The organism is Sabulicella glaciei (assembly GCF_026183895.1).
Classification (GTDB): Bacteria; Pseudomonadota; Alphaproteobacteria; order Acetobacterales; family Acetobacteraceae; genus Roseococcus; species Roseococcus glaciei.
Genome location: NZ_JAPFQI010000012.1, coordinates 1 through 55,899, shown reverse-complemented (window position 1 = coordinate 55,899; position 55,899 = coordinate 1). Strand labels below are relative to the sequence as shown.

The window sequence follows — 55,899 nt, the reverse complement described above, 5'->3', positions numbered from 1 at the left end:
TCGTTCCCTTCGAGCGCTTCCTGTTCGCCCTCGGCATCCGCCGCATCGGCGAGCAGAACGCGAAGCTGCTGGCCCGGCACTATGGCGACGTGGCGCGCTGGCGCGCAGCCATGGAGGCGGCGCGCATCGTGGGCAGCGAGGCGCGGGAGGAACTGGGGGCCATCGCCGGCATCGGCCCCGCCATTGCGCAGGAGGTGGTGGAGTTCATCGCCGAGCCGCGCAACAACGCCGCGCTGGACGACCTGCTGCGCCAGGTGACGCCGGAGGCGGCGCAGACCGGGGGAGACGGCCCCTTCGCCGGCAAGTCCGTCGTCTTCACCGGCAGCCTGGAAACCCTCTCGCGCGCCGAGGCGGAAGCGAAGGCCGAGGCGGCGGGCGGGCGCATCGCCAAGAGCGTGTCCAGGAAGACGGATTTCGTGGTGGTGGGCGCCGATGCCGGCTCCAAGGCCGCCAAGGCCGCGGAGATGGGCGTCGCGGTGCTGACGGAGGCGCAGTTCCTCGAGATGTGCGCGAAGTGAGCGCGACGCTCGTCGAGGTCACCCCGCCCTTCCGCGCCTTCCTCGGGCGCCAGGGCATCCAGCTTTCGGGCGCCACCCAGCGCCTCCACCCCCATGCGGAGTTCGAGGCGCCCTGCGTCATCCACGCCGCCATCCCGGACTGGCACATGGTGCGGGTGGGGGCGATGACGGGGCTTTATGGCGGCAAGCTGGGCCACTCGCGCGTCGGGCGCTTCTGCTCGGTCGCACCCGAGGTGGACGTGGCCTCCGACCAGCACCCGACGGACTGGCTCTCCACCTCCATGGTGCAGTACGTGCCGGATGTGCATGGCTGGGACGGCTTCCGCGCGGCGCGCGGGATGCCCCGGCAGGCGCCCCTTCGTCCCTTCAACAGCAACAGCCCCGTCTCCATTGGCCACGATGTCTGGATCGGGGCGCGGGTCATCCTGCGTTCCGGCGTTTCGATCGGCGACGGGGCGGTGATCGGCGCGGGTTCCGTCGTCACGCGGGACGTGCCCGCCTTCCACGTCGCGGCCGGGGTGCCGGCGCGCCTCCTCCGTCCCCGCTTCCCGGAAGCGGTGATCGCCAGGATGACGCGGCTGCGCTGGTGGGAGCATGACGTGCTCTCCCTCGCGGGACTGGATTTCCGCGACGTGAACGGCGCGCTGGACCTGATCGAGGCGGCGCTGGAGGCGGGGCGGCTTCCCCCATTCCCGGCGCGGGCGCTGAGCATCACGGCGCTTCACGCCCAGTGGCTGGACGAGAGCTGACCGCAACCCGTTCCGCTGCCGTGCGCTCACGCCGCATGCGCGCTCTTCTCCTGCCCCTCCTCCTCCTTGCCGCCCCCGCTGCGGCGGAGGACACGACCCGAATCGGCCGGGTGAACACGGCCCTCACCAATCTCGGCCTGACGCGGTCGCATCAGGTGGTGGTGGAGCGCTTCGGCGACCCTGCGATCCCCGGCGTGTCCTGCTACGTCTCCCAGGCGCGGACCGGGGGGCTGTCGGGCATGGTCGGGCTGGCGGAGGATCCGGCGCGCTTCGCCCTGTCCTGCCTCGCCACGGGACCCATCACGCTGCCGGAGAACGTCCGGCGCGGCGAGCGGGGGGAGCAGATCTGGGAGGCATCCACCAGCCTGTTCTTCAAGGAAACGCGCGTCCATCGCTTCGTGGACGAGGCGAATGGCGCCTTGGTCTACCTCGCCTGGTCCACCCGGCTGGTGGAGGGGTCGCCGCACAACGCCCTGGCGGTGGTCCCCTACCAAACCACCCCCGCGCCCCGCTAGGCTGGGGGGCTTCTAGAGGAACCCCCCTATGGACAAGATCACCCCGCTCTTCACCGCCAAGGCCACCGCGCAGGGCGGCCGAAACGGCACGACGCGCGCCGAGGACGGCAGCATCGAGGCGACCCTCTCCGTGCCCAAGGCCATGGGTGGTCCCGGCAAGGAAGGCACCTCGACCCCCGAGCACCTCTTCGCAGCCGGCTACGCGGCCTGCTTCGCCGGCGCGATGGATTTCGTCGCCGGCCAGCAGAAGAAGAGCGCCAAGAACGCGAAGGTGACCGCCGCCGTCACCATCGGCCCGCGCGAGGGCGGCGGGTTCGGCCTGTCCGTCGTGCTGCATGTGGAAGACCCTTCCATGCCGACGGCCGAGCTTCAGGCCATCGCCAATGAGGCGCACGAGAAGATCTGTCCCTACAGCCACGCGACCCGCGGCAACGTGGACGTCAGGCTTGAGGTAGCGGGTGGGTGAGGCGTCCGGCGGGGCCATCCCGCCGAACGCGGCGCGCTTAGGCGCCTGGGAAAGGCTGGAGATCAGCCGCGAGGGCCTGACCCTCGCGGGTTGGGCGCGGCGGGAGGATGGAACGCCGCCCGTCGCCTTCGAGCTCGGCTGGGACCGCCATCGGGTGCAGATCCAGATCCCTCCTCAGGGACCGGAAGCGCATGGGCATGCCATCGGCTTCCAGACGCATGTCGGCATTCCCTTCGACCCGCACGAGGACTGGTCCTCCGCCGCGCTCTCCGCTCTTTGGGCCGATGGGGACCGCCTTCTCCTTCCCCCCACGCCGGCGCTGGAGGAGGCGCTGTTCCGCTTCTTCCGCTTCGAGGACTTCAAGTCCTTCCAGCTCCTGTTCCAGAATCCAGCCTTCCGGGTGAACGACCCGCTGCTGCAGGCCCATGGGGCCGCGCGGGCATTGAGGATCGCCGGTGATGACGTGGAGTTCCGCCTCGCCGGCACGATCGTCGCCCTCTATCGCGCCATCGAGGAGGGCAGCTTCCGTCGCGAGGAGGCCGAGCGGCTGATGACCCTCTGGCAGGAGGAGCAGGCCGGGCTGGGAGCGGAGGCCACGGGCACGAGGCTGCGATGGGTGACGTCCACGCATCTCGCCGCCGGCTATGCCGCGCTGGCCTGGGGCGATTCCTCCCGCGCGCGAGCCGAGTTCACGGCGGTCACGGGCTTTGCCGACCGGCTGGAAACCTGGCCGCAATTCCTGTCCAACCTCGGCATCGCCACGATGGTCGCCGGGCTGCTGGCGCATGACGCGGACGAACACGCCGCGGCCGCCCGCCTGCTGGAGGATGCGGAGCGCATGTATCCGCGCGGCGTCGCGCCGCTGCGGATCTGGAACTTCCACATGTTCGAGGAGCTTCGCGCCGCGCTGCATGTCTGGCAGCGCTGCTTCGTCCTGAAGAAGATCCTCGAGCGGGAGGAGGCTGCGCACATCCTCCCACGCGGCTCGAAGGTGGCGCTCAGCGAGGTGTCGCTGACCGTGCGGCGCTTGGTCGAGCGGGGGCTGGTCCGCGACGTGGTGGTCGCCGCGCCGGGCTGAGGGCGGTTCAGCCCAGCTTTGCGCATTCCCCTTCCAGCCAGGCGCGGTCCGCTTCAGCCAGGGCCGGCCCGACCTCGCGCAGCACCCGCGCATGATAAGCATCCACCCAGTCGCGCTCCGCCTCCGTCAGCATCGCCGGGACGACGAGGGCGCGCGCATAGGGGGCGAGGGTCAGCGTCTCGAACTCGAGGAAGCTCTTGCGCTGGCCCGGGCGGCGCGGCGCCTCGCGCGCCAGGAGCAGGTTCTCGATGCGGATGCCATAGGCGCCAGGGAGGTAGAAGCCCGGCTCGTCCGACAGGATCATGCCCGGCCGCACCGGGATCGGCTTGGCGGCGCGCGAGATGCTGACCGGTCCCTCATGCACCGACAGGAAGGCGCCGATGCCGTGCCCGGTGCCATGGTCGAAATCCAGGCCGAGATCCCAAAGCGGCCGCCGTGCGATGGCGTCGATATGCGGCCCGGCCACGCCCTCGGGGAATCGCAGCGTCGCCAAGGCGATGTGGCCGCGCAGCACGGCGGTGTAGCGGGCGCGCAGCTCCTCCGGCGCCGGGCCGGGGCCGGTCCAGAGGGTGCGGGTGACGTCGGTGGTCCCTTCCGGATACTGGCCGCCGCTGTCGATCAGGTAGCATTCGTCGGCGCGGATCGGCCGGTCGGTTTCCGGCGTGGCGCGGTAATGGACGATGGCGCCGTTCTCGCCCGCGCCGCTGATGGCCGGGAAGCTTTCCCCGGCGAAGCCAGGTACCTCCTTCCGGAAGGCGAGGAGCTGGGCGGCGGCCGCCACCTCCGTCGATCCGCCCTTCGGCGCCTCGCGCGCCATCCAGGCCAGGAACCGCGACAGGGCCACCGCATCCTTGCGCTGCGCCGCCCGCGCCCCCTCCTGCTCCACCTCGTTCTTGCAGGCGCGCGGCAGGCGGCACGGATCATCCCCCAGCACGAGTTCCGCCCCCGCCTCGCGCAGCAGCTGGAGCAGCCGCGCCGGGGTGGCGTCGGCATCCACACGGATGCGCTTGCCCGCGAAGCGGCGCAGCGCCTCGGGCAGGGCGGCGCGGTCGGCCATCGACACGCCATTGCCCAGATGCGTCCGCAGCGCCGCGTCCACGCGCTGCGGGGCATGGAGGAACAGCTCGGCATTGCCGTCGGCGTCCAGGAGGGCGAAGGCCAGCGCCATCGGCGTGTGGGCAAGGTCGCCGCCGCGCAGGTTCAGCAGCCAGGCGACCGAATGGGAGTCGGCCAGCAGCGCCGCATCGGCGCCGAGGTCGCGCGCGAGGCGCGTCCGCTTGGCTTCCGCCCCCTCGCCGGCAAACTCCACCCCATGCGCGCGCAGCGGCGCCGAGGGAAGTTCGGGCCGGTCGGTCCAGACCGCATCCAGCGGGTTCGCCGCCAGGGGGACCAGGGTGACGCCCGCCTCGGTGAAGGGCTTCAGCCCTCCTTCCGAGTGCAACCAGGGGTCATAGCCGATGCGCGCACCGGGCGCGTGGGTCTTCAGCCATTCGGCCGGGGGCTCCTCCGTGAGGTGGCGATGCTCCCAGGAGGCCGGATCGGTCTGGGACGCGGCCTGGGTGGTGTAGCGCCCGTCGGTGAAGAGCACCGCGCGGTCCCGCAGCACGAGCGCCATCCCGGCACTGCCGGTGAAGCCGGAAATCCAGGCGAGGCGCTCGCCGGAGGGCGGGACGTATTCGCCCAGATGCTCGTCGCCGCGCGGGACGAGGAACCCGTCCACCTCCGCCGCTTCCAACCGCACCCTTAACGCGTCGAGCCGATGCTTCATCTGCGCTTCACACATGTGTCCACAGGATGACATGCGCTCCAAGCATGGGAGTCGCATGGGCTTCGCACAACCGCAAGGCCGGGTTCCGCTCTACATCTTGCCTGCACCGGCGGCGAGGCCGCTGGGCCAGAAACGAAAGCGAAGACAATGAATTCCCGCATCACTTCAGCCGAAGCCGCGCTGCTGATGCCCGCCATCTCCCAGAGCCCGAGCGCCCGCCGCGTCGAGGTCCTGCTCGCCGAGGCGCGCCGTGCTCGCGACGAGGAACTGATGCGCCGCGTCGCCGGCTTCTTCCGCGGTTTCGGCCGCATCCTTGCCGCGATCCGCCATCGGCACGAGACGGTGCGGCAGCTCCGTGCCCTGTCCGACCGGGAGTTGGCCGATATCGGCCTGAACCGTAGCAATATCGGCGCTGCCGCTGCGCAGGCCGTTCCCATGCCTGCAAATGACGGTGCCTCGGGTCGTCGAGCGGCTTGAGCTGACACCCGCGCCGGGCGCATGACGCGCCCGGCATTCTTGCGTGTTGCGGGGGGCTCGGGCGTCCCGCAGCATCCTTCCCATGTCGCGCACCGCCCTTTGGGTGGCCATCATCTCGGCGGCCGCCACCTCCTCCATGGCCATGGGCATCCGGCAGACCTTCGGTCTGCTGCTCCTCCCCCTTTCCGGGGAGCATGATGTCGCGCCCTGGGCCTTCGGGTTGGCCGTCGCGCTGCACAACCTCGTCTGGGGCCTCGCGCAACCCGTTTCGGGCGCGATGGCGGACAAGCATGGCGCCGGGCGCGTGATGGCCTATGGCGGGCTGTTCTACCTCGTGGGCTGCGGTCTTCCGGCGCTCTTTCCCTCCAACGCGACGGTGCTGATCGGCATCGGGCTGTTCACCGGCCTTGGCGTCGCAAGCGCGGGCACGGGTATGGCCCTGGCCGCCATCGGCCGCCTCGCCCCGCCGGAGAAGCGCGGCGAATACATCGGCATCGCGTCGGCGGGCGGCTCGCTCGGCCAGGCGGCGATGGTGCCGATCGTGTTCGGCGCGATCGGCTGGTTTGGCGCGGCGGGCGCGTTGATGACCCTAGCCATCTCCGCCCTCGTCATCATCCCCATCGCGCGCAACATCGAGTGGCGCCCGGCACAGCGCGCCCCGGGGGCTGCCGCTCCAGCCGGCATCGCGGGCCTGCCGGCGCTGGCGCGCAATGCCCTGGCCGATCGCGACTTCGCCCTGCTGACCGGCGGGTTCTTCGCCTGCGGCTTCCAGCTGGCCTTCCTCACCACCCACCTGCCCTCGCACATCGCGCTGTGCGGCCTTCCGCCGGCGCTGGGGATGACGGCGCTGATGCTGATCGGCCTGTTCAACATCCCCGGAAGCTGGTTCTGCGGCTGGCTCTCAGCGCGGGTGAAGCCGGAGAACGCGCTGGGCTGGATCTACATGGTCCGCACCGTCTCCATCGCCCTCTTCGCCTTCGCCACGCCGACGGAATGGGGCACGATGATCTTCGCGGCGGTGATGGGCTTCGTTTGGCTCGGCACCGTGCCGCTGACCAGCGCGGCCATCGCGCGCCGCTTCGGGGTCAGCAACCTGGGCGCGCTGTACGGGGTGTGCTTCTTCTCCCACCAGATCGGCGGCTTCCTGGGCGCCGGCTCGGGCGCGGTGCTCTACAGCATGTCCGGCACCTATGCGGTGTTCTGGCCCGTCATGGTCGTGGTGGGAGTGATGGCCAGCGTGCTGAACTGGATGGCCAAGGCCCCGGGCCAGCGCGCCGCCCTGCCCGCCTGACGCCTATTCCTGCCAGAAGGCGACGCGGTCCGCCTCCAGCACCGCGCAGGTAAGCCTGCCGCTGGGATAGACCGCGCCCGTATCGAGGTTGATGCGGTTGGCCAGCATCTCCGGCACGCGGTCGCGCGTCGGGGTGTGGCCGTGCACGATCACGGCGCCGTGATCGGCCTCGCTGTCCAGGAAGGCGCGGCGGATGCAAAGCAGGTCCTCGCGCGCCTGGGAATGGAGCGCAATGCCGGGGCGGATCCCGGCATGGACCAGGAAATACGGTCCGACGCGGTGCCACAGCGCCAGCCGCGCCATGAAGTCGCGGTGCCGCTGCGGGATGCCGGCGGCCCAGCTTTCGCGCGGCGACAGGCTGTTGATGCCCCAGCTTGCCAGCGCCTCGCGCCCGCCGGTGTAGAGCCAGTCGGTGCAGGCATGCCCCGCCCCATCCAGCGCCGCATTCGCCGTTTCCTCGTGATTGCCCATGAGGTTGACGACCGGGCAGGCGGAGAAGCCCATCGCGGCGTCCAGGCAGCCGGCGCTGTCCGGCCCGCGATCGATGAAGTCGCCCAGATGCACCAGGACCGCGTCGCCGCAGGGCCGCGCCGTCAGGTCCCGCACGATCCGCTCATGCAGGGCGCGCAGCCGGGAAGCGCAGCCATGGGAATCGCCGATGGCATAGAGGCGCCGCCCCGGCTCCAGCCGCGCGGGGGCCTGGCGCCATTCCATCAGCGGGCGGAAGCGCTTGCCTCGGAGCGTGTGGCGCCGACGCGCTGCGCGAGGGCGGCGGCCATGAACTCATCCAGCTCCCCGTCCAGCACGGCGGCGGGATTGCCCTTCTCCACGCCGGTCCGAAGGTCCTTCACCAGCTGATAGGGCTGCAGCACGTAGGAGCGGATCTGGTGGCCCCAGCCGATATCGGTCTTGCCGGCCTCGGTCGCGTCGTTGATCGCCTCGCGCTTCTTCAGCTCCAGCTCGTAGAGCCGGGCCTTCAGCATGTTCATGGCGATCTCGCGGTTGCGATGCTGCGAGCGGTCCTGGGTCGAGGCGGCGACGATGCCGGTCGGGATATGCGTGAAGCGCACGCCCGACTCCGTCTTGTTGACGTGCTGCCCGCCGGCGCCGGAAGCGCGGAACGTGTCGGTCTTCAGGTCGGCCGGGTTGACCTCGATCTCGATCTTGTCGTCGACCACCGGGTAGCAATAGACCGAGGCGAAGCTGGTCTGCCGCCGCGCCGCCGCGTCGAAGGGGCTGATGCGGACGAGGCGATGCACGCCGGTTTCCGTCTTCAGCCAGCCATAGGCGTTCGGACCCGTAACCTGGAGAGTCGCGCTCTTGATGCCAGCCTGCTCGCCATCCGACTGTTCGGTCAGGGTCACCTTGTAGCCGCGCGCCTCGGCCCAGCGCATGTACATGCGCAGCAGCATCTCGGCCCAGTCCTGGGCCTCGGTGCCGCCGGCGCCGGCGTTGACTTCGAGGTACGCGTCGTTCGAGTCGGCCTCGCCGGAAAGCAGGCTCTCGATCTCGCGCCGCTTCGCTTCGGCAGCATACCGGTGAAGGTCGGCAATGGCGGCCTCCACCGTCGCCTCGTCGCCCTCGGCCTCCGCCATCTCGATCAGCTCGAAGGCGTCGGCCACCTCGCGCTCCAGCTTCTGGACGCCCTCGACCTGGTCGCTCAGCCGGTTGCGCTCGCGCATCACGCGCTGCGCCTCGTCGGCCTTGTTCCACAGGTCGGGGTCCTCGGCGCGGGCGTTCAGCTCCGCGAGGCGGGCGGTGGCGGCATCCCAGTCAAAGATGCCTCCTCAGCAGGGACACCGAAGCGGTGATCTGCTCTTGCAGCGATTGGGCGTCAGCACGCATGGGATGCGCTCAATACAGCCCGCCCAATCCGGTGTCCACCTGCTGCGCCGCCGCCGCGCTGCTTGTGGACGGCGCCATGCCGCCGATCGGCGCGCTGGCGCTGTTCTCCGTGCCGGGGCGGAACGCCTCCATGATGGTGCGGCCGCCATCGGTGTTCACGCGCACCAGGGCGACGCCGGGCGGGGCGCGGAAGGGCACGGCCGGGCTGTCGCGCAGCGCCGCCGCCACCACGTCGCGGAAGATGGGCGCAGCGTTGTTGCCGCCGGTCTCCCCGCTGCCCAGGGAGCGCGGCTCGTCATAGCCCAGCCAGACCGCCACCACGATGTCCGGGGTGAAGCCGACGAACCAGTTGTCGCGGTAGTCATCCGTGGTGCCGGTCTTGCCGGCCACCGGGCGGTTGAGTCCCTGGGCGGCGCGGGTGCCGGTGCCATTCTGCGCCGCGCCCTGGAGAATGCTCACCATCTGATAGGTGGCGATCGGATCGGCGATCTGCCGGCGGTTGTCGGTGACGCGCGGCGGGCCGGCCTCCGGCCCGCTCACGCAGCCCTCGCAGCCGCGCGCCGCGTTGCGCCACACGACCCGGCCACGCTGGTCCTGTACGCTGTCGATAAAGGACGGCTCGACCCGCCGGCCGCCATTGACGAAGGCGGCATAGGCTGCAGCCTGGCGCAGCACCGTGGTCTCGCCTGCGCCCAGGCTCATGGCGAGGTAGCGCGGCATGTTCTCGATCACGCCGAAGCGCGCCGCCGTCTCGCTGACCTTGTCCATCCCCACCTCCTGCGCGATGCGCACGGTGACGAGGTTGAGCGAACGCTCCATCGCGTTGCGGATGGTGACGTAGCCGTTGGTGTTGCCGCTGTAATTGGCCGGGCGCCAGATGCCTTGCGGCGTCGCCACCTCGACCGGCGCATCCAGGAAGCGCTGGTTGGGCGGGATGCCCGCCTCCAGCGCCGGCAGGTAGACGAAGGGCTTGAAGGAAGAGCCGGGCTGGCGCAGCGCCTGGGTGGCGCGGTTGAACTGCGAGCGGTCGAAGCTCCAGCCGCCCGCCAGCGCCAGCACGCGCCCGGTGTTCGGATCCAGGGCGACCACCGCACCCTCCACCTCGGGCACCTGGCGCAGTGCAAGGCGCTCCGGCCGGGCGGGCGTCCGTCCCTCGGCGGGGCGGGCCGGCTCGACCTCCACCAGCACCACGTCGCCAGGGGCGACGATGTCGCTCATCCGACGCGGCGCGGGGCCGAGGCGGTGCGCCTCGCCGGGGCGGCCGGGCGTGACGGGCCGCGCCCAGGAAAGGTCGCTGAAAGGCAGCGTGCCGGTGCGGGCCTCGGCAGGCGCGCGCGGCCCCGAGCGCACCACCCAGCCGAGCCGGGCCTCGTTGGGCCGCACTTCCAGCACCACGGCGCGGCGCCATTCGGGCAGGAGGCCCGGCGTGGGCGGCAGCGCGTCCAGCGCCGGCAGCCATTCGGTCGCCCCGTGCGCGATGCGCGCCACCGGGCCGCGCCAGCCGCCGCGGCGCCGGTCATAGGACAGCAGCCCCTGGCGCAGCGCATTTTCCGTCGCCGCCTGGAGCACGGGGTCGAGCGAGGTGCGGACCACGAGGCCACCGCCCTGGGTCTGCTCCGCGCCGAAGCGCTGGAGGAGTTCGCGCCGCACCTCCTCCGTGTAGTGGCCGCCGACGGGCACGACCTCGGGGCGGCGCACCGGGCGAGCGACGATGGGCTCGGCCTTGGCCGCGGCCACCTCCTCCGCCGCGAGGACGCCGTCCTCGCCCATGCGGTCCAGCACCCAGTCGCGGCGGATGCGCGCGGCGTCGGGGTAGCGCAGCGGATTGTAGTTGTTCGGCCCCTTGGGCAGGGCGGCGAGGAAGGCCGTCTCGCCCACCGTCAGCTCATCCAGGGACTTGTTGAAATAGGCCTGGGCGGCGGCGGCGACGCCATAGGCCTGCGCGCCCAGGAAGATCTCGTTCAGGTAGATCTCCAGGATGCGGTCCTTGCTCAGCGCCTGCTCGATGCGCAGTGCCAGGATCGCCTCGCGCGCCTTGCGGAGAACGGTGCGGTCGCTGCCGACCAGCATGTTCTTCGCGACCTGCTGGGTGATGGTGGAGGCGCCCTGCATGCGCCGTCCGGAGCCGTAATTCTGCGCGAAGAACAGCCCGGCGCGCATCATGCCCATCGGGTCGATGCCGCGATGCTCGCGGAAACGCTGGTCCTCGGCGGAGATGAAGGCCTGCTGGAGGCGGGGCGGGATGGCCTCGATCGGCACGAAGACGCGGCGCTCCGCCGCCAGCTCGGCCATCAGGCGGGAATCGGCCGCGTAGATGCGGCTCATCTGCGGCGGGTGGTAATCCGCGAGCCAGCGATAGTCGGGCAGGTCGGCCGCGATGGATCGGTACAGGCCAAAGGCGGCCACCCCGGCGCCGACCAGGGCGACGACGGCCACGACCACCGTGAAGCGGACGAAGCCGCCGAACAGCCCGACGCTGCGGCGCTTGGCCGTCGCGGGTTTCGGCGCGGCCCGCCGGGCTTGCGGCCGGTCCTCCGGCGCGGCGGCGGGTACGTTGGGCAGTTCGGACATGCAGGGGTTCTAGCACCTTTTCCCCTTTCGAACGCTGCGCGAATTGAGAAGGTTGTCGCGCATGGGCAGCAAGCCTCCCACAATTGGCACACAAGGACCGACCATCTGGCGCCCGGAGGAGCGATGCTGCTATGAGCCGTCGCTTCCGGGGGCTTTCTGGAGAGAAGATAATGGCTTGGAAGGGCGTGGCGCTGGCCTTGGCTGGCGCGATCGGGCTTTCGGCGCCGGCGACGGCGCAAACTCTGACCATGGCGGTCGGCGCGCCGGTAACGTCGCTCGACCCGCATTTCCACCAGCTTTCGCCCAACAACGCCGTCGCGGCGATGGTGTTCGATCGGCTGGTGAACACGGATGGCCAAGCCCGCCAGGTGCCCGGCCTCGCGGAAAGCTGGTCCACCGTCGCGCCGGATACCTGGGAGTTCAAGCTGCGCCGCGGCGTGCGCTTCCACAACGGCAACGAGTTCACCGCCGAGGACGTGGCCTTCACGTTCAGGCGCGTTCCCAACGTGCCGAACTCCCCCTCCTCCTTCGCGGCCTTCGTGCGCCCGATCCGGGAAGTCCAGGTCGTGGACAGCCACACGATCCGCCTGCGGACCGACGGCCCCTACCCCCTGCTCCCGCAGGACATGACCAACGTCTACATCCTCGACCGCGAGACGCACGAGAACGCGACGACCGAGGATTTCAACGCCGGCCGCGCCGCCGTCGGCACCGGGCCGTTCCGCGTCGTTTCCCACCGCCTAGGCGACCGGATCGAGTTCGAGCGCAACGACGAGTATTTCGGCGACAAGCCGCACTGGCAGCGCGTGAACTACCGCATGATCGTGAACGACAGCGCCCGCACCGCGGCGCTGCTGGCCGGCGACGTGGAGTTCATCGACCAGGTCCCCACCGCCGACCTCGCCCGGCTGCGCCGCGACGACCGCCTGTACATGAGCGAGGTGACGGGGCTGCGGATCATCTACCTCTCGCTGGACCACCCGCGTGAGGAGGCCTCGCCCTTCGTCACGGACAACAACGGCCAGCCCCTGCCGCGGAACCCGCTGCGGGACCTGCGGGTGCGCCGCGCCCTGTCCATGGCCATCGACCGCCAGGCCATCGTGGACCGGGTGATGGAAGGCGCCGCGACGCCGTCCGGCCAGTTCTTCCCTCCCGGCATCTTCTCCTACGTGCCGGACCTCCCGGCGCCGCGCTTCGACGCCGAGGGCGCCCGCCGCCTGCTGGCCGAGGCCGGATTCCCGCAGGGCTTCCGCATTACCCTGCACGGGCCGAATGACCGCTACCCGAATGACGGGCGCATCATCCAGGCCATCGGCCAGATGTGGACCCGCATCGGCGTGCGCACCGCCGTCGAGGCGCAGCCCTGGACCACCTTCGTCGCCCGCGCCGGGCGGCAGGAGTTCAGCGCCTTCCTCATCGGCTGGGGCTCGAACCCCGAAGGGTCGCATCCGCTTCGCAACCTCATCGCCACCTTCAACCGCGACCGCGGCTGGGGCGCCTCCAACCGGGGCCGTTATTCCAACCCCGAGGTGGACGCGCTGCTGATCCAGGCCCTGGGCACCATCAACGACGGCGAGCGCGAGCAGATCCTGATCCGCGCCCAGCGCATGGCACTGGAGGATGTCGCGATCATCCCCCTGCATATCCAGACCAATATCTGGGCCATGCGTAACCACCTTCGCCACGATTCGCGTGCGGATGAGCTGACGCGCGCACAGGACGTGAAGCCCGCACGATGACCGTCTACCTGCTGCGGCGGCTGTTCCAGTCGCTCCTCGTCCTGGTCGCCATGAGCGTGATCGTCTTCGTCGGCGTCTATGCCGTGGGTGATCCGGTGGAGATCCTGATCTCCCCCGATGCCGACCAGTTCGAGCGGGAGCGCGCGATCCGCGCCCTCGGCCTGGACCTGCCGCTGTGGCAGCAATACCTGGTCTTCGTGAAGAACGCCCTCCAGGGCGACCTTGGCCGTTCCTTCGTGTTCAGCGAGCCTGCGCTGCAGCTCATCCTGCAGAAGATGCCTGCGACGCTGGAGCTGGCCTTCGGCGCCATGTTCATCTCCATCCTCATCGGGCTTCCACTCGGCCTCTATGCCGGGCTGAAGCCCGACAGCCCGGGGGCGAAGGTGATCATGGCCGGGTCCATCCTCGGCTTCTCCCTTCCCACCTTCTGGGTCGGGCTGATGCTGATCATGGTCTTCGCCGTTCAGCTCGGATGGCTGCCCTCCACCGGGCGGGGCGAGACGTTGTGGGGCTGGTCCTTCCTCACCGCGAACGGCCTGTCGCACCTGCTGCTGCCAGCGATCAACCTCGCCCTGTTCAAGATCAGCCTCGTCATCCGCCTCACCCGCTCCGGCGTGCGGGAAACGATGCTGATGGACTACGTGAAGTTCGCCCGTGCCAAGGGCCTGTCCCCGGCGCGCGTGACCTACGTGCACGTGTTCAAGAACATCCTGATCCCGGTCGTCACCGTGGTCGGGCTGGAGCTTGGCTCGACCATCGCCTTTTCCGTCGTGACGGAAAGCGTCTTCGCCTGGCCGGGCATGGGCAAGCTGATCATCGACAGCATCAACGTGCTCGACCGACCGGTGATCGTCGCCTACCTGATGATCATCGTCCTCATGTTCATCGTCATCAACCTCATCGTGGACATCCTCTACTCCGTCCTCGATCCGCGGGTCCGTCTGGAGGGCCAGGCATGAGCGACGTCACGCTCGACAAGGCGCCCGTTGCGCCAAAGGAAGAAACCCCCTTCCGGCGCTTCGTGTCCGAGTTCATGGCGAGCAAGATCGCCGTGGGCGGGCTGCTGGTCTTCTCGATCATCGTCGTGGTCGCGCTGCTGGCGCCTTGGATCGCGCCGCAGAACCCCTACGACCTCGGCCAGATCGACATCATGGACGGGCGGCTCGAGCCCGGCGAGGTCGGCGGCAGCGGCATCACCCATTGGCTCGGCACCGATGACCAGGGGCGCGACATGCTCTCCGGCATCATGTATGGGCTGCGGATCTCGCTGACCGTGGGTGCCGGCTCGGCGTTGATCGCCTGCCTCGTCGGCGCCTCGCTCGGGTTGCTCGCGGCCTATGCGGGCGGGCGCACCGACACGGTGATCATGCGCCTCGTGGACCTGCAGCTTTCCTTCCCGACCATCCTGGCGGCGCTGATGATCCTGGCCTTCCTCGGCAAGGGCATCATGAACGTCGTCATCGCGCTGGTGATCGTCGAATGGGCCTACTACGCCCGCACGGTGCGCGGCTCCGCCCTGGTCGAGCGGCGGCGCGAGTACATCGAGGCGGCGCAGTGCCTCGCCCTGCCGACGCGGCGCATCCTGTTCCGCCACCTCCTGCCCAATTGCCTGCCGCCGCTGATCGTGGTGGGCACCATCCAGGTGGCCCGCGCCATCGCGCTGGAGGCGACGCTGTCCTTCCTCGGCCTCGGCGTGCCGATCACCGAGCCCTCGCTCGGCCTGCTGATCGCGAACGGCTACGAGTACATGCTGTCGGGCAAGTACTGGATCTCCTTCTATCCCGGCGTCGCGCTGCTGGTGACCATCGTCTCCATCAACCTGATGGGCGACCATCTGCGCGACGTGCTGAACCCAAGGCTCAAGAAGTAAGATGACCGCCACCCTCGAGGTCCGCGACCTCCAGACTCACTTCTTCACCCGGGCCGGGGTCGTGAAGGCCGTGGACGGGGTGTCCTTCACCGTGGGCCGCGGCAAGGTGCTCGGCCTTGTCGGCGAGTCCGGCTCGGGCAAGTCCGTCACCGGCTTCTCGATCATCGGCCTCGTGGACGCGCCGGGCCGGGTCGTGGGCGGGCAGATCCTGTACCAGGGACGGAACCTGGCGAAGATCAGCGAGGAGGAGATGCGGCAGCTTCGCGGCAACCGCATCGCCATGATCTTCCAGGACCCGATGATGACGCTCAATCCGGTCCTGCGCGTGGACACGCAGATGATCGAGACGGTGCTGGCGCACGAGAAGGTGGACCGCGAGACCGCCCGCCAGCGCGCCCGGGACGCTCTGGGCATGGTCGGCATCCCCTCCCCCGACGAGCGGCTCAAATCCTATCCGCACCAGTTCTCCGGCGGGATGCGCCAGCGCGTCGCCATCGCCATCGCACTGCTGCACCGCCCCGAACTCATCATCGCGGACGAGCCGACCACGGCGCTGGACGTCACCATCCAGGGCCAGATCCTGGCCGAGGTGCAGAAGCTGGCCGCCACCACGGGCACCTCGCTGATCTGGATCACCCATGACCTTTCGGTCGTCGCCGGCCTCGCCGACGACATCGCCGTCATGTACGCGGGCCGCATCGTGGAGGAAGGCGAGGTTTCCGCCGTGCTCGACGCGCCGCTGCACCCCTACACGGTCGGGCTGATCGGCTCCGTCCCCTCGCGCAACAAGCGCGGGGAGCCGCTGCGGCAGATCCCGGGCATGACGCCCTCGCTCCTGAAGCTGCCCGCCGGCTGCGCCTTCCGCTCCCGCTGCGCCCGCGCCGACGAGGTGTGCCTGCAGGAGCCGGCGCTGTTCGACTTGCGTCCCGGGCAGCGCGCCCGCTGCTTCCACCCCCATCTGGAGGAGGTCGCGGCATGAGCGCCGTCCTCGACCAGCAGTCCGCCACCGTGGCGGCCGACACCCCGATCATCGAACTGCGCAACCTGTCGCGCCGCTTCGAGAAGAAGCTCGACTTCGCCGGCAAGCTGGCGAAGCGCCTCGGCGCCCCGGTGCGGGAGGAGACGGTGCACGCGGTGGATCGCGTGAACCTGTCCATCCGCAAGGGCGAGGTGGTCGGCCTCGTCGGCGAGTCCGGCTGCGGCAAGTCCACCCTCGGCCGAATGGTGGCGGGCATCATGCCTCCCTCGGAGGGCACGGTGCTGTGGCGCGGACAGGACGTGCGGAGCCTGAACCCGGCGGAAGCGCGCGAGGCCAAGCTGCGCACGCAGATGATCTTCCAGGATCCCTACGCGTCGCTCAACCCGCGCATGCGCGTCGAGGACATCGTCGGCGAGGCCCCGCAGTTCCACGGCCTGGTCCCGGCGCGCGGCTTCGACACCTACGTGGACGAGCAGATGCGCCGCGCCGGCCTCGATCCGGCCTTCAAGAAGCGCTACCCGCACCAGTTCTCCGGCGGGCAGCGCCAGCGCATCGGCATTGCCCGCGCCCTCGCCGTAAAGCCCGAGTTCATCGTCTGCGACGAGGCGGTGGCGGCGCTGGACGTGTCGATCCAGGCGCAGATCCTCAACCTGTTCATGCGGCTGCGGCAGGAGCTGGACCTCACCTACCTGTTCATCTCGCACGACCTCAGCGTGGTGGAGCATCTCTCCGACCGCGTGGTGATCATGTATCTGGGCCGCGTCGTGGAGCAGGCGCCGGCGGAACAGGTCTTCGCCCGCGCGAACCATCCCTACACCGTTTCCCTCCTTTCGGCCGTGCCGCGGATCGAGGCGCGCAAGCGCGCCTTCACCACGGTGCAGGGCGAGATCCCGTCCCCGCTCAACCCGCCGAGCGGCTGCCACTTCCACCCCCGCTGCCCGCACGCGCATGAGCGCTGCAAGGTAGAGGTGCCGGCGCTGAAGGAGATCGCGCCAGGCCATTTCTCGGCCTGCCACCTCAACGACCGGGCGTGACGCCGCCCTTCTTCGCGCAATGGGAATCCGCCACGCTGGTGGCGGATTTCCTGGCCGGGCGGGACGCGGCGACCGACCCGCACTGGACCGGATCCGGAGCGGATAGCGCCACGGAATACGCCACCTGGGCCTCTCATCTCTGCGGCATGGCCTGCCTGAAGATGGCCCTCGCCACGCGGGGCGAAGCGCACCGCATCCACGATCTGCGCCGCGCCGTGCAGGCTCGCGGCGGCTACGTGGTCGAGGGCGAGGCGATCCACGGGCTGATCTATGCCGGCGCCGTGTCCTTCCTCCAAGAGCGCGGCATCCCCGCCCGCATCGTGCTGGATGAGCCGACGGAGGACATCCCGGCCAAGCTGGCCGGCGGGCGGCTCTTCATCGCCTCCGTCCACGCCTCCATCCGCCGCCCCGAGACGCAGCCGCCCCAGCGCGGCGGGCATCTCGTCCTCGTTTTCGGGGTGGATGAGGCGGGGCGGCTGCGCTTCCACAACCCTTCCGGCGACACGGAGGACACGCGGCGCGACGTGCGGATGACGCTGTCCACCTTCTCGCGCTTCCACGCGGAACGGGGCATCCTCCTCGGCTGAAACGTCCACGGCCGAACGCCCGTCCATGAAACGCCCCGATCTGGCGCTGATCCTCGCGACGGCGCTGACGCAGACCCTTGGCTGGGGCACGCTGTTCACGCCGTTCGCCCTGGTGGTGCAGCCGATGGAGGCGGATCTCGGCTGGTCGCGCGCGCTGCTGAACGGGGCCTTCACCCTGGGGCTGCTGGTGGCGGGCGCGCTGGCCATCCCGGTCGGGCGCCACGTGGACCGCGAGGGCGGCAAGCTGCCGCTGGTCGGCGGCCCGCTGCTGGGCGCGGCGGGGCTGGTGATGTGGTCCACCGCGACGCACCCCGCCGTGTTCTACCTCGCCTGGGTAGTGATCGGCTGCGCGCACGCGACGGCGCTCTGGACCCCGGCCATGGCGGTGGTGGTCGCGCTGGCGCGGGAGCCGATGCGCGCCATCACGCTGATCACCTTCCTCACCGGCTTCACGGGCACGATCTTCATCCCCCTGAACGCCGCGCTGGTCGGGGCGCTGGGCTGGCGCGACGCGCTGCTGGTGCTCGCCGCATTGGAATGCGTCGCGGCCGCCGTCGCGTGGTGGCAGTTCAGCGCGGCCCCGGCCCGCGTCGCCACGCCGCTGCCGGGCGGCGGACTGCGCGCGGCGCTGCGGCGCCCGGCCTTCTGGGGGCTGGCCCTCTGCTTTGCTGGCCACGCCTTCATCGGCACGGCGATGGGCGCGCATCTGGTGCCCCTGCTGCGCGAACTGGACCTGCCGGAAGCGAGCGTCATCCTGCTCGCCGCGCTGCACGGGCCCTTCCAGGTGGCGGCGCGGATCGGCCTGTTCCTGCTGGGCACCCGCGCCTCGACGCAAGTGGTGGGGGTGATCTCCACCTGGCTGCTGCCGCTGGGGCTGCTTTGGCTCGCTCTCGCCCCGGCGGAGTTCACCGCACTCCTGCCCTTCGTGCTGTTCTGGGCCATGGCGGATGGGCTGCTCACCATCGTCCGCTCCGCCGGCACGGCGGAGATCCTGGGGCGCGAGGGATACGGCGCGGTGACCGGCGCCCTCACCCTGGTCTCGGTGGGGCCACGCGTGGCGGCACCCATCCTGGTCGCGCTGATCTGGGAAGCGCAGGGCGGCTACGGCGCCGTGCCCTGGCTGCTGGCCGCGATCGGCGTCCTCGCCGCCTTGGCCTTCCTTTACGCCGTCATGTCGAAGGAAGCCGCTTCCTGAGCTCGTGCTTCTGGATCTTGCCGGTGCTGGTCTTGGGCAGCTCGGCGAACACCACGCGCTTCGGAGCCTTGAACCCGGCGAGGGCGGCGCGGCAATGCGCGATCAGGTCGCTTTCGGTCGCCTCCATGCCCGGTTTCAACTCCACGAAGGCGCAAGGCACCTCCCCCCATTTCTCGTCGGGCTGGGCGACCACGGCGGCGACCGCGACGGCGGGGTGCTTGTAGAGCACGTCCTCCACCTCGATGCTGCTGATGTTCTCGCCGCCCGAGATGATGATGTCCTTGGAGCGGTCGCGCAGCTGGACGTAGCCATCCGGGTGCCGCACCGCGAGGTCGCCGGAATGGAACCACCCCCCGGCCAAGGCTGCCTCGGTGGCCGCCTTGTCCTTCAGGTAGCCCTTCATCACCACGTTGCCGCGCAGCATCACCTCGCCCATCGTCGCGCCGTCGGCGGGGACGGGGGTCATGGTGGCGGGATCCATCACCTCCAACGCCTCCAGCGCCAAATACCGCACGCCCTGCCGCGCCATCAGCCGCGCCTGCTCGGCGGGCGACGCGTCGTTCCATTCGCGGTGCCATTCATTGGTGACGGCTGGGCCATAGACCTCGGTGAGCCCATAGACATGCAGCACGCCGAAGCCGTTGGCGCGCATGGCGGCCAGCACCGCCTCCGGCGGCGGCGCACCGGCCACGACAAAGGTGACGGGGCCGGCCAGGGCCGGGCGCTCCGCTTCCGGCACCTGGAGCAGCGTGCTCATCACGATGGGCGCGCCGCACATGTGCGTGACGCGCTCCTGTGCCAGCAAAGCCCACATGGCGGGGCCACGCACCGCCCGCAGGCAGACATGGGTGCCGGCCATGGCGGTGATGGTCCACGGGAAGCACCACCCGTTGCAGTGGAACATGGGCAGCGTCCATAGATAGGCCGGGTGCCGCCCCAGCGCCGCCGAGAGCACGTTGCCCACCGCCAGCAGGTGCGCGCCGCGATGGTGATACACCACGCCCTTGGGCTTGCCCGTGGTGCCGCTGGTGTAGTTCAGCGCTATGGCGTCCCACTCGTCGCGCGGAACCTCCCAGGCGTAGTCCGGCGAGCCCTCCTGCAGCAGCGCCTCGTAATCCACCCCGCCCAGCGTGTCGTCGGACGGCGCCTCGGCGTCGTTGAACTCGATCACCAGGGGCTGGTTGTCGGACTGCGCGAGGGCGGCGCGCAGCACGGGCACGAATTCGCGGTCCACGATCACGGCCTTCGCCTCGCCATGATCGAGGATGTAGGCGACCGTCGCCGCGTCCAGCCGCGTGTTGATCGTGTTCAGCACGGCGCCGGCCATGGGCACGCCGAAATGGCATTCAAGCATGGGCGGGATGTTGGGCAGGATCGCCGCCACCACGTCGCCGCGACCGATGCCGCGCCGCCGCAGCGCGTCGGCAAGGCGCACGCAGCGGTCGCGCGTCTCGCGATAGGTGCGGCGCGTCGCGCCGTGCACCACGGCGGTCTGGTCCGGGAACACCGCGGCCGAGCGCTCCATGAACAGGAGCGGCGTCAGCGACTGGAAATTGGCCGGCGTGCGCGGCAGGTCGTCGATCATCAGCGATCCGTCCAGTTGGGCGCGCGCTTGCCGAGGAAGGCGCCGATGCCCTCCTCCGCATCCGCCGCCATCATGTTCTCCACCATCACCGTCGCCGCGGCCTCGTAGGCGGCGGCGAGGTCAAGGCCGCATTGCCGGTTGAAGCCGGCCTTGCCCATGCGGATGGCGACGCCGCTGCGCCCCACGATGCGCGACGCCATCTCCAGCGCCGCTATGCGCGGATCGGCCTCCACCCGGTTCACGAGGCCGAGGCGCGCCGCCTCCTCCGCCGAAACGAAGCGGCCGGTGAACAGCATCTCCAGCGCCGCCTTGCGACTCACGGCGCGCGACAAGGCGACGGCCGGGGTGGAGCAGAACAGCCCGATCTCCACCCCCGGCGTGCAGAACTTCGCCCCGGGCGCGGCGATCCCCATGTCGCAGGCGGCGACGAGCTGGCAGCCGGCAGCGGTGGCGATCCCCTCCACCGCCGCGATGACGGGCACGGGGTGCTCCGTCACGGCGCGCATCACCTCGCCGCACAGGGCCATGGTGCGGGCGAAGAACTCGCGGCCGCCATCGGGCCGGCTGCGCGCCTCGGTCAGTTCGCGCATGTCGTGGCCGGCGCAGAAGGCCGGACCCTCGGCGGCGAGCACGATGCAGCGCGCATCCTCCGCCTCGCGCAGCGCCGCGCGCAGCGCCTCCAGCATGGGGAGGGACAGGGCGTTGCGCTGCGCCGGCCGGTCCAGCACCAGCAGCGCCACGCCGTCGTTGCGTCGTTCCGCGCGGATCATCGGGACAGCGCCTCGCTGATCTCGTCGAGGATCACCGGGTCGTCGATCGTGGGCGGGACCACGTAGTCCTCGCGGTCGGCGATCTTGCGGATCGTGGCGCGCAGGATCTTGCCGGAGCGCGTCTTGGGCAGGCGCGGCACCACGCGCGCCTCCTTGAAGGCCGCCACCGGCCCGATGCGCTCGCGCACCAGGGCGACGAGCTCGCGCGCCACCTCCGCCTCCTCCCGCTGGACACCGGCCTTCAGCACGACAAGGCCAAGCGGCGCCTGGCCCTTCAGCGCATCGGCTGCGCCCACCACTGCGCATTCGGCGACATCGGGGTGGGAGGCCAGCACCTCCTCCATCTGGCCGGTGGAAAGCCGGTGCCCGGCGACGTTGATGATGTCGTCGGTGCGGCCCATCACCCAGACGAAACCTTCCTCGTCCACCGTCCCGGCATCCGAGGTGTCGTAGAAATGCGGGAAGGTGGAAAGATAGGCTTGGCGGTAGCGCTCCTCGGCGTTCCACAGCGTCGGCGCGCAGCCGGGGGGCAGCGGCAGGCGCAGCGCCAGCGCGCCCTGCTGCCCGCGCGGCACCTCGTTCCCCTGCACGTCCAGCGCCGCCACGTCGTAGCCCGGCGAGGGACGGCCGCCCGAGCCGGGACGCGGCGCGAACAACCCGTACTCGCGGAACCCGGCGGTGATGGGCCAGCCCGTCTCGGTCTGCCACCAGTGATCCACCACCGGCACGCCCAGCTTTTCTGCCGCCCAGATCGCGGTGGGCGGGTCGCAGCGCTCGCCGGCCAGGAACAGCGCCTCCAGCCGCGACAGGTCGTGGCGCTTCATCATCGCGCCCTCCGGGTCCTCCTTCTTGATGGCGCGCAGCGCGGTGGGGGCGGTAAACAGCAGCTTCACCCCGTGATCGGCGCAGACGCGCCAGAAGGTGCCGGCATCGGGCGTGCCCACCGGCTTGCCCTCGAACATCACGCTCGTCACCCCGGCAAGGAGCGGCGCGTAGACGATGTAGGAATGGCCCACCACCCAGCCGACGTCGCTCGCGGTCCAGAACACGTCGCCGGGCTTGAGGCCGTAGATCATGGAGATGGAGCGGTGCAGCGCGACGGCGTGGCCGCCATTGTCGCGCACGATGCCCTTGGGCTTCCCGGTCGTGCCGCTGGTGTAGAGGATGTAGAGCGGGTCGGTCGCCGCCACCTCGACCGGCGCGTGCGGCTGGCCCGACGCCTCCTCGGCCGCGAAGTCGAAGTCGCGGCCTTCCACCATCTCGGCCCGCGCCTGCTCGCGCTGGAGGATGACGCAGAATTCCGGCTTGTGCGGCGACAGGCCGATGGCCGCGTCCAGCAGCGGCTTGTAGGCGACGACGCGCCCCGGTTCGAGGCCGCAGGACGCCGCGATCACCGCCTTGGGCGTGGCGTCCTCGATGCGCGCCGCCAGCTCCGCCGCCGCGAAGCCGCCGAACACGACGGAATGGATGGCGCCCAGCCGCGCGCAGGCCAGCATGGCGATGGCCGCCTCGGGCACCATGGGCATGTAGAGGATGACGCGATCGCCCCTGCTGACGCCGCGCGCCGCCAGCGCACCTGCCAGCTTCGCCGTTCGCTCCAGCATCTCCGCGTAGGTGAAGCGCTGCACCTGCCCGGTCATCGGGCTGTCCCAGATCAGCGCCACCGCGTCGCCGCGCCCCGCTTCCACGTGTCGGTCCAGCGCGTTGTGGCAGGTGTTCAGCCGCCCGTCCGGGAACCAGCGCCCGAAGGGACCCTGGCCAGGGTCGAAGGCGGTGCCGGGGAAGCGCGTCCAGGCGATGCCGCGCGCCGCCTCCATCCACCAGCCCAGCGGATCGCGTCGCCACTCGGCATAGGCGTCGTCGTAGCCTGACATCGGGCGCCTCCTTCGGTCGTTGGAAGCGAGACTAGGCTTCGGGCCATGGGCTTGCCAGCCCTTCGGGCGGCGCGGACAATCGGCGGATGAGGACGCGCTTCGCCGCCCTGCCGGGCAATCTGCGCGGCGCCATCCTGATGTCGCTGGGCGCCATGGTCTTCGCGGCCGAGGCGCTGTTCATCCGCTGGATGAGCGACCGCGGCATCCCCACCGCCACCCAGGTCCTGTTCCGCGCCGCAGGGCAGCTGGTATGGGTGACGCCGCTGATCGTCGCACGCGGGTTCTCGCTGTTCCGGACGGACCGGCCGTTCATGCACCTGCTGCGCGGCATGTCCTCCGTGCTGACCTGGGGGCTCTACTTCATCTCCTTCACGCAGCTTTCGCTCGCCGCGGCCACGGTGCTGTCCTTCACCAACGTGATGTTCACCACGATGCTGGCGCGGCCCGTGCTGGGCGAGCGCGTCGGCGCGGCGCGCTGGGCCGGCACGCTGCTGGGGCTGCTGGGCGTGGCGGTGATGCTGCGGCCCGGCACCGACCTGCCGCTGGGCGGCGCCCTGGTCGCGCTGGGCGCGGCGCTGACCTGGTGCGGCATCACCCTCACCTCCCGCATGCTCGCGCGGACGGAGCCGACCGGGACCATCGTGGCCTGGGTCGGGCTGGTGACGACCGCCTTCACCCTGCCTTTCGCGATCGCCACCTGGCAGCCGATCGGTCCCGCCGACTTCGCCATCCTCGTCTTCTTTGGGCTGTTCACGCCGGGCATCATCTGGCTGCTGACGGAGGCGCTGCGCGCCGGGGAAGCGAGCGCCGTCGCGCCTTTCCAATACCTGCGCCTCGTGGTCATCGCCGGCTTCGGCTGGGCGGTGTGGGGCGAGGCGCCGGATGGCTGGACCTGGCTGGGCAGCGCCGTGATCCTGTCCGGGGCGGTGGTGATCACGATCGCGGAGGCGCGGCGGCGGTGACGCTCGCCCTCCAGGCGCTGCCGCTCGCGCTGCTGCTGGTCCTGCTTGCAACCGGACGCGCCGGGCCGGCCACCGCATGCCTCGCCGCGCTGGCGGCGAGCCTGCCGGCCCTGGCCCTGACGCTGGATGGACCGGTGCTGCCCTTCCTGCTCGCCGAGACGCCGCGCGCCGCCTGGCTCGCCCTGCAGCCGCTGGCGATCATGACCGGCGGGCTGCTGTTCCACGCCGCGGTGGAAGGCGAGGGCGACGCCGAGCAGCGCCCGGCCAGCCCTGCGCGCATCTTCGCCGTCACCTTGCCGCTCGGCGCCTTTCTGGAAAGCGTGACCGGCTTCGCGGTGGGCGCGGTCTTCGCGCTTGCGGCGTTGCGCCGCATGGGGCTGCGCGGGCCGGTGGCCGTCGCGCTGTCGCTGCACGCGCTGGTCCTGGTGCCCTGGGGCGCGCTGGGGCCCGGCACGGCGCTGGGCGCGGCGCTGGTCGGCATCTCCGCGCATGATTCCGCCGCGCTTTCCGCCTGGCCCAGCGCGGCTTGGGTGGTGTCGCTGGCGCCGGTGTTGTGGTCCCTGCAGGCTCGGGCCGGACAGGCGCCGCCGTGGCAGGAGGCTTCCGTGCAGGCGCTCGGCCTCCTCGCCATCGGCGTGGGGCTGGTGCTGTGGCACTGCGTTCTCCCCTTCGAGGTGGTGGGCATCGCCGCGACCGGTCCGGTCGCGGCCTGGGCGCTGTGGCGCGCCGACCCGCCGCGCGACCTCAGGACGGCGTTGGGCGCCGCGTGGCCCTACCTGCTGCTGATCGCCTGTCTGCTGCTGGCGCGCGCCGTTCCCGGCATGCCCGAGATGCGGCCCTTCCCTGACCTGCCCGGCTTCTCACTCACCCATGTCGCCGTGGTGCTGTGGGCGGTGTCGCTGGCTCTGCTGCTGTCACGCGGGCGGATCGGACGCAGTGCCGCGGCGCTGGCACGGGCACGGCGTCCGGCGCTGACCCTGATGCTCTACGTCGTGTTCGGTCGCTGGCTGGCGGGGGGCGGGATCGCGGCGGCGCTGGCCGGTGCCCTCGCCGGCGCAGGCGCGGCCTACGCCGTCGTGCCGATGGGCTTCCTGACGGGCTTCGTCACCGGCAGCAATGTCAGCTCCAACGCCGCGCTGATGCCGGTGCAGGCGGCGCTGGGCGCGGCGCTGGGGTGGCCTCCCCTGCTCGCGCCCGCGTTGCACAACTATGCGGGCGCGAGCGGTGCGGGCCTCGCCATCGCGGGCACGGCGATGCTGTGCGCCCTGGACGGCACGGCGCGGCCGGGGCAGGTGTGGAGGCTGGCGCTGCCCATGGCCGGGCTGGCGCTGCTCTGGGGAACCGTTGCGATGCTGGCTTGGCGCTGATGTGGGACAAGGCCGAACGCGCGCTGCGCCGCGACCCCCTGTTCAAGCCGCTGATCAAGCGCATCGGCCCCTGCGCCCTCGTGCCGCAGCAGCGCGAGCCCTACGAGGCGCTGGTGCGCGCCATCGCCCACCAGCAGGTGCATGGGCGCGCGGCGGAGGCGATGCTGAACCGCCTGCTGGCGCTGCATCCGGGCGACGCCTTCCCGCCGCCGCGCTTCGTGCTCGACCTTCCGGCCGAGGCGCTGCGCGGCTGCGGCTTTTCCGGCTCCAAGGTCGCGGCGATCCGCGACATTGCGGAAAAATCCGTCGGCGGCCTCGTCCCCACGCTGGAGGAAGCGGCGCGCCTGCCCGACGAGGCGCTGATCGAGCGGCTGGTCGCGATCCGCGGCGTCGGTCGCTGGACGGTGGAGATGCTGCTGATCTTCACCCTGGGCCGGCCGGATGTGCTGCCGGTGGATGATTTCGGCGTGCGCGAGGGGTGGAAGATCCTCAACAAGGCCGAGACGCAGCCCAAGCCCAAGGAACTCGCCGTCATCGGCGCCGCCTGGGCGCCGTGGCGCTCGATCGCGGCCTGGTACCTGTGGCGCGCGGCAGACGAGAACAAGAAGGTGAAGGCGCCCGCCCCCTAGGCCGGACGGAACAGCCCTGGCAGCGGCGTGACGGCGATGCTGCCGGGGAAGGCACGCTCCAGCGCTTCCTCCGGCAGGGCGAGGTGATCGCGCAGCAGCGCCTTGGCGAGGCGCCGCAGGTCGAGCGTCGGAAGGAGGTCGCGCCCTTCCAGCAGTCGCGACGGCAGGAGCCCCGGCCAGTCGGCGATGACCCGCCCGCCCGCGACCGCGCCACCCAGCAGGAAGGCCGCGCCGCCCGTGCCGTGGTCCGTCCCGGCGGAGCCGTTGACGCGCGCCGTGCGGCCGAATTCGGTCATCACCAGCACTGCCGTGCGCCCCCAGGCATCGCCCAGCCCGTCACGCAGGGCCAGCAGCCCGGCATCCAGCTGCGCCAGCAGGCCGCGCAGCCGCGCCGCCTGGCCGACATGCGTGTCCCAGCCGCCCAGATCCAGCGCGGCCACGCGCGGCCCGGGGCGCTGCGCCAGCATCCGGCCGGCCACATGCGACAGACGGCGAAACCCATCGCGGTCGCGCAGCGCCGGGTCGCCGCCCACCGCCGCATTGCCGAAGCGGCGTCCCCGCAGCCCGTCCGAGAAGCCGGAGGCCAGAAGCGGGTCCGTGGCGTGCCAGCGCGCCAGCACCTCCAGCGTTTCGGGCGCTGCACGCGGCAGGTCCGGGACCGTGAAGCTGCCCACGGGCCGGTTGCCACGCATCAGCAGCGGCATGGCTGAGCCGAGCGAAAGGCCGATGCGCGGCTCGCCTCGTGGCTCCGCCGGAAGGACCGACAGGGCACGGTTCAGCCAGCCGCTCTCCGTGCGCCGTTCCGTCCCGCCCTCCAGCAGATCCTGCGCCTCGAAATGCGAGCGCGACCGCCAAGGGCCGGCGACGGCGTGAAAGACCAGCGCCTCCCGCGCCGTGAAAAGCGCGTGCATGCCCTCGAGCGACGGATGCAGGCCGAAGCGCCCATCCAGGTCGAGCGCGCCTCCCTCGGTTCCCGGCTCGAAGGCCCATGCCTCGCCGCGCAGGGCAGCCAGCCCGGAATCCCCGATGGGCGGGACGGCAGCCAGCCCATCCAGCGCTCCGCGCAGGTTCACCACGACGAGGCGCGCATCCCCCGCCGGTCCGGCGGCAAGGGCCAGGCGGGAGGCTCCTAAGCCGAGAGCGGAGATTCCGGACAGGAAGAGGCGGCGCTGCATCATCGGCGGTGCATTCCCGGATGGGCGAGGGCGAGGATGAAGCCCTCCCGGCGCGAGGGCGCGCGCGCCACGGCGAGGCGGACCTCCTCAGGCGCCAGGGGCCCGCGCAGCCGCTCGACCAGTTCGGGCGGGTCGAGCGGGAAGTTGGCGGCGAGGCCGGAGGACAGCGCGGACACCCAATCGAGGCGGCGCATCAGCTGCTCCGGCGCGTTCCAGCCCGGCGCCTTGTCGGGCCAGCCGATCGGTGCGGGCGGCATCCACAGCGGCTGGTCGAAGGCGCCGAGGCGGTTCAGCAGCGGCTCCACTCCCTCCTCCCCGGCGCCGATTCCGCGCAGCACCGCCACCGCGTAATCCTGCTGCGACGCCAGCTTGCGCAGGGGCTGCCATGCCTCCGGCAAGGCGACGAGGGTTCGCGCGGCCTCGCCCAGGTCGCCGCCGCTCGCGGAGAGCGACGCTTCCAGCCGCGCCAGCGCGGCGGCGGGCGGGTCGTCCGCGATGAAATGCGTGGCGATGCGGCGGGCGAGGTTGCGATAGGTGCACGGGTGCCGCGCCAGGAAGCGGAGCGCCGCGACCCCGCCCTCCTCCCCTTCGGGAAAGGTCTCGCCCATGAGGCGCTTCGGGCCGGGCTCGTGCCGGATGCCGCGGAACAGGAAGCCCTCCGGCTCCCGGTAGTCCGGACCGCGACCGATGTTCCAGCCGGTGAGGATGAGGGCGAGGGAGGCAACGTCCTCCTGCGCGTATCCGCCTTCGAGAGTGACGCTGTGCAGCTCCAGCGTTTCGCGAGCGAGGTTCTCGTTCGCCGTCAGCCTGCCGTTCTGGCCCGCACGGCTGCCCGGCCCGTAGGAGGCGACGTTGTCCAGGTAGTTGAGCATCGCCGGGTGCCGCATGGCGGCGAGGAACATGTCCTCGAAGCGGCCGAACACATGCGGCCGGATCGCGGTGCGGTGGTAATGGCCGCCCCAGGACGACACGCCCGCGGCACGTCGGCTCACGCAAAGGTGGTTGCACCACAGATCCGTCCAGCGTTCCAGGAACCCGTCCGGCGAAAGGAGCAGGCGCCCGAGCCACGCCCGCGCCTCCTGCGGGAAGTAGCCGCTGGGCATGAAGCCCGGATCGTCGCGCCGCAACCGCGACACGCGCCCGCAATCCGCCGCGTCCGGGCCGGGCAGCGGCGCGGGGGTGCGGATCTGCGCCCGCAGCCAGCGCTCCGGATCGGCCGGAAGGGGCTGGTCCGGACGGGGGCCGAGGCCGAAGCGGGTGACGGCATGCAGGGCGCGGGCGCTCATCGCCACGATCCTAGCATGCCCCACCCAGCCCGGTACCGGCGGGCCTCGGCCCGCCGGTGGTCTCAGCCTTGCGCGGGCTTCACGCCCATCGCCACGGTGCGCTCGTCCATCCGGGCCTGGTAGGAAAGGCCTCGCCGGGTCGCCCATGTGTGGTTGAGCTGCACCAGCGGGATGATCGGCACCTCGCGCGCCACCCAGCGCACGCAATCCTGCAGCGCCTTCTCGCGCTGCGCGTCGTCGATGACCGCGACCGCTTCCGACACCATGCGGTCCAGCTCGGGCGAGGAGAAGCGGCCGGAATTGGACGCGCCGGTGCGGCGCTGCGCATCGTAGGTCATCATGATGTTGGCGAGCATGTAGCCCGCCTCCGCCGTCACCGAGCCCCAGCTCGTCAGGCGAATCGCGAATTCCTGACGGTTCGAGCGGGCGGAGAAGGACGCCCAGGGCAGCGCGTCCACCTGGGTCTGCACGCCGATGCGCGTCCAGTACTGCGCCACTGCCTGGGCGATGCGGCTGTCATTCGGGAAGCGGTCATTCGGCGTGTGCAGCGTCAGGCGGAAGCCCTGCGGGAAGCCGGCCTCGGCCAGGAGGCGGCGGGCGCGCTCGATGTCCTGCCCCACCACGCGCACGTCGTCGGCATGGGAAAAGACGCCGGGCGGCAGCCACTGGCTGGTGGCGGTGGCCTGCCCCTCCATCACGCGCTCGGCGATGGCTTGGCGGTTGATCGCCATGTTCAGGGCTTGGCGCACGCGCACGTCGTGGAACGGGTTGCGGGCCAGCGGCTGGCCGTTGTTGTCCGTCACCCCCGGCGGGCTCTCCTGGCGGGAAAAGTCCGGCATCAGGTAGACGACGCGCAGCCCCACCGTCTCGCTCACCGCCACGCGCGGCTCGCGCTTCAGCCGCGCGAGGTCGGAGGAGGAAACCTGGTCCACCATGTCGAAGTCGCCGGCCAGCAGCGCGGCGGTGCGCGCCGCGTCATTGGCGACGAAGCGGTAGGAGACGCGAGCCCAGGGTTCCTTCTCGCCCCAGAATTCCTCGTTGCGGACGAGTTCCGTGCGGTCGCCGGGGCGGTAGGAGGAAAGCCGGTAGGCGCCGGTGCCGATCGCGGCGCGGCCGCTATTGTAGTCCTCGGTCGAGGCGCCCTCGCCCACGTGCTTCGAGATGATGAAGATGGACGCCATCTCGGTGGGCAGGATCGGGTTCGGGTAGCGGGTGCGGAAGCGGATCGTGTGCGGGTCCACCACCTCCGTCCGCTCGATGGAGCGGAGAAAGCCGCCGAAGCCGCCCGGGGAGTTGGGCACGTTGGGCGCGCGGGTCACGGTGAAGGCCACGTCCTCCGCCGTGAAGTCGCGACCGTCGTGCCACTTCACGCCCTCGCGCAGCTTGAATTCCCAGAGCTGCGGCTCCACCGCGCGCCAGGAGGTGGCGAGGCCGGGGATGAGCTTCGCGTCGTGGGTGCGCTCGACCAGCGTGCCGAAGATGTGCAGCGCGAGGGAGGAGTTGGGCGCTGCATTGAAGAAATGCGGGTCCACGGAGGTGATCGAGCCGCCGGTCGCGATGGTGAGGGTCTGGCCGCCTGCCTGCGCGCGAAGGAGCGATGGTGCGGCGAGCGCGCCCGCGGCGCCGAGGCCGAGGGCGCGGCGCGAAACTTGGAAGCTCAAAGGACTCTCCTTCCCGGAACGAAACATGGAGCGGTTGTTAGCCGCTCCCGTCCGGTCAGGCCAGGGTGCGGCGGCCGATGAAGGCGGTCACCGCCTCGGCCAGCGAGGCGGCGAGGCGGGCGCGGTGGTCGGCGCGGCGCAGTGCCGCCTCATCGCCCGAATTTGACAAGAAGCCACATTCCACCAGGGCCGCGGGCACGTCGGGCGCCTTGAGCACAACGAAGCTCGCGCGGCGCAGCGGCTGGTTCAGCAGCGGCACGCCGCCATCCAGCGCATTCACCGTGAGCCGCGCGAGGCGCTCAGACCCTGCCCGCGTTTCCTGCCGCATGAGGGAGAGCAGGATGCGCTGCACCTCCGGCGTGACGGAGGGCAGGCGCAGCCCCCCGGCGCGGTCGGCCAAGTTCTCGCGCCGCGCCAGCGCCGCCGCCAGCGGGTCGGTCGCCGTCTCGCTCAGCACGTAGACGGAGGCGCCGCGCACGGAGGGCTGGCCGGGCGGCAGGGAGTCGGCGTGGATGGACAGCAGCAGCGCCGCATCCCGCTCGCGCGTGAACTCGACCCGCCGGCGAAGGGACACGAAGACGTCGCGCGAGCGTGTCATCGCCACGCGCACCCTGCCCTGTGCTTCCAGCTGGCGGCGAAGCTGCTGGGCAACGGCCAGGGTGATGCGCTTCTCCTGCGTGCCGGCGCGGCCGATCGCGCCGGGGTCGGAACCGCCATGGCCGGGATCGAGCACGACCAGAGGCAGGCGCGTACGGGACGAGGATTGCGCCGACGCCAGGGATGGCGTCGCAAGAAGGGAAAGGAGAAGGCTCCGGCGCCGCAGCAAGATCATGATTCCGCGTACCCCCCCGAGCTCGCGAGGTGTCGCTTCTACCTCTCGCGCCGCCGCAAATCCAGTCGCGAGGATGAATGCCAGGAATGACGAAACGGGAGGGTTTGCGGCGCGTTGCACCGCCTCGGACCGAGGAGTGAACGAATGCTGCAGGGGATGGCGACCAAGCTGGACGCATTGAGCCGGAAGCTACGCGGCCAGGCGCGGCTGATGCGGCGCGACCCGCAGGCCTTCGCCACGAATCTGATGCAGTACACCCACCCAGCGCTGTTCGAGGAACGCCTGGTGGACATCATGAACCCGGTCCCCATGCATGTGCGCCTGGATCCTTCGCTCACCGGGAAGCGCCTGAACGTGCTGAATCCCACCCTCAGCGAGCAGGGGATGACCGGGGGGCCGAACACGATCCTCAACCTGGCCGTCCGCATCGCGCGGCGCGGCATCCCGGTGCGCTTCGTCACCACGGTCCCTGGGGGAAAGGGCGCCAGCGAGGCGTGGCTGCACGCGCATGCGGAGGCGCTGGTGGGCGGGGAGGTGCCGCCCATTGAAATCGCACCCGCGACCAACCCGGAGGCCCCGCTCGCCGTGGGCCCGGACGAGACCTTCATGGCGACGCACTGGACGACGGCGCAGCAGCTGAAGCCGGTGCTGCCGCAGATGCGGTCCCAACAATTCCTCTACATGCTCCAGGAGTTCGAGGCGGGATTCTATCCCTGGTCCAGCAACCACGCCCTCGCCCTCGAAACCTACACGATGGATTTCTGGCCGGTGGTCAATGAAAGGCTGCTTGCCGAGTATTTCTTCGAGCACCGCGTCGGCCGCTTCGCCGAGCCGGGCTTCCGCGAGCGCGTCACGACGTTCGAGCCGGCCATCGAGCGGCGTGTCTTCCACCCACCCGCCGGTCCGGAGGGGGATCGGCCGCGGCGCCTCCTCTTCTACGCGCGGCCCAGCAACCACCGGAACCTGTTCGGGCTGGGGCTGGAGGCGCTGCGCCGCGCCTCCGCCGATCCGGCCCTGGCCGGCTGGGAGATCCTGGCGATCGGCGGACGGGGCGGCGTGCCCACCCTGCCGCTTTCCAGCGGCCATTCGCTCGTCCCGACGCCCTGGCGCGGCTACCTCGCCTATGGCGACCAGCTCCGCGAGGCCGACGTGCTGCTGGCGCCCATGCTGTCGCCCCATACCGGCTATCCGGCGCTGGAAATGGCGGCGACGGGCGGGATTGCGGTCACCAACGCCTTCGCGGGCAAGAGTGTGGCCGTGCTCGAAGAGCTCTCCCCCAACATCGTGGCAACGGAAGCCACGGTGGAGGGCCTCGCGGACGGGCTGGTGCGCGCCGCGCGGCGCGCGCAGGCAGGGCGCGGGCGGAGCGAGGCGCTGAACCTCCCGGCGGATTGGGGCGACACGCTCGACCCCGCGGCGGAGCGCCTCGTGGGCATCCTGCACCGGCTGGGGAAGGGCTGAACGGGCGGTGCCTTGCCCTCCCCTTCGCTGATGCTATGGTGAAGCGCCCCAGCGACCGGTGCTGCGGCAAGGCATGGAGCCTCGCGCGTGGAAGCCGCCTGGACGCGGTGCACCGCTGGCCCGCCTTGCCCATGCGCCCGCGGTGCAGTGCCGCTCCCCTGGCTCGTCCCGGTTCCGGCTTGCCGCAGGTCGCCCGCCCCTAGGAGGGCGCGCATTCGCGGGGGTTCGCCATTGGGCGCGCCGCCCCGCTGCCTGCGATTGCAGGGACACGCGGCGGCCGTGCCCCCGGAACGAGGAAAGTCGCTGCGTGTCCCCGACATCGCCGCCGATCGGCCCCCGCCCGGACTCCCTTTCCTTCCCTTTCCGCCGCCGGCCGATGCGCTTTCCGCCCCGCCGCGGCGCGGAGTTCCCCTTCCATGACCAAGCGCATGCTGATCGACGCGGCACACCCGGAGGAAACCCGGGTTGTCGTGATGGACAATTCCCGCGTCGATGAGTTCGACCTCGAGGCCGCCAACCGCCTCCCGCTGAAGGGCAACATCTACCTGGCCCGCGTGGTCCGGGTGGAGCCCTCCCTCCAGGCCGCCTTCGTCGAATATGGCGGCAACCGCCACGGCTTCCTCGCCTTTGGCGAGATCCACCCCGACTACTACCAGATCCCTGTCGCCGACCGGCAGAGGCTGGTCGAGATGCAGGAGGCAGAGGCCCGCGAGGAGGCCGAGGCCGAGGCCCGCGAGGAGGAGCGCCGCTCCCAGCGCGAGGCGGCCGCCGCAGAGGCCCGCGCCGCCCGCCGCGCCGCGGCCGAGGCCGTGACCTCCGACGATGCCGCGCCCGGCGCCGAGGGCGACGCCCCCTCCATGCCCGGCCCCGATGCCGCCTTCCCCGCCGAGGAATCCGCCCCGGACGCCGAGGCGCTCTCCGCCGAGCTCGACGCCGAAGCCGCGAGCCGCGCCGCCTCCGATTCGGAGTCGGGCGAGGCCGATGACGAGAATGGCCGGGTCGAGCTGCTTCCTTCCGAGGACGCGCCGCCCCCCGAGACCATCGGCGAGGAAGCCAACGGCGAGAACGGGGAGAATGGCGAGGGTTCCGACGAGGAGTCCCGTCCCCGCCGCCGCGAGGCGCCGCGCTTCCTGCGCAACTACAAGATCCAGGAGGTCATCCGCCGCCGGCAGATCCTCCTCGTCCAGGTCGTGAAGGAGGAGCGCGGCAACAAGGGCGCCGCGCTCACCACCTATATCTCGCTGGCCGGCCGCTTCTCCGTGCTGATGCCGAACTCGCCGCGCGGCGGCGGGGTGTCGCGCAAGATCACCTCCTCCACCGACCGGCGCCGCCTGCGCGAGGTGATCGAGGAGCTGGAGATGCCGCGCGGCATGTCGCTGATCGTCCGCACGGCGGGCGCCCAGCGCCCCAAGGCGGAGATCCGGCGCGACTGCGAGTACCTGCTTCAGCTCTGGGACAACATCCGCACCCGCACGCTTTCCTCCACGGCCCCGGCGCTGATCTACGAGGAGGCGGATCTCATCAAGCGCGCCATCCGCGACGGCTATGCCCGTGACATGGACGAGATCCTGGTGGAGGGCGACGAGGCCTTCAGCCAGGCGCGCGAGTTCATGCGGATGCTCATGCCGGAGCACCTGCGCAAGATCCAGCCTTACCGCGACGGCACCGTCCCGCTCTTCGCCCGCTACTCGGTCGAGACCCAGCTGGATGCGATGCATGAGCCGACCGTGCAGCTTCGCTCCGGCGGCTACATCGTCATCAACCAGACCGAGGCGCTGGTCGCCATCGACGTGAACTCGGGCCGCGCGACGCGCGAGCGCAACATCGAGGACACGGCCCTCAAGACCAATCTGGAGGCGGCGGAGGAGATCGCCCGCCAGCTTCGCCTGCGCGACCTCGCAGGGCTGATCGTGATCGACTTCATCGACATGGACAGCAACCGCCACAACGCGATGGTGGAGAAGCGGATGAAGGAGGCGCTGCGCCATGACCGCGCGCGCATCCAGGTCGGCCGCATCAGCCATTTCGGCCTGCTGGAAATGTCCCGCCAGCGCCTGCGCCCCTCGCTGAACGAGACGGCCTTCATCACCTGCCCACATTGCCTCGGCCGGGGCACGGTGCGCGGACTGGAAAGCAGCGCCGTCGCCGTGCTGCGCGCGGTGGAGGAGGAATGCGCCCGCCGCCGCGCCGCCGAGGTCACGGTGCATGTCCGCAGCGCCGTCGCCCTCTACCTGCTGAACAAGAAGCGGGAGCGGCTGAACGACATCGAGGGGCGCTGGGGCGTTTCCGTCGTCTTCGAGTGCGACGACGCGCTGCACGGCGCCGAGACGCGCATCGAGCGCTCCCGCGCCCCCGCGGCGCCGCCGCGCGAGGAGGAACGCCCCGCCGCGATCCGCATGGACTACGCCGCCGATGCCGAGGAAGACGAGGACGAGGCGGAGGACGCACCCGAGCGCGGGACGGCCGAAGCAGGCGATTCCGAGGAGCGCTCCCGCCGCCGCCGCCGCCGCCGCCGGGGCCGCCGCGAAGGTGGCGAGAGCCAGGCGTCCGGTGAGGGCGAGGCCCAGGCTTCCGAGGAGCAACCGGCCGAGGCAGGGGACGTTCAGCCCGAGCAACCGGAAGGGCAGGACGTGGCCGAGGAACCGACCACAACGGAAACCGAAGAGGAGCGGTCGCGCCGCCGCCGTGGACGCCGGGGCGGACGCCGCCGGCGCGAGGATGGCGCGCCGGCCGAGGCGCAGACCGAGGCGATGCAGGCCATGGAGGTCGTGCATCGCTCCTATTCCGGCCCCACCCCCGCCGATCCCTTCGCGGGGCATGAGGACCACCTGATCGCCGCGATGGAAGCCGCCGAGGCCGCCGCGGCCGAGGCCCTGACCCCGCGCCAGCCGGAACCGGTGGTGATGCCGGAGAACCCGGCCTCCCCCGCACCCGAGGCGCCCAAGGCCAGCGAGACGCCGGCCGAGGCCGCGGAGCCCGATGAGGGTCCGGCGCCGGAGCCCGCCTCCACTCCTGCCCCCGCCGCACAGGCGGCGGAGCCGGAGAAGGCCGAGGTCACGGTCGGTCCCGCTATCCAGCCGAAATCCGTGGAGGAGCTGGCTGCCACGCCTCGCCGGGCCGGTTGGTGGAAGCGCTGAGGTGACGGAGGCGCCGCCGGTCCTCGTCTCGCGCGAGGGACCGGTCGTCCATGTCACGCTGAACCGCCCCACCCGCCGCAATGCCATCGGCGGCGGGATGGGGGAGGCGCTCGACGCCCTGCTAGAGGAGTTGCGTGGCGACAGCACGGCCCGCGTGGTGGTGCTGCGCGGCGCGGGCGGCCATTTCTGTGCCGGGCTCGACCTCAAGGAAGTTGCGGCCTCGCCTGACGCCCAGCAGGCGCGCAACCGCGCCATCGGCGCGCGCTACCTCGCCCTGTCCGAGTTGCCGCAGGTGGTGATCGCAGCCGTGGAAGGCGCGGCGCATGCGGGCGGGCTCGGCTTCGTCTGCGCGGCCGACATCGCCTTCGCCGCGTCCGACGCCCGTTTCGCCGCGCCCGAGGTCCGGCGCGGCCTCGTCCCCGCCCAGATCCTGCCCTGGCTGGTCCGCCGCATGGGGCGGCCGCAAGCGGCGCGGCTGGTGCTGGAGGGTTCGGTAATCGATGCCCCCGCCGCCTTCCGCAGGGGCCTGGTGCACGAGGTCGCGCCCGACCGCGCCGGGCTGGACGCGCTGGTCGCCGCCACCCTGCGCGAGGTGACGCAGGGCGCGCCGCTTGCGCTCGCCGAGACCAAGGCCCTGCTGCGGGCCCTCGGCCCCGTCTCACCGGACGGCTATGCCGAGGCTGGCGCCGCCTCCTTCGGTCGCACGGCCAATGGTCCCGAGGCACGCGAGGGCATCGCCGCCTTCCGCGAGAAACGGAAGCCGAACTGGGCCTGACCGGCCGGTTTTCCTCGCCTTCACGCCCGCGCCCGCCCTAGCCTTCCCCCAATGACCTGGGAGGAAATGGAATGCGCGCGCTGACGCTTGCCTTGATGCTGGCCGCCCTCGCCCTGCCGGCGCGGGCCCAGGCCCCCATCACCGTGGTGGTAAACTTCGTCGCGGGCGGGCCGTCCGACCTGATGGCGCGGCTCATGGCGCCCGAGTTGTCGCAGCAACTGGGCGTCCCGGTGGTGGTGAAGAACTCCGTTGGCGCCGCCGGTACGATCGGCGCGGCGGAGGTGGCCCGCGCGCGGCCGGACGGGCAGACCCTGCTGCTCTCCCCCGTGGGCGCCATGGCGGTGCAGCCGCATTTCCGGCGCGACCTGCCCTACCGCCCCACCGACCTCGTCGGCATCTGCCAGGTCGCCGACACGCCGGTGGTGGTCATGGCTGCGCCGAACGGCCCCGCCACGCTGCGGGAAGCGCTGGCCCGCGCGCGGGAGGCGGGGGCGGGCTTCAACTACGCCTCGACCGGGCCGGGCTCGATCCCGCACATCGCCACGGCCGACATCGCCCGGCGCGCCGGGATCGGCATGACCCACATCCCCTTCCGCGGCAATGCCGAGGCGGTGATGGCGCTGCTGCGCGGCGACGTGACGCTTTTCGCGGACCAGCCGGGCACTATCCGGGCCAACGGGTTGCGTGCCCTGGCCGTCATGGCCCCCGCCCGCTCCCCCGAATTCCCGGACACGCCGACCACGCGGGAGGAAGGGCTGGACCTCGTTTATTCCATCTGGTCCGGCCTCTTCGCCCCGGCCGGCACGCCCGATGCCTTCCTGGCCCGTGCCGAGGCCGCCTGCCAGCGCGCCATGGTGGCTCCCGCGGTGGTGGAAGGCTTTGCGCGCCTCGCGACGCCGATCACCTTCCGGGGCCGCGAGGCCTTCGCGCGATTCTGGGCTGAGGAGCTGGAGAAGTTCCGCGGGATTGTGGAAAGCGCAGGTCTGCGTCCGGGCGATTGAAGCCGCGGCCCGGCGGGGTGATATTGGGGTTGTGAACCAACGCCCGCGCCGCCCGCAATTCTTCTACACGACGACGCCCCTGCCCTGCCCGTACCTGCCCGGGCGCACGGAGCGGAAGATCGTGACCGAGCTGACCGGCACGGACAGCGAGGCGCTGCACGACCGCCTGTCGCGCGCGGGGTTCCGCCGCTCGCACAACATCGCCTATTCGCCGGTCTGCCCCGGCTGCCGCGCCTGCGTGCCGATCCGCGTCGTGGCGGCGGAGTTCGAGCCGAACCGCACCCAGCGCCGGATCGGCCGGCGCAACGCCGACCTGCTGGCCCGCGCCGTGCCCGCCCGCGCCTCGGCCGAGCAGTTCGCGCTGTTCCAGCACTACCAGCAGTCGCGGCACGGCGGCGGCGACATGGCCGCGATGGGCTTCTACGACTACCGCGCCATGGTCGAGGACACGCCCATCACCACCGGCCTCGTCGAGTTCCGCGACCGCAACGCGCGGCTGCTCGGCGCCTGCCTCACCGACTGGCTCACCGACGGGCTGTCGGCCGTCTATTCCTTCTTCGCGCCCGAGGAGGAGCGCCGCTCCCTCGGGACCTTTGCCGTGATGTGGCTGGTGGAGGAGGCGCGCCGCCTCGGCCTGCCCTATGTCTATCTCGGCTACTGGGTGCCGGAGAGCCGCAAGATGGCCTACAAATCGGCCTTCCGCCCGGCCGAGGTGCTGCGCCAGGGCAACTGGCGCCGCCTGGACGAGGCGGCGCCCGACGGCACGCCGGAGCCGCGCGAGGCGGCGCGGGGCCTCGTGCCGCTCGAGACGGTGCGGCTAAGTTCCGGTTGAGCGAGGCAGCGCCGCGCGTGAACGCATCCCCGTCCCTGGTCGAGGCCCAGGCCTTCCTGGAGGCCAGCCGCACCCTGCTCCTTTTCGGCCGCGACGCCGCCGGGATCCCGGCCGGGCGGTTCGAAGGCGCGCTGCACGGCAATCTGGGTCGCATCGCCCTGCCCGTGCAGGGCCTGCCGCTGCGCGGAGGCGACCGCTTCGCGGCCCTGCTGCAATTGCCGCCCATGCCGCCGCAGCAGATCCGCGCCTTGGAAGTCGCGCCGGGGCGCCTTGTTCCCTTCGCGCCTTCCTGCCGCGCCCTTTCGCCCGAGGAGGGCCTGGAACGCGCCCGCCGCGCGTTGCGCGAGGCGCCGGCCGAAGCGCGGGCCGCGGCGGAGCCCCTCCTCCCGCGCCGCGCCTTTTCAGGAACGGATACCTTGCCGCGGCTTGCGGCCTCGGCCGTGCACCTTGCCGTGGACCGGGCGGTGCGGCTGGGCGGCAAGGGCATGCTGCTGACGGGCTGGCTGGTGGATCCGGGGCGGCAACTCGCCGCGATGCGCGTCTGCACGGAGGCGGAGTCGCATCCGGTGGATCTGGCGGCCTGGGCCGTCATCCCGCGCCCCGACGTGCGGGAGGCGGCGGGCGCCGCCTTCGCGCTGGACCACGACGACTGGGGCTTCACCGCCTTTGTCCCGCTCTGCCCCGTTCCGGACGAGACGTGCTGGATCGAGGCGGAGCTTCGCGACGGCGAGGTCGGGCAGCGCGCCCTGGCCCCGGTGGAGGGGGCGGGGCTTCCGGTCATCCGGCAGGTGCTGGCAACGCCGCGCGCCGCGCCCTCGCGCCTCGCTGCCGTGATGGCGGGGACGATCGGCCCGGCTGTGGAGGCGCTGAACGAGGCACGCCTCCAGCGGCCGCGCGAGGCGACGGAGATCGCCTATGGCGCCCTGCCCGAGGCGCCGCGCGTCAGCGTCGTCGTGCCGCTGCATGGGCGCGTGGACTTCATGGAGTTCCAGCTGGCGCTGTTTTCCGCCGCCCCGGACCCGGAGGCGGAGCTGATCTACGTGCTGGACGATCCGCGCCGCCGCGCGGAAACGGAAGCGCTGGCCCTGTCGGCCCATGCGCGCTTCGGCCTGCCCTTCCGCCTCGTCCTGCTGGAGGAGAACTGGGGTTTCGCCCCCGCCTGCAACGAAGGCGCGCGCCGCGCCCGCGGGCGCCACCTCTGCATGCTCAACTCGGATGTCTTTCCCCATCCCGGCGAGGGGATGGGCTTCCTTGCCCCGCTTTCGGCGCGGCTCGACGCCGACCCGGCTCTCGGCGCCATTGCACCGCTGCTGCTGTTCGAGGACGGCACGGTGCAGCACCAGGGAATGCGCTTCGAGGCGGTGCGCGGCCTGCCGCCCTGGCCCTTTCCCATCCACGACCGCAAGGCGCGCCCGGCGCCGGAGGGGGCTGGTCTGATCGCCGCGCCGGCCCTCACCGGCGCCTGCCTTGTGCTGCGCCGCGAGGATTGGGATTCGCTGGGCGGCTTCGACGAAGGCTTCGTGATCGGCGATTTCGAGGATGCCGATCTGTGCCTGCGCCTACGCGAGCGCGGCCTGCGCTGCGCCGTGGACCCGGGGCCGCGCCTGTTTCACCTCGAGCGCCAATCTCAGGAGGAGGGCGCGGGATGGCGCTTCCACGCGACGCTGTTCAACGCATGGCGGCACGACCGACGATGGGGCGCAAAAGTCGCGCCGTGAGCGCGCCTGTTGCGCGCGAGCGGCGCGTGCTCGTGGTCAGCCATACCCATCCGCGCCTGACGCGCGGGGGCGCGGAGATCGCGGCCTATGAGCAATTCCGCCGCCTGAAGGAAACGCCCGGGGTGCGCGCGTTCTTCCTGTCGGGCAATGCGGGCTGGCACGCGCGCCGCACCGGCGTCGTGATCCAGCGCCCCTGGGGCGAGGACGAGTTCCTGGCCGAGGCGCCGGGCTACGACCATTTCCGCCACGCCAACCCCTCCCCCGCCCTGGCGCGCGAATTCGGCGAGCTGCTGGAGGAGCTGCGGCCCGACGTGGTGCACGTCCACCACTATCTCGGCCTGGGGGTAGAGCTGTTCCAGGCGGTGCGGCGCCATGCGCCCGGGGCGCGGCTGGTGCTGACGCTCCATGAGTTCCTGCTGATCTGCAACCATTTCGGCCAGATGGTGACGCGGCCGGACCTCGTGCTCTGCACCCATGCGAGCCCACAGCGCTGCAACCGCTGCTATCCGGAGCACGAGCCGCGCGCCTTCTTCCTGCGCGAGCTGTGGCTGAAGCGCTTCCTGGCCGAGGTGGACCTGTTCATCGCCCCGTCGCGCTTCCTGATGGAGCGCCACGTGGCCTGGGGCCTGCCGCGGGAGCGGTTCCGCGTGATGGAGAACCACCTGCCGCCGCACGACCCGGGCCCCGAGGCGCCGCGCCGGAGCGGACCGTTCCGCGCCGGGTTCTTCGGCCAGATGTCGCGCCTCAAGGGCATCGACGTGCTGGTGCGCGCCGCCGAATTGCTGGAGGAGCGCGGCGCCGACGCGGTGATCGAGCTGCACGGCTCCGCCGAGAACCAGCCCACTTCCTTCCGCGAGCACGTGGCGAAGGTGCTGGCCACGCCGCCGCGCCGCCTCATCCATCGCGGCCCCTACCGGAACGCGGAGGTGACGGAGCTGATGCGCGGCGTGGACGCGGTGATCGTGCCGTCCATCTGGTGGGAGAACTCGCCCCTCATCATCCGCGAGGCGGCGCGGGCCGGCCGGCCACTGATCGGCTCGGGCATCGGCGGCATCGCGGAGAAGCTGGAGGAGCTGCCCGGCAGCATGACCTTCCGCGCCGGCGACGCGCTCGACCTCGCCGACCGCATCATGGAGATGGCGGCGCTGCCGCCCGAGGCGCGCACCCCCGCGCCGGAGATGGAAGGGCCGGGGATCGAGACGCTGCTCGCCCTCTACGACGAGGCGGCTGCGCTGCCGCGCTGAGCCATCATCGCGCGCGCTCGGTCGAGATCCTCTTGCGTGTCCACGCCGAGCGGCACGTCGTCCACCGCCTGCGCGTCCACGCGCATCCCGGCCTCAAGCGCGCGCAGCTGCTCCAGCTTCTCGCGCAACTCCAGCGGGCTGGGCGGCAGGGCGACGAAGCGGCGCAGCGCGTCGCGCCGCCAGGCATAAAGGCCGATATGGTGCCAGAGCGGCCCCTCGCCCCAGGGTGCGGTGGCGCGGGTGAAGTAGAGGCAGCGGAAGCGGCCGGGCTTCCATTCGCTGCCGACCATCTTCACCACCTGGCTCGCCTCGCGGTCCTCCTCGCGCTCGATCGGCGCGACCAGCGTGCCGAGCGCCACGTCCCGCTCCTCCATCACCGACAGCACGGCGCGGATGGCGGCGGGCGCGATGGTGGGCAGGTCGCCCTGCACGTTCACCACCACCTCCTGCCGCCCTTCCGGATCCAGTGCCTCGATCGCCTCGTGGATGCGGTCGCTGCCCGAGGGATGGTCGGCGCGCGTCATCACCGCGCGGCCGCCATGCGCGCGCACCGCCGCCGCGATCTCCTCCGCGTCGGTGGCCACCACCACCTCGCCGATTCCCGCCTCCTCGGCGCGGCGCATGACCTGCACGATCATGGGCAGGCCGGCGATCTCGGCCAGCGGCTTGTCGGGCAGGCGCGTGGCGCGCATCCGCGCCGGGATGAGGACGAGGGCGCGGCTCACGACTTCGCCAGCGCGTCGAACGCCTTGAGGCGCGCGAGGAGCGCCGGCATCTCGCGCAGCGGGATCATGTTCGGCCCGTCGCTCGGCGCCTTGTCCGGGTCTGGGTGGCACTCGATGAACACCGCAGCCACGCCCACCGCCACGGCGGCGCGGGCCAGGACGGGCGCGAATTCGCGCTGCCCGCCGCTGCTGCTGCCCTGGCCGCCCGGCTGCTGCACGGAATGGGTGGCGTCGAACACCACCGGGTAGCCGGTGCGCGCCATGATGGGCAGGGCGCGCATGTCGCTGACCAGCGTGTTGTAGCCGAAGGAGGCGCCGCGCTCGCACAGCAGGATGCGCTCATTGCCGGTGCTGGCGATCTTGGCCGCCACGTTCGCCATGTCCCAGGGCGCCAGGAACTGGCCCTTCTTCACGTTGACCGCCGCCCCCGTCTCCCCGGCGGCCAGCAGCAGGTCGGTCTGGCGCGACAGGAAGGCCGGGATCTGCAGCACGTCCACCGCCTCGGCGGCCGGGGCGCATTGCTCGGCGGTGTGCACGTCGGTCAGCGTCGGCAGGCCCGTGCGCTCCCGCACCTCGGCAAGGATGGCGAGGCCCTCCTTCAGGCCGATGCCGCGCGCGGCGCCGACGCTCGTGCGGTTCGCCTTGTCGAAGGAGGATTTGTAGACCATCCCGACCCCCGCCTCCCGCGCCATGGCGGCGAGCGCGTCGGCCATCTCCAGCGCGTGGGCGCGGCTCTCGATCTGGCAGGGGCCGCACAGGAAGACCAGGGGCTCGTCGTTGCCGACGCGAAGGTCGCGGAGGGAAATGGCGGTCATCGGATGTGATCCCTCGTTTCAGGCGACGCCGGCGCGCAGAAGGTCATGGACATGGAGGATGCCGACCGGCGCGCCCGTCCCATCGACGACAAAGAGGGCGGTCACCTTGTTCTCGTTCATCAGCCGCAGCGCCTCCGCGGCCAGTGCGTCCGGCCGCACGGTGCGCGGCGATCCGGACATCACCTCGCCCGCCTCCAGGGTCAGCAGCGCGCCCGAGCGCGCCTCCAGCGTGCGGCGCAGATCGCCATCGGTGATGACCCCCGCGAGGCGCCCGTCGCGCACCACCCCGACGCAGCCGAAGCGGCCGCCCGTCATGGTGATCAGTGCCTGGTCCATGGGCGTCTCCGGTGTGACCAGTGGCAGCTCGGAGCGCGGGTGCATCAGCTCCTCCACGCGGGAAAGCTGGGCGCCGAGACGCCCGCCCGGGTGGAACACGCCGAAATCCGCCGCGGTGAAGCCGCGCCGGTGCAGCAGCGCGACGGCCAGCGCGTCGCCCAGCGCCAGCTGCATGGTGGTGGAGGTGGTGGGGGCGAGGCCCATCGGGCAGGCCTCCTTCACGGGGGGCAGCAGCAGCGCCACGTCGGCGGCACGCGCCAGGGCGGAGCCGGCGCCGGCGGTGATGGCGATCAGCGGGATGGCGAAGCGTCGCGTATGGGCGACCAGGGCCGACAGCTCGACCGTGTTGCCGGAGTTGGACAGCGCCAGCACCGCGTCGCCCCGCACGATCATGCCGAGGTCGCCGTGGCTCGCCTCGCCCGGGTGGACGAAATGCGAGGGCGTGCCGGTCGAGGCGAAGGTGGCGGCGATCTTGCGCCCGACATGGCCGGACTTGCCCATGCCGGACACCACGACACGGCCGGAAACTTCGGCCAGCAGCGAAAGGGCCTGGCCGAAGGAGGCATCCAGGGAGGCGGCCAGTGCCGCGAGGCCCTCCGCCTCCGTCAGGATGACCTGACGGCCCAGCTCCTCGGGCTCGTCGTCCCGCACCGCACGCGCGCTGCTCATCGCCAGTTCCTGCTTTCCTTCGGGCCGCGCCGCGGCAGCGCAACATCCGGCCAATCCAGCGGCCCCGTATACCCCCCCCGGCAAAGGGAGCAAACCGAGGGGCGCCCCCAGGGCGTTGAGGCGCCATGTCCGCCGCCGCCAAGCAGCCCTTCGACTTCGACGAGGCCTTCCACCACCTGCGCGAGGCCGTCGCCGGCGTGCCAAAGGCCGCCATGTTCGAAATGCGCGACCGCGGCTACGGATCCCTGTTCGAGCAGCTCGTTTCCAGCCTCATCTCCGCCCGCACCCGCGACGAGACGACGATGCCCGTCTCGCTGCGGCTCTTCGAGGTGGCGCGCACGCCAGAGCAGATGGCGGCGCTGGACGAGGAGACGATCACCCGCCTCCTGTTCGGCGCCACCTTTCCGGAGCCCAAGGCGCGCGACATCCTCGCCCTGTCGCGCCGCATCGTGGAGGAGCATGGCGGCGCCGTGCCCGACACGCCGGAAGGGCTGATGGCGTTTCGCGGCGTCGGGCCGAAGATCGCCGCGCTGGCGCTGGGCGTGGCGCTGAACCGGCCCCTGATCGCCGTGGACGTCCATGTCCACCGCATCACCAATCGCTGGGGCATCGTCGCCACCTCCACCCCCGAGCGCACCCAGGCGGCGCTGGAGAAGGTGCTGCCCGAGCGCTACTGGGTGGAGATCAACGAAAGGCTGGTCCCCTTCGGCAAGCATGTCTGCACCGGGGAGCGACCGCGCTGCTCCACCTGCCCGCTGGTTTCCATGTGCCAGCAGGTCGGCGTCACGACGCATCGCTGACGCGCAGCTTTCACAGGTTGAAGGCGACGCGGCCCAGCTCCTCCACCGCATAGCCGCCCATGCGCGCCGCCCGCGCCGCGAAAGCCTCGCCCCGCGCGAAGCCGAGCAGGGACTGGATGGCGGGGGCGAAGAAGTGCCGGTGCGCCATCACCAGGTCGAAGCGCTCCCGCACCAGCGGCACGAAATGAAGACCGCGCGCCGAAGCCTCGGCGCGGATGCCGAACCCAGCATCCGCGCGGTCCTCGGCGACGGCGGCGGCCACCTCGTCCTCGGCCAGGGCGGGTTCGGGCAGGAAGCCGATCTGATCGAGCCGGATGCCGGCCTCCGTCAGCAGGTGGGTCAGCAGCACGTGGCTTCCCGCCCGATTCTGCCGCCCAACGACCCGCAAGCCGAGCCGCGCCAAATCGGCGGCCGAGGCGAGGGCGAGCGGATTGCTGGCCGGCAGGATCAGCCCCTGCTCACGCCAAGCCCAGGTGATGCCGACCACACCGCGTCCCCGCATGGCCTCGCGCGCGGCTGGTTCGTTCCAGGCGCCGGTGTCGGGGTCGGGTAGGTGCATCGCGGCGGCCATGGCCTCGCCAGAAGCCAGCGCTGCGATGCCGTCCAGGCTGCCCACCGACCGCAACGCGAGGCCACACCCCGATTGCCGCACCGCCCAGTCCAGCAGCGGGTCGTGGCTGCCGGCCAGGATGGGAGGCGGTTCCGGCGCCGGGGCGCCGGGCAGCCCGGCCTGGGCGCGGAGCCACCGGTCCAGCAGGTCGCGCGGGAAGAGCCACTTGCCGCCCAGCTGGACCGAAGGCACGCGCCGGCCGCGCGCGAGGTCGTACAGGGCGCGCTCCGACAGGCGCAGGAACGCGGCCGCCTCGCGCAGGGTCAGGACATCCGGCATTGTGCGGCAAAATCCGGCAAATGCTGGCGGATGGTCAAGCGGCCCCGTCGTTGACCCTGCTTAACGGAGCGGCGACACCGATCCCGCACCGAAGGGGAACGTCTTGGGCGACCTGCATGCCGCCATCACCGCCGCGCTGGGCTTGATCCTCGCCGTCGACCCGGCGGTGATGGCGATCGTGGGGCTGAGCCTGCGGGTGAGCCTTTCGGCCGTGCTGATCGCCGCGCTGGTCGGGCTGCCACTCGGCGCGCTGCTGGCAGTGACGCGCTTCCCCGGGCGTCAGAGCGCCATTGTGGCGCTGAACGCGCTGATGGGGCTGCCGCCGGTCGTCGCCGGGCTGCTGATCTACCTGCTGCTGTCGCGCTCGGGCCCGCTGGGGCCGCTCGGCCTGCTGTTCACGCCGACCGCCATGGTCATCGCCCAGGCCGTGCTGATCGCCCCCATCCTCGCCGCGCTGACGCGCGAGGCGCTGTCGGGGCTTTGGGAGGAATACGCGGAGCAACTTCGCTCCTTCGGCGCAGGACCGCTGCGCGCCGTGCCTACCCTGCTCTGGGACGGGCGCTTCGCCTTGCTCACCGTGCTGCTCGCCGGCTTTGGCCGCGCGAGCGCGGAGGTGGGGGCGGTGATGATCGTGGGCGGCAACATCGAAGGCTTCACCCGCGTCATGACCACGGCCATCGCGCTGGAAACCAGCAAGGGCGACCTGCCGCTGGCCCTCGCGCTGGGCTTGGTGCTGATGGCCATTGTCGTCGCAGTGAACGCGCTGGCCCAGGCGCTGCGCGGCGCGGCCTCCCGCTGGGCCGGGTGATGCGGGCGCCCGATACCATCCTTCCGCTGCTGGTCGAGGCGCTGCGCTTCGCCGCCGGCGGCGTCGAAATCCTGCACGGCGTGTCCTTTTCCATCGAAGCCGGGCAGCCGACCGTGGTGATCGGGCCGAACGGCGCCGGCAAGTCGGTGCTGCTGCGCCTTCTGCACGGGCTTCTCCCGCCCGGTGGGGGCGCGGTGCGCTGGGCGGCTGCGCCGGATCGCGCCGCGGCGCGGCAGGCCATGGTGTTCCAGCGCCCCGTGCTGCTGCGCCGCTCGGTCGCGGCGAATGTCGCCTACCCTCTCGCCCTGGCCGGCATCGCCCCGCGCGAGCGCGCCCGGCGCGCGGAGGAGGCGCTTGATCTGGTCGGGCTGGCGGCGCTGGCGGAACGGCCGGCGCGGCGGCTTTCGGGCGGGGAGCAGCAGCGCCTGGCCCTGGCGCGCGCGGCGGCGCTGCGGCCGGAAGTGCTGTTCCTGGACGAGCCCTGTGCGAGCCTCGACCCATCGGCGACGCGGACGGTAGAGGAGATCGTCGCCGCCCTGGCGCGGCGCGGCACCAAGATCGTCATGACCACGCACGACATCGGCCAGGCGCGGCGCCTCGCAGGGGAGGTGATCTTCCTGCATCGCGGCCGCGTGCTGGAGCACGCCCCGGCGCCGCGCTTCTTTGCCGCGCCCGAAGCGCCCGAAGCCGCCGCCTTTCTTCAAGGAGACCTGGTATGGTGACCCTTCGCCGAAGCCTTCTCGCCGCCATCCTGGCGCTGGCCGCCTTCCCCACCTCCGCGCAGGAGCGTGCGATCACGGTCGCCAGCACGACGAGCACGGAGCAATCCGGACTGTTCGGCCACATCCTGCCGCTCTTCACGGAGGCGGCGGGCATCCGCGTCCGCGTGGTGGCGCTGGGCACGGGTCAGGCGCTGGATGTTGGGCGGCGCGGCGATGCCGACGTGGTCTTCGTGCATGACCGCGCGGCGGAGGAGCGCTTCGTGGCCGAAGGCTTCGGCGGACCGCGCCATCCCGTCATGTACAACGACTTCGTGCTGGTCGGTCCCGCCGCCGACCCCGCACGCATCGCCGGCGCTCGCGACGTGGCGGAGGCGCTGCGCCGCGTCGCAAGTGCGCGGGCCGGCTTCATCAGCCGCGGCGACCGCAGCGGCACCCATGCGGCGGAGCTTCGCCTGTGGCGCGAGGTCGGGCTCGACCCGGTCCAGGGGCGCGGCCAGTGGTACCGCGAGATCGGCCAGAGCATGGGCCCGGCGCTGAATGCCGCGGCCGCACAGGGGGCCTACGTGCTGGCCGATCGCGGCACCTGGCTGTCCTTCCGCAACCGCCAGGACCTGCGCGTCCTGGCCGAGGGCGATGAGCGCCTGTTCAACCAGTACGGCGTCATGGTCGTCAGTGCCGCGCGCCACCCGCACGTCAACGCCGAAGGGGCGCGCCGCTTCGTGGAGTGGCTCGTCTCGCCAGTGGGGCAGGCCGCCATCGCCAGCTACCGGATCAACGGCGAACAGCTCTTCTTCCCGAACGCCCCGCAGCCGGAACCCGCGCGCCCATCGTGACACGCGGGCTCCACGCTCAGCCGCCGAAGCCCTCCAGCACCACCTTGCCGCGCGACTTGCCGCTTTCCAGCGCGGCATGGGCGCGGCGCAGATTGGCTGCGTTGATCGCGCCGAAATGCTCGCCCAGCGTCGTCCGCAGGCTGCCTTCATCCAGCATGCGGCTGACCTCGGCGAGGAGGCGGTGCTGTTCCTCCATGTCCGGCGTTGCGTTCATGGGCCGGACGAACATGAACTCCCAGTGGAGGGAGGCGGATTTGCTCTTCAGCATCCGCACGTCGGGCGGCTGCTTCGGGTCGTCGATCAGGCACACGCCGCCCTGCGGCGCGACGATCTCGCAGATCGCGGCCCAGTGCGCCTCGGTCTGGGTGGTGACGAAGACATAGGGCACCTTCACGCCCAGTGCCTTTACCTGGGCCACGAGGTCGCCGCCGTGGTCCAGCACCTCGTGTGCGCCCATCTGGTGCACCCATTCCTTCGTTTCCGGGCGGCTCGCCGTGGCGAGGACCCGCAGCCCGGTCAGGCGCCGCGCCAGCTGCACCGCGATGGAGCCGACGCCGCCCGCTCCGCCGATGACCAGCACCGCCTCCTGCCGCGGCGTCGTGTCGCGGGGGATGCGCAGCCGGTCGAACATCGCCTCCCAGGCCGTGATGGCGGTGAGCGGCACGGCCGCCGCCTCGGCGAAGGACAGGCGCTTCGGCTTCGGCCCGACGATGCGCTCATCCACCAGGTGCAGCGCGGAGTTGGTGCCGGGGCGGGAAATGTCCCCGGCGTAGAACACCGCGTCGCCCGGCCGGAAATGCCGCACGTCGAGCCCCACCGCGCGCACGACCCCGGCCGCGTCGTAGCCCAGCACCTTTGGCGCGCCGCCCGGGTCGGCGCGCATCCGCACCTTGGTATCCACCGGGTTCACCGAGACCGCCCGCACCTCGACCAGCAGATCATGCCCCTTGGGCTCGGGCGGATCGGGCAGCGTCACGTCCTCGAGCGACTCGAACTCGGCGATCGGCAGGCTCTTGGTGTAGGCAACGGCCTTCATCGTCGGACTCCCTTCTGCCGCGACGGAAATGGGGATGCTCCGTCCGGACCCGTTTGTCCCTCCTGTCCGCCGAATCGCGCAAGCGGATTGCGTCGGCAGGAGACGCCCGGGCCGGACGGAGGCATTGGTCATCCCCAGTTGCGGTCATGCCGGGCATGGGTGCGGAGATAGGCGCCGGGCGCGTGGTGGCGGTCGTAGAACTCGGTGTCGAGCCGGTGCGCCTGGAGGTAGGTCTTGAGGAACACCGCCGGCACCGTCGCCGGGAAGCGCCCGAAGGTCGAGAAGACGTATTCCGACATCACGGTCGCGATCTCGATCGCCTCCGCGTCGATCGGCGCAGCGCTCGACCGGACGGCCGCGTTCTCGCGGTACGACCCGCCCTGCTTCGGGTCGAAGGGCCCGCCCGCGCCGAACTTGCGGGCGACCACCGTCTCGACCGCTGCGCGCATGCTCGCGTGGTGGGGCGGGACATGCGCCTCGAAGATCCCCGGCAATCCCGTGAAGTGCGGGAGGGGGTTGCCCGGCAGCATGTCGAAACGGAAGCCGAGGCCAGGCACCGCCGGATTGCCGCTCGCGCCCATGACGGTGAAGGGGTTGATCCCGGTGTACATCCAGCCGCCGAGGCCGAGCGCCTGGAGCATCAGGGCACCCGCGTAGCAGGCGGTGCCCATCTCCACCGACACGTCGCTGAGCGCGATCTGCTCGAGGAAGGTCAGCGGATAGGCGACCTCCAGGTTCAGCCGGTGCGTGTAGCGCTCCAGTCCCGGGATCTGCCGGCCGTTGACGTCGTCATAGATGCCGGTGCCGTTCTGCACGAGGTAGAGCAGCTGCAGGATCACGTGCTGCGCGACATCCGCTACCGGGAAGACGAGGGTGGAGCCGGGCACGTTGGCGCACCAAGTGTTGTGCCCCTCCATGTGCGGCATCTCCGCCGGGATGTTCAGCCGGCCATCGGCCAGCTTCACGATCCGGGCGCGGTGCGCGTCCAGCCAGCCGCGCAGATCTGTGCCGCCTTCGGCCGGTGCGGGCGTCATGTCCCGCGTCGGCAGGAAGTAGACGCCCGTGTCGTCGGTGAAGAAGAACTCCGACGTGCTGAAGCCGGCCGAGGACGGGAAGCTGCGCCCGCCCGCCGCCGTCGTGTAGTTGGGCAGGCGCCCCGCGTAGCCCGGATGGTGCGCGAAGAGCTCGGCCCATCCGGTGTTCCCGGCGACGGTCGCGATCAGCAGCATCTGCTCCAGCGGATCGAGCGCTTCGGGGGCGTGACGGGAGGTGAAGGCGAGCGGCCCGTTGGGGATCGCTGCCCCCTTGGCGAAGCGCCGCGACCGGCGGCCGTGGATCGCTTCGATCAGCGGGAAATTCGCGGCCTGCACGAGGCCCATGGGCCGCGCGGCGCCCGCGTCGAGCAGGATGCGGCCCCGCGTGGCGAGGTTTTCCGCCCGGGTGAAGCCGAGGCCGCCGAGAAGGACGCCGGCGCCGAGAAGGCCGGCCCCGTACAGCTTGCGTCTGGTGGTGTCGAACATTGGTATCTCCCGTTCGCTTGGTGATGACGCACCGCCCTTCGCACGGGGAGTCTTCGAGCCGTCAGGCACGGAATCGACGAAACCGGTCCAGACGTGCCACGCTTGCCGGATGACCACGCCCTTTGCCCCGGCCCGAGTCTCGGTCTGCCTGATTGCCGTGCCCGAGATCGCGACCGGGGTGCTCAACGGGTTCTTTGAAGTGCTCTCCTTCGTCGGCTCAGGTTGGGAGATGCTGACCGGCTGGTCCCCGGGGCCGCGGCGCTTCACGCCGCGCATCGTGGCGGCGAGCCGCGAGCCGTTGCGGAATCTGGTCGGGCTTCCCGTTACGCCGGATCTCAGCTTCGCGGAGGCGAAGCGCGCCGACATCGTGATCGTCTGCGACCTGGCGGTGGGGCGCGACGAGGAAACCCGTGGCCGATGGCCCGAAGCCGTCGAGTGGCTGCGGCGCCAGCATGCGCAAGGCGCGCTGGTCTGCTCGGTCTGCACCGGCTCGCTGATGCTGGCGGAGGCCGGGTTGCTGGATGGGATGGAAGCCACCTGCCATTGGGCCGCGACCGACCAGATCCGCAGCCGCTACCCGGATGTCCGCCTCCGCCCCGAGCGGGTGCTGGTGACGGCGGGGACCGGGCATCGGTTGGTAACCTCCGGTGCCAACGCCTCCTGGACCGATCTGGCGCTCTACCTCGTGGCGCGTTTCTGCGGGGAGGAGGAGGCGCGGCGCACCGCCAAGCTGTTCCTGTTCGGCGACCGCAGCGACGGCCAGCTTCCCTTCGCCGCGCGGGTTCGGCCGCGCCAGCATGATGACGCGGCGGTGGCAGCGGCGCAGGCCTGGATCGCCGACAACTACGCCCGCGCCAATCCGGTGGCGGGGATGACGCAGGTCTCCGGCCTCGCCGCACGCAGCTTCGTGCGCCGTTTCCAGAGCGTGACGGGCTATGCGCCGCTCGACTACGTGCAGTCGCTGCGCATCGAGGAAGCCAAGCAGATGCTGGAGACGACCGACGCGCCGATCGACGCGATCGCCGAGGAGGTCGGCTACACCGAGCCGGCCGCCTTCCGCCGCATCTTCAAGCGCAACACGGGCATTGCGCCGCACCAGTACCGTCAGCGCTTTCGCTGGATGGCCGTGCCGCATACGCGTGAAGGGGAAGGTGCGTCTCGAGAGGGACCGGCTGCCCAGCCTTGAGGCGCACGACCTACGCGGGGGGACGCCTGTTTAGCAGACTCTGTCTTTGGGGATCGGCTGGAGCGGGCGAAGGGATTCGAACCCTCGACCCCGACCTTGGCAAGGTCGTGCTCTACCCCTGAGCTACGCCCGCCCGCTCCGTGGGCGAGCATGTGCCACAGCCCCGCAAGGCTGGCAACCCGCCCCCAGGGGCCGGGTGCGGAAAATTCTCGCGCGGGTCAGGGCGCTTCCCACAGGAAGGTCAGCTCGTGCTTGTTGTGCGCGCCGTGGAACAGGCGCGCGCCGGGCAGCGCGGCGAACTGCTCCGCCGTCTCGTGGTCCGTGGCGCCCTGGAACTTCACCGTGCACAGCATGCGCCGCGCGAAGCCCTGCCAGCGCTGCACGAGGCCCAGCAGCCGCGCCGGGTAGCAAATCACGTCGCTGAACAGCCAATCCACCTTCTCGGGCGGGAGGCCGAAAGCGCTTTCCTGGCGCAGCGTGACATTGGGCAGCGCGGAAACACGCGGGTCGAGCGGCGCCTTGTCCACCGCCACCACCGCGCAGCCCAGCTGCGCCAGCGCCCAGCTCCAGCCACCCGGCGAGGCGCCGAGGTCGAGCGCCACCTCGCCCGGCCCCGGCCACTGCCCGAAGCGCGTCAGCCCCTCCCACAGCTTGAGATAGGCGCGGGAGGGCGGGCCCTCGCGATCCTCCTCGAAGCGCACCGCGCCGCGCGGAAAGGGCGAGGATTTGGTGGGCGAGGCGAGCAGAAGATCGGTGTCCAGCAACGTCCAGCCGCCCAGGTGCCCTGTCGGGGCCGGCTCCGGGAAGCGAAGCGGCCGCGCCTTCACCGGCGGCAGCCGCGCCTCGATGAGGGCGGAGCGGCGGTGGTGCAGCACCGGCACCTGCGACCAGTTGCGCTGGATGCCCCGCAGCGCATCCGCCGCCGCCTTCACCGAAGGCGCGGGAAGCTCGACCGGCGCATCCCAGATGTCGAGCGCCCAGGCGGCGGGGACCGGCGGCGCCTCGGTCAGGGCGAGCGGCCCGTGCCACCGCGCGATGGCGACGCCACGCCGCGTCAGCTCCTCCTCGAGCGGCGCTTCCAGCCCCGGATCGGCCAGGTAGGCGGCGCGGATCACCGGCGCCACGCGAGCACCGCCAGCGACGCCCAGCCAAGCATCATCGCGATGCCGCCGGTGGGCGCGATGGGGCCGAGCGACACGCCGGCATGGGCCCGCAGCAGCACCGCGCTGCCGAAGAGCAGCAGGCCCAGCGCCCAGAGCGCGGCGGCCGCCCCTCCCCGTCCCCAGGCCGCGAGGGCCAGGAAGGCCGGGGCATGCCAGCCCAGCAGCGTGGCGACCTGCCCGGTCATGACACGCGCCTCCTCCGCCCCATGCGCCGAAAGCGCGGCGAGCAGCACGGCCAGGAAACCGGAAATCCCGGCGAGAGTGACGAGGATGCGCGGCATGGCGGGAAACTAGGCGAGGAACGCCTTCCGCACCACCGAAGCGGCGTCATGCGCGCGGCGCGTCGGCTCGGGCAGCCGGCGGCCGCGCAGCGTCGCCCTCACCCAGCGCATCGCCGTGTCCAGCGAGATGCGGTGCCCGATGGAGATGTGGATGGGCTTGGCCCGCAGCCGCGAGCGCAGCAACATCCCGACCACCTCGCCCCGGTCGGTGATGGGCACGGCGCTGTCCACGGGTTCCGGCAGTTCCGGCCAGGTGCCGCAAAGGCGCGACTTGGCGACGCCGATGGCGGGCACGTCCAGCGTGACGCCCAGGTGGGTGGCGACGCCGCAGCGGCGCGGATGCTCCAGCCCCTGCCCGTCCACCATGAGGAGGTCGGGCTTCACCGGCAGGTCGTGCCAAGCCGAGACGGCGGCCGGCACCTCGCGGAAGCCAAGGAAGCCGGTGATGTAGGGCATCCTCGCCACCTGGCTCGCCCCGGCCCGCGCCACTTCGGTGAGGGAGGGCCATTCGAGCACCACGATGGCCGCATGGACCTCCTGCTCGAAGCGGCTGGCGGAAATGTCCACGCCGCCGATCAGGCGCACCTCGCCCAGCGCATCCTCGCGCACCGTCCGCGCAGCGAGGTCCCGCTGTTCCTCCCGCAGGACGGAAAGATCAGGCAGGGTCATTCCGCATGGCGGAAACAAGCAGGCGGGTGTTGTGGCGCATCATCGCCTCATAGGTTGCGGCAGGACCGTCGGGGGGCGAGAGCGCATCGGCGAAGAGCCTTCCGCGCACCTGCACCCCGGCTTCTGCGGCAAGGCGGCGGAGCGTCGCCGGGTTGCCGATATTCTCCATGAAGACGGCCGTGATGTTCCCCTGCCGGATCTGCCGGATCAGCGCCGCGACTTGCTGCGCCGAAGGCTCGGCACTGGTGGAGGTGCCCTGCGGGGCCAGGAACCGCACCCCGTAGGCAGCGCCGTAATAGCCGAATGCGTCGTGGCTGGTGACGACCACCCGGCGTTCCTCCGGGACGGTGGCGATCGCGGCGCGGATCTCCTCGTCCAGCGCGGCGAGGCGTGCCAGGTAGGGCGCCGGGTCGGTTTCCAGCGCCTGGGCGATGCGGCGGGCATAGCCTGTGGCGAGGCGTGCATCCTGCCAGGCATGCGGGTCGGAGGACCCGTGTGAATGGCCGCCCCGCGTCGCGGCGCTGCGCAAGGTCAGCCCTTCCGTCGCGGTGACGAGGCGACCGCGGAACCCGGCCCCGCGCACCAGGCGGTCGAACCAGCCATCGAAGCCGGCGCCATTGCGGATCGCCACCGTCGCGCCGCGCAACGCCTCGGCATCGGAGGGGCGCGGCTGGAAATGGTGCGCGTCCACGTCTGGTCCGGCGAGGGTGCGGATCTCCCATCTCTGCCCCGCTACCTGCTGGGCGATGTCCCCGAGGATGGAAAAGGAGGCCACGGCCACGGGCGGCGCGGAGGCACGGGCCAGGAAGGGAAGGGAAAGGGCGAGGAGCGGAAGGGTGCGACGCGCGAGCATGTTATATTATATCATGTTGCGCGTGCGGGCTCCAGCCGGATCAGATGCGCCTCCACCCGCCCCCACCAGCGTGTGGCGATCTCGACCCGCCCGGGGATGGCGGGGCCGTTCTCGTGCGGGCGGACGAACCAAGTGTGGATGATCTGCGGCTGCGCGGCCTGCACCGGGTCGCGCTGCGTCGGGATGCCGGCGATATGGCGGCTTTCCAGTTCGCAGCGCAGCCCGTCCGCCTCCTGCCCCACGGTGCGGGCGGCGAAGAGCGTCAGGCGGCGCGCGTCGAACATGCGCGCCGAGGCGTCGCAACGCGCCGTGCGGCTCACCTGCCGGGCCAGCATGGCGAGGGCGGAAAGGCTGTCCACCGTGCCCGGCAGCGCGTCTTCCGGGATCGGGGTTCGGGGCACGTCCTCCACCGGGTCGAGCACACGGACGCGCGGCACGGCATTCTCGTAGTCGATGACGATGCGGCGCGGCGATCCGCGGGTCTGCCCCTCCGTCGCGTAGCGGCGCGGCGCCACCGCGTCGCCCCGCCAGCTGCCGCTGGCCCGGGTCACGTAGGCGCCGCGCGCCACGAGGCTGGCTAGGCCACGCGAGCGGGAGCGGGACTCGACCCAATAGCCCGGCCCGTCCAAATCGAAGGTCACCTGGGCTTCCATCACCGTCACCCCGGCGAGCGTGACGGCGTATTCCGCCCGCCAGGGCGTGGCCGCCGCCGGAATGGCGAGGAGCAGGAGCATGGCGAGGAGGAGAGGCATGGAGCGCAAGTGGCCGCGCCTCCCGCTTGACACAAGCGCCCTGCGCCGCCAAACAGCGGCTTACCCGCCGCATGCACGGCACGGGCGCGTAGCTCAGCGGGAGAGCACTGCCTTCACACGGCAGGGGTCACAGGTTCAATCCCTGTCGCGCCCACCATTCTTTTCAAGCACTTACCCTCTCCGACGTGCTGTGTGGCAGAAGCCTAGGTAGCACATAGGTAGCAGTGGGAGGCTGTGGCGTGGTTCGTCTCCGGCGGGGCGACGCATGTGCAAAGCAATTCTACCACTCAGCAAGAGCCATGCACCTGCGCGGCGGCTGCAGTGGTCAGGAACAAGAAATCAAAGACGTTGCTACGCATCAGCGTTCCCCGTCTGGCCATGCCGCCTGTTTCCAGTCCACGTTAGCAACATAGCCCCGCCCGAAGCCACGCGTGATAATCATTCGCTGTATCGCTTGCGTGTTCCTTTTCAGCATCACTTGTGCATTTGAGGTCGGGAGGCGGCGAGAACTGCGTTCGCAGCGGGGAGCTTGAGCCGCCCGCGAGCAGTGCAACCAAGTGGCGGAGCAACCCTCGACGATAGGTCACATGCCCGGCTCAACAAAATCGAGCGCGTCGACGGCACCAGTCAACCTGCGCCGCGTCACGGCCAAATACGACCGAGCGGTTGAGAATGAAGCTGCCGGCGTCACCGCTTCTCGCTCACTACTGAGTGAGACGGGCGAGATCTCATGCCTAGATGTTTGATCCCAGGTTTTGATGGTGCAGTCTTCTCCCAGGAGTGGAAGGACGCGCTATGGGCCAGGTTCAACACGGCTGCGCCACCACGACAGCGGCGGTCCGTCGAGCGAT

Annotated in this window: 51 protein-coding genes and 2 tRNA genes (1 of these 53 only partly in view); 30 read left to right on the top strand and 23 right to left on the bottom strand. The window is 71.4% G+C overall.

Translation table 11 applies throughout. From position 1 onward, the window contains the following. The 5 genes in view from ligA to OF850_RS14910 are tightly spaced (at most 35 nt apart) and all read left to right on the top strand, a layout consistent with a single transcriptional unit that may run on beyond the window. A protein-coding gene (ligA, locus tag OF850_RS14930) for an NAD-dependent DNA ligase LigA (RefSeq protein ID WP_301591069.1) crosses the window boundary here: on the top strand, positions 1-518 show its 3' portion. 1,570 nt of this gene lie to the left of the window's left edge; 518 of the gene's 2,088 nt are visible here — the last part of the coding sequence; the start codon falls outside the window, past its left edge; it ends in the stop codon at positions 516-518. Beyond that, complete coding sequence (locus tag OF850_RS23715; protein WP_368044695.1) at positions 515-1,267, top strand: CatB-related O-acetyltransferase; 753 nt, start codon at positions 515-517, stop codon at positions 1,265-1,267. The genes ligA and OF850_RS23715 overlap by 4 nt, the downstream gene beginning before the upstream one ends. A gap of 35 nt (positions 1,268-1,302) precedes the next feature. Continuing rightward, the gene (locus OF850_RS14920; RefSeq protein ID WP_301591068.1) at positions 1,303-1,782 is read left to right on the top strand and encodes a CreA family protein; all 480 of its coding nucleotides are present in this window, start codon (positions 1,303-1,305) and stop codon (positions 1,780-1,782) included. A gap of 28 nt (positions 1,783-1,810) precedes the next feature. Continuing rightward, a complete protein-coding gene (locus OF850_RS14915) occupies positions 1,811-2,248 on the top strand; it encodes an organic hydroperoxide resistance protein (RefSeq protein WP_301591067.1) in 438 nt (145 codons plus the stop codon). Next, positions 2,241-3,326, top strand: a complete 1,086-nt coding sequence (locus OF850_RS14910) for a hypothetical protein (protein WP_301591066.1) — start codon at positions 2,241-2,243, stop codon at positions 3,324-3,326. The genes OF850_RS14915 and OF850_RS14910 overlap by 8 nt, the downstream gene beginning before the upstream one ends. Before the next feature lie 7 nt (positions 3,327-3,333). On the opposite strand, the gene OF850_RS14905 is transcribed toward OF850_RS14910, so the two are convergent. After that, positions 3,334-5,094, bottom strand: a complete 1,761-nt coding sequence (locus tag OF850_RS14905; RefSeq protein ID WP_301591065.1) for an aminopeptidase P family protein — start codon at positions 5,092-5,094, stop codon at positions 3,334-3,336. A gap of 147 nt (positions 5,095-5,241) precedes the next feature. Here OF850_RS14905 and OF850_RS14900 point away from each other — a divergent pair, with 147 nt between their 5' ends. Together OF850_RS14900 and OF850_RS14895 are read left to right on the top strand one after the other, a co-directional pair. Next, positions 5,242-5,571 (top strand): DUF1127 domain-containing protein, encoded by a 330-nt coding sequence (locus OF850_RS14900; RefSeq protein WP_301591064.1) that lies wholly within the window; start codon positions 5,242-5,244, stop codon positions 5,569-5,571. Between the two features lie 82 nt (positions 5,572-5,653). Next, positions 5,654-6,862 (top strand): MFS transporter, encoded by a 1,209-nt coding sequence (locus tag OF850_RS14895; RefSeq protein WP_301591063.1) that lies wholly within the window; start codon positions 5,654-5,656, stop codon positions 6,860-6,862. Between the two features lie 3 nt (positions 6,863-6,865). Here OF850_RS14895 and OF850_RS14890 read toward each other — a convergent pair whose 3' ends face one another. The 3 genes from OF850_RS14890 to OF850_RS14880 all read right to left on the bottom strand — a co-directional run bounded on the left by OF850_RS14890 (position 6,866) and on the right by OF850_RS14880 (position 11,278). Then, the gene (locus tag OF850_RS14890; protein WP_301591062.1) at positions 6,866-7,576 is read right to left on the bottom strand and encodes a metallophosphoesterase; all 711 of its coding nucleotides are present in this window, start codon (positions 7,574-7,576) and stop codon (positions 6,866-6,868) included. Beyond that, a protein-coding gene (gene prfB / locus OF850_RS14885; RefSeq protein WP_301591061.1) for a peptide chain release factor 2 occupies positions 7,576-8,707 on the bottom strand; the annotation gives its coding sequence in 2 pieces (ribosomal slippage) (positions 7,576-8,637 and positions 8,639-8,707; 1,131 coding nt in all). The genes OF850_RS14890 and prfB overlap by 1 nt, the downstream gene beginning before the upstream one ends. 9 nt (positions 8,708-8,716) lie before the next feature. Beyond that, positions 8,717-11,278 (bottom strand): penicillin-binding protein 1A, encoded by a 2,562-nt coding sequence (locus tag OF850_RS14880; RefSeq protein WP_302474381.1) that lies wholly within the window; start codon positions 11,276-11,278, stop codon positions 8,717-8,719. Positions 11,279-11,448: 170 nt separating this feature from the next. On the opposite strand from OF850_RS14880, the gene OF850_RS14875 reads away from it, so the two are divergent. The 7 genes from OF850_RS14875 to OF850_RS14845 are packed head-to-tail and all read left to right on the top strand — an operon-like array spanning position 11,449 to position 18,682. Continuing rightward, the gene (locus tag OF850_RS14875) at positions 11,449-13,017 is read left to right on the top strand and encodes an ABC transporter substrate-binding protein (protein WP_301591060.1); all 1,569 of its coding nucleotides are present in this window, start codon (positions 11,449-11,451) and stop codon (positions 13,015-13,017) included. Next, positions 13,014-13,976 (top strand): ABC transporter permease, encoded by a 963-nt coding sequence (locus tag OF850_RS14870; protein WP_301591059.1) that lies wholly within the window; start codon positions 13,014-13,016, stop codon positions 13,974-13,976. The genes OF850_RS14875 and OF850_RS14870 overlap by 4 nt, the downstream gene beginning before the upstream one ends. Then, positions 13,973-14,887, top strand: a complete 915-nt coding sequence (locus OF850_RS14865) for an ABC transporter permease (RefSeq protein WP_301591058.1) — start codon at positions 13,973-13,975, stop codon at positions 14,885-14,887. The genes OF850_RS14870 and OF850_RS14865 overlap by 4 nt, the downstream gene beginning before the upstream one ends. 1 nt (position 14,888) lies before the next feature. Continuing rightward, a complete protein-coding gene (locus OF850_RS14860) occupies positions 14,889-15,866 on the top strand; it encodes an ABC transporter ATP-binding protein (RefSeq protein WP_301591057.1) in 978 nt (325 codons plus the stop codon). After that, complete coding sequence (locus OF850_RS14855) at positions 15,863-16,900, top strand: ABC transporter ATP-binding protein (protein WP_301591056.1); 1,038 nt, start codon at positions 15,863-15,865, stop codon at positions 16,898-16,900. Before OF850_RS14860 ends, OF850_RS14855 begins: the two co-directional genes overlap by 4 nt. Next, positions 16,897-17,487 (top strand): hypothetical protein, encoded by a 591-nt coding sequence (locus OF850_RS14850; RefSeq protein ID WP_301591055.1) that lies wholly within the window; start codon positions 16,897-16,899, stop codon positions 17,485-17,487. Before OF850_RS14855 ends, OF850_RS14850 begins: the two co-directional genes overlap by 4 nt. A 25-nt stretch (positions 17,488-17,512) precedes the next feature. After that, positions 17,513-18,682, top strand: a complete 1,170-nt coding sequence (locus tag OF850_RS14845) for an MFS transporter (protein ID WP_301591054.1) — start codon at positions 17,513-17,515, stop codon at positions 18,680-18,682. Here the strand turns inward: OF850_RS14845 and OF850_RS14840 are convergent. Genes OF850_RS14840 through OF850_RS14830 form a run of 3 tightly spaced genes read right to left on the bottom strand, consistent with a single transcriptional unit; the run spans position 18,657 to position 22,911 of the window. Next, positions 18,657-20,267 (bottom strand): acyl-CoA synthetase, encoded by a 1,611-nt coding sequence (locus OF850_RS14840; protein WP_301591053.1) that lies wholly within the window; start codon positions 20,265-20,267, stop codon positions 18,657-18,659. The genes OF850_RS14845 and OF850_RS14840 overlap by 26 nt on opposite strands. Beyond that, positions 20,267-21,037, bottom strand: coding sequence for an enoyl-CoA hydratase (locus OF850_RS14835; protein WP_301591052.1), 771 nt, complete (start codon positions 21,035-21,037; stop codon positions 20,267-20,269). Before OF850_RS14835 ends, OF850_RS14840 begins: the two co-directional genes overlap by 1 nt. Then, complete coding sequence (locus OF850_RS14830) at positions 21,034-22,911, bottom strand: AMP-binding protein (protein WP_301591051.1); 1,878 nt, start codon at positions 22,909-22,911, stop codon at positions 21,034-21,036. Before OF850_RS14830 ends, OF850_RS14835 begins: the two co-directional genes overlap by 4 nt. Positions 22,912-22,997: 86 nt before the next feature. On the opposite strand from OF850_RS14830, the gene OF850_RS14825 reads away from it, so the two are divergent. Genes OF850_RS14825 through OF850_RS14815 form a run of 3 tightly spaced genes read left to right on the top strand, consistent with a single transcriptional unit; the run spans position 22,998 to position 25,869 of the window. Further along, on the top strand, positions 22,998-23,873 hold the full coding sequence (locus OF850_RS14825; RefSeq protein ID WP_301591050.1) for a DMT family transporter: 876 nt from the start codon (positions 22,998-23,000) through the stop codon (positions 23,871-23,873). Further along, positions 23,870-25,240, top strand: coding sequence for an L-lactate permease (locus tag OF850_RS23710; RefSeq protein WP_301591049.1), 1,371 nt, complete (start codon positions 23,870-23,872; stop codon positions 25,238-25,240). Before OF850_RS14825 ends, OF850_RS23710 begins: the two co-directional genes overlap by 4 nt. Then, complete coding sequence (locus tag OF850_RS14815; protein WP_301591048.1) at positions 25,240-25,869, top strand: DNA-3-methyladenine glycosylase family protein; 630 nt, start codon at positions 25,240-25,242, stop codon at positions 25,867-25,869. Before OF850_RS23710 ends, OF850_RS14815 begins: the two co-directional genes overlap by 1 nt. Here OF850_RS14815 and OF850_RS14810 read toward each other — a convergent pair. The 4 genes from OF850_RS14810 to OF850_RS14795 all read right to left on the bottom strand — a co-directional run bounded on the left by OF850_RS14810 (position 25,866) and on the right by OF850_RS14795 (position 30,823). Then, entirely contained in the window at positions 25,866-27,047 is a 1,182-nt protein-coding gene (locus OF850_RS14810) for a DUF1501 domain-containing protein (RefSeq protein ID WP_301591047.1), read from the bottom strand. The genes OF850_RS14815 and OF850_RS14810 overlap by 4 nt on opposite strands. Continuing rightward, positions 27,044-28,330 (bottom strand): DUF1800 domain-containing protein, encoded by a 1,287-nt coding sequence (locus OF850_RS14805; RefSeq protein ID WP_301591046.1) that lies wholly within the window; start codon positions 28,328-28,330, stop codon positions 27,044-27,046. The genes OF850_RS14810 and OF850_RS14805 overlap by 4 nt, the downstream gene beginning before the upstream one ends. A 62-nt stretch (positions 28,331-28,392) precedes the next feature. Next, a complete protein-coding gene (locus OF850_RS14800; RefSeq protein WP_301591045.1) occupies positions 28,393-29,991 on the bottom strand; it encodes an ABC transporter substrate-binding protein in 1,599 nt (532 codons plus the stop codon). Between the two features lie 55 nt (positions 29,992-30,046). Next, positions 30,047-30,823 (bottom strand): N-acetylmuramoyl-L-alanine amidase family protein, encoded by a 777-nt coding sequence (locus OF850_RS14795; protein WP_301591044.1) that lies wholly within the window; start codon positions 30,821-30,823, stop codon positions 30,047-30,049. Positions 30,824-30,967: 144 nt separating this feature from the next. Between OF850_RS14795 and OF850_RS14790 the strand changes: the two genes are divergently transcribed. From OF850_RS14790 to OF850_RS14760, 7 genes are all read left to right on the top strand, one after another. Beyond that, on the top strand, positions 30,968-32,284 hold the full coding sequence (locus OF850_RS14790) for a rhamnosyltransferase WsaF family glycosyltransferase (RefSeq protein ID WP_301591043.1): 1,317 nt from the start codon (positions 30,968-30,970) through the stop codon (positions 32,282-32,284). Between the two features lie 416 nt (positions 32,285-32,700). Then, entirely contained in the window at positions 32,701-35,421 is a 2,721-nt protein-coding gene (locus OF850_RS14785) for an Rne/Rng family ribonuclease (RefSeq protein ID WP_301591042.1), read from the top strand. Position 35,422: 1 nt separating this feature from the next. Continuing rightward, complete coding sequence (locus OF850_RS14780) at positions 35,423-36,196, top strand: enoyl-CoA hydratase/isomerase family protein (protein ID WP_301591041.1); 774 nt, start codon at positions 35,423-35,425, stop codon at positions 36,194-36,196. A 71-nt stretch (positions 36,197-36,267) separates the two neighbouring features. After that, positions 36,268-37,197 (top strand): Bug family tripartite tricarboxylate transporter substrate binding protein, encoded by a 930-nt coding sequence (locus tag OF850_RS14775; RefSeq protein WP_301591040.1) that lies wholly within the window; start codon positions 36,268-36,270, stop codon positions 37,195-37,197. Between the two features lie 31 nt (positions 37,198-37,228). Then, positions 37,229-38,029, top strand: a complete 801-nt coding sequence (locus tag OF850_RS14770; protein ID WP_301591039.1) for an arginyltransferase — start codon at positions 37,229-37,231, stop codon at positions 38,027-38,029. Positions 38,030-38,046: 17 nt separating this feature from the next. Continuing rightward, positions 38,047-39,747 carry a glycosyltransferase family 2 protein gene (locus tag OF850_RS23705; protein ID WP_301591038.1) on the top strand — a complete coding sequence of 567 codons (1,701 nt, stop codon included), beginning with the start codon at positions 38,047-38,049 and terminating at the stop codon, positions 39,745-39,747. Then, a complete protein-coding gene (locus OF850_RS14760; RefSeq protein ID WP_301591036.1) occupies positions 39,744-40,991 on the top strand; it encodes a glycosyltransferase family 4 protein in 1,248 nt (415 codons plus the stop codon). Before OF850_RS23705 ends, OF850_RS14760 begins: the two co-directional genes overlap by 4 nt. Here OF850_RS14760 and OF850_RS14755 read toward each other — a convergent pair. The 3 genes from OF850_RS14755 to OF850_RS14745 are packed head-to-tail and all read right to left on the bottom strand — an operon-like array spanning position 40,961 to position 43,536. Further along, a complete protein-coding gene (locus tag OF850_RS14755; protein WP_301591035.1) occupies positions 40,961-41,716 on the bottom strand; it encodes a 3-deoxy-manno-octulosonate cytidylyltransferase in 756 nt (251 codons plus the stop codon). The two genes, OF850_RS14760 and OF850_RS14755, sit on opposite strands and share 31 nt — an antisense overlap. Then, positions 41,713-42,531 carry a 3-deoxy-8-phosphooctulonate synthase gene (gene kdsA, locus OF850_RS14750; protein WP_301591034.1) on the bottom strand — a complete coding sequence of 273 codons (819 nt, stop codon included), beginning with the start codon at positions 42,529-42,531 and terminating at the stop codon, positions 41,713-41,715. Before kdsA ends, OF850_RS14755 begins: the two co-directional genes overlap by 4 nt. Before the next feature lie 18 nt (positions 42,532-42,549). Beyond that, positions 42,550-43,536: a KpsF/GutQ family sugar-phosphate isomerase gene (locus OF850_RS14745; RefSeq protein WP_301591033.1), complete on the bottom strand. Its 987-nt coding sequence runs from the start codon at positions 43,534-43,536 to the stop codon at positions 42,550-42,552. A gap of 125 nt (positions 43,537-43,661) precedes the next feature. Here OF850_RS14745 and OF850_RS14740 point away from each other — a divergent pair, with 125 nt between their 5' ends. Next, a complete protein-coding gene (locus OF850_RS14740; protein WP_301591032.1) occupies positions 43,662-44,336 on the top strand; it encodes an endonuclease III domain-containing protein in 675 nt (224 codons plus the stop codon). A gap of 10 nt (positions 44,337-44,346) precedes the next feature. Here the strand turns inward: OF850_RS14740 and OF850_RS14735 are convergent, their stop codons facing one another. After that, on the bottom strand, positions 44,347-45,225 hold the full coding sequence (locus tag OF850_RS14735) for a helix-turn-helix transcriptional regulator (RefSeq protein WP_301591031.1): 879 nt from the start codon (positions 45,223-45,225) through the stop codon (positions 44,347-44,349). A 103-nt stretch (positions 45,226-45,328) separates the two neighbouring features. Between OF850_RS14735 and OF850_RS14730 the strand changes: the two genes are divergently transcribed. From OF850_RS14730 to OF850_RS14720, 3 genes are read left to right on the top strand one after another with little or no spacing between them, the layout of a single operon-like run. Continuing rightward, positions 45,329-46,033, top strand: coding sequence for an ABC transporter permease (locus OF850_RS14730; protein WP_301591030.1), 705 nt, complete (start codon positions 45,329-45,331; stop codon positions 46,031-46,033). Beyond that, a complete protein-coding gene (locus tag OF850_RS14725) occupies positions 46,033-46,755 on the top strand; it encodes an ATP-binding cassette domain-containing protein (protein WP_301591029.1) in 723 nt (240 codons plus the stop codon). The genes OF850_RS14730 and OF850_RS14725 overlap by 1 nt, the downstream gene beginning before the upstream one ends. Next, the gene (locus OF850_RS14720) at positions 46,749-47,588 is read left to right on the top strand and encodes a substrate-binding domain-containing protein (RefSeq protein WP_301591028.1); all 840 of its coding nucleotides are present in this window, start codon (positions 46,749-46,751) and stop codon (positions 47,586-47,588) included. Before OF850_RS14725 ends, OF850_RS14720 begins: the two co-directional genes overlap by 7 nt. Before the next feature lie 16 nt (positions 47,589-47,604). Here the strand turns inward: OF850_RS14720 and OF850_RS14715 are convergent, their stop codons facing one another. Beyond that, on the bottom strand, positions 47,605-48,624 hold the full coding sequence (locus tag OF850_RS14715) for a zinc-binding alcohol dehydrogenase family protein (protein ID WP_301591027.1): 1,020 nt from the start codon (positions 48,622-48,624) through the stop codon (positions 47,605-47,607). 128 nt (positions 48,625-48,752) lie between these two features. Then, positions 48,753-50,144 carry a hypothetical protein gene (locus tag OF850_RS14710; protein WP_301591026.1) on the bottom strand — a complete coding sequence of 464 codons (1,392 nt, stop codon included), beginning with the start codon at positions 50,142-50,144 and terminating at the stop codon, positions 48,753-48,755. Positions 50,145-50,253: 109 nt separating this feature from the next. On the opposite strand from OF850_RS14710, the gene OF850_RS14705 reads away from it, so the two are divergent. Continuing rightward, positions 50,254-51,330, top strand: coding sequence for a GlxA family transcriptional regulator (locus OF850_RS14705; protein ID WP_301591024.1), 1,077 nt, complete (start codon positions 50,254-50,256; stop codon positions 51,328-51,330). A 58-nt stretch (positions 51,331-51,388) separates the two neighbouring features. Here OF850_RS14705 and OF850_RS14700 read toward each other — a convergent pair. From OF850_RS14700 to OF850_RS14675, 6 genes are all read right to left on the bottom strand, one after another. Further along, positions 51,389-51,463, bottom strand: a tRNA-Gly gene (locus OF850_RS14700). A gap of 85 nt (positions 51,464-51,548) precedes the next feature. Continuing rightward, a complete protein-coding gene (locus OF850_RS14695; RefSeq protein ID WP_301591135.1) occupies positions 51,549-52,445 on the bottom strand; it encodes an SAM-dependent methyltransferase in 897 nt (298 codons plus the stop codon). Next, positions 52,442-52,774, bottom strand: a complete 333-nt coding sequence (locus OF850_RS14690) for a DUF423 domain-containing protein (RefSeq protein ID WP_301591023.1) — start codon at positions 52,772-52,774, stop codon at positions 52,442-52,444. Before OF850_RS14690 ends, OF850_RS14695 begins: the two co-directional genes overlap by 4 nt. Before the next feature lie 9 nt (positions 52,775-52,783). Then, on the bottom strand, positions 52,784-53,443 hold the full coding sequence (nfi, locus tag OF850_RS14685) for a deoxyribonuclease V (RefSeq protein ID WP_301591021.1): 660 nt from the start codon (positions 53,441-53,443) through the stop codon (positions 52,784-52,786). Continuing rightward, positions 53,430-54,296: a metal ABC transporter solute-binding protein, Zn/Mn family gene (locus OF850_RS14680; RefSeq protein WP_301591020.1), complete on the bottom strand. Its 867-nt coding sequence runs from the start codon at positions 54,294-54,296 to the stop codon at positions 53,430-53,432. The genes nfi and OF850_RS14680 overlap by 14 nt, the downstream gene beginning before the upstream one ends. An 11-nt stretch (positions 54,297-54,307) precedes the next feature. Beyond that, positions 54,308-55,048: a DUF3108 domain-containing protein gene (locus tag OF850_RS14675; RefSeq protein WP_301591134.1), complete on the bottom strand. Its 741-nt coding sequence runs from the start codon at positions 55,046-55,048 to the stop codon at positions 54,308-54,310. Between the two features lie 82 nt (positions 55,049-55,130). On the opposite strand from OF850_RS14675, the gene OF850_RS14670 reads away from it, so the two are divergent. Next, positions 55,131-55,205: transfer RNA gene (locus OF850_RS14670), tRNA-Val, on the top strand. Positions 55,206-55,899 lie beyond the last annotated feature (694 nt).

What these genes read in the sequence shown, in the direction of transcription:
- OF850_RS14920 (WP_301591068.1), top strand. Translation starts at nt 1,303, where the DNA reads ATGCGCGCTCTTCTCCTGCCCCTCCTCCTCCTTGCCGCCCCCGCTGCG.
- OF850_RS14915 (WP_301591067.1), top strand. Translation starts at nt 1,811, where the DNA reads ATGGACAAGATCACCCCGCTCTTCACCGCCAAGGCCACCGCGCAGGGC.
- OF850_RS14905 (WP_301591065.1), bottom strand. Translation starts at nt 5,094, where the DNA reads ATGAAGCATCGGCTCGACGCGTTAAGGGTGCGGTTGGAAGCGGCGGAG.
- OF850_RS14900 (WP_301591064.1), top strand. Translation starts at nt 5,242, where the DNA reads ATGAATTCCCGCATCACTTCAGCCGAAGCCGCGCTGCTGATGCCCGCC.
- OF850_RS14895 (WP_301591063.1), top strand. Translation starts at nt 5,654, where the DNA reads ATGTCGCGCACCGCCCTTTGGGTGGCCATCATCTCGGCGGCCGCCACC.
- OF850_RS14890 (WP_301591062.1), bottom strand. Translation starts at nt 7,576, where the DNA reads ATGGAATGGCGCCAGGCCCCCGCGCGGCTGGAGCCGGGGCGGCGCCTC.
- OF850_RS14880 (WP_302474381.1), bottom strand. Translation starts at nt 11,278, where the DNA reads ATGTCCGAACTGCCCAACGTACCCGCCGCCGCGCCGGAGGACCGGCCG.
- OF850_RS14875 (WP_301591060.1), top strand. Translation starts at nt 11,449, where the DNA reads ATGGCTTGGAAGGGCGTGGCGCTGGCCTTGGCTGGCGCGATCGGGCTT.
- OF850_RS14870 (WP_301591059.1), top strand. Translation starts at nt 13,014, where the DNA reads ATGACCGTCTACCTGCTGCGGCGGCTGTTCCAGTCGCTCCTCGTCCTG.
- OF850_RS14865 (WP_301591058.1), top strand. Translation starts at nt 13,973, where the DNA reads ATGAGCGACGTCACGCTCGACAAGGCGCCCGTTGCGCCAAAGGAAGAA.
- OF850_RS14860 (WP_301591057.1), top strand. Translation starts at nt 14,889, where the DNA reads ATGACCGCCACCCTCGAGGTCCGCGACCTCCAGACTCACTTCTTCACC.
- OF850_RS14855 (WP_301591056.1), top strand. Translation starts at nt 15,863, where the DNA reads ATGAGCGCCGTCCTCGACCAGCAGTCCGCCACCGTGGCGGCCGACACC.
- OF850_RS14845 (WP_301591054.1), top strand. Translation starts at nt 17,513, where the DNA reads ATGAAACGCCCCGATCTGGCGCTGATCCTCGCGACGGCGCTGACGCAG.
- OF850_RS14840 (WP_301591053.1), bottom strand. Translation starts at nt 20,267, where the DNA reads ATGATCGACGACCTGCCGCGCACGCCGGCCAATTTCCAGTCGCTGACG.
- OF850_RS14835 (WP_301591052.1), bottom strand. Translation starts at nt 21,037, where the DNA reads ATGATCCGCGCGGAACGACGCAACGACGGCGTGGCGCTGCTGGTGCTG.
- OF850_RS14830 (WP_301591051.1), bottom strand. Translation starts at nt 22,911, where the DNA reads ATGTCAGGCTACGACGACGCCTATGCCGAGTGGCGACGCGATCCGCTG.
- OF850_RS14825 (WP_301591050.1), top strand. Translation starts at nt 22,998, where the DNA reads ATGAGGACGCGCTTCGCCGCCCTGCCGGGCAATCTGCGCGGCGCCATC.
- OF850_RS14815 (WP_301591048.1), top strand. Translation starts at nt 25,240, where the DNA reads ATGTGGGACAAGGCCGAACGCGCGCTGCGCCGCGACCCCCTGTTCAAG.
- OF850_RS14810 (WP_301591047.1), bottom strand. Translation starts at nt 27,047, where the DNA reads ATGATGCAGCGCCGCCTCTTCCTGTCCGGAATCTCCGCTCTCGGCTTA.
- OF850_RS14805 (WP_301591046.1), bottom strand. Translation starts at nt 28,330, where the DNA reads ATGAGCGCCCGCGCCCTGCATGCCGTCACCCGCTTCGGCCTCGGCCCC.
- OF850_RS14795 (WP_301591044.1), bottom strand. Translation starts at nt 30,823, where the DNA reads ATGATCTTGCTGCGGCGCCGGAGCCTTCTCCTTTCCCTTCTTGCGACG.
- OF850_RS14790 (WP_301591043.1), top strand. Translation starts at nt 30,968, where the DNA reads ATGCTGCAGGGGATGGCGACCAAGCTGGACGCATTGAGCCGGAAGCTA.
- OF850_RS14785 (WP_301591042.1), top strand. Translation starts at nt 32,701, where the DNA reads ATGACCAAGCGCATGCTGATCGACGCGGCACACCCGGAGGAAACCCGG.
- OF850_RS14775 (WP_301591040.1), top strand. Translation starts at nt 36,268, where the DNA reads ATGCGCGCGCTGACGCTTGCCTTGATGCTGGCCGCCCTCGCCCTGCCG.
- kdsA (WP_301591034.1), bottom strand. Translation starts at nt 42,531, where the DNA reads ATGACCGCCATTTCCCTCCGCGACCTTCGCGTCGGCAACGACGAGCCC.
- OF850_RS14745 (WP_301591033.1), bottom strand. Translation starts at nt 43,536, where the DNA reads ATGAGCAGCGCGCGTGCGGTGCGGGACGACGAGCCCGAGGAGCTGGGC.
- OF850_RS14740 (WP_301591032.1), top strand. Translation starts at nt 43,662, where the DNA reads ATGTCCGCCGCCGCCAAGCAGCCCTTCGACTTCGACGAGGCCTTCCAC.
- OF850_RS14735 (WP_301591031.1), bottom strand. Translation starts at nt 45,225, where the DNA reads ATGCCGGATGTCCTGACCCTGCGCGAGGCGGCCGCGTTCCTGCGCCTG.
- OF850_RS14725 (WP_301591029.1), top strand. Translation starts at nt 46,033, where the DNA reads ATGCGGGCGCCCGATACCATCCTTCCGCTGCTGGTCGAGGCGCTGCGC.
- OF850_RS14720 (WP_301591028.1), top strand. Translation starts at nt 46,749, where the DNA reads ATGGTGACCCTTCGCCGAAGCCTTCTCGCCGCCATCCTGGCGCTGGCC.
- OF850_RS14715 (WP_301591027.1), bottom strand. Translation starts at nt 48,624, where the DNA reads ATGAAGGCCGTTGCCTACACCAAGAGCCTGCCGATCGCCGAGTTCGAG.
- OF850_RS14710 (WP_301591026.1), bottom strand. Translation starts at nt 50,144, where the DNA reads ATGTTCGACACCACCAGACGCAAGCTGTACGGGGCCGGCCTTCTCGGC.
- OF850_RS14705 (WP_301591024.1), top strand. Translation starts at nt 50,254, where the DNA reads ATGACCACGCCCTTTGCCCCGGCCCGAGTCTCGGTCTGCCTGATTGCC.
- OF850_RS14690 (WP_301591023.1), bottom strand. Translation starts at nt 52,774, where the DNA reads ATGCCGCGCATCCTCGTCACTCTCGCCGGGATTTCCGGTTTCCTGGCC.
- nfi (WP_301591021.1), bottom strand. Translation starts at nt 53,443, where the DNA reads ATGACCCTGCCTGATCTTTCCGTCCTGCGGGAGGAACAGCGGGACCTC.
- OF850_RS14680 (WP_301591020.1), bottom strand. Translation starts at nt 54,296, where the DNA reads ATGCTCGCGCGTCGCACCCTTCCGCTCCTCGCCCTTTCCCTTCCCTTC.
- OF850_RS14675 (WP_301591134.1), bottom strand. Translation starts at nt 55,048, where the DNA reads ATGCCTCTCCTCCTCGCCATGCTCCTGCTCCTCGCCATTCCGGCGGCG.